Source organism: Rhodococcus sp. NyZ502, assembly GCF_041464245.1.
GTDB lineage: Bacteria > Actinomycetota > Actinomycetes > Mycobacteriales > Mycobacteriaceae > Rhodococcus_F > Rhodococcus_F qingshengii.
On sequence record NZ_CP167155.1, the window covers coordinates 1,226,391 to 1,282,068 of the forward strand.

The following is a 55,678-nucleotide window of genomic DNA, read 5'->3' on the forward strand; positions in this document are numbered from 1 at the left end:
GGCCGGTTCGCTTGTCTTCCATCCCCAGTAGACGTCTGCTCGCAAAATCTCCGACAGCCTCAGTATGTTCTTGCAACCATGGCTCTGTAGCCCAAGGCATTTCAATTCCTCGACGTCTCGCAATTGCCCGTCGCGCGTCCACCTGGATTCGTAGACCAGAGCATCGAGAACGACGCGGTGCGAACCCGCTTGAGTAACGCCGGCAAGTAGAACCTCCCAGTCCAATCCTGGTGCGTGTTGGAGGTATTCGTCGGCGTCGATGAATGCTGCCCATGCGACGGTGTCGCGGTACCGGCTCACGTAATCGACGTACGCCTCTACCTGTCCGTGCACGATCCGACCGTCCGCGTCGCGCGGTTGCCAGTCGACGATCGTCACCGGAAGGTCGTGCAGTTCTTTGCGGAATGCGACCTGAACTTCACTGTCCGACATCGATCGGGTGAAGGCGCCGTAAGAGTTGCCTCTCTTGTCCTCGCTGCGGCCGTGCCAACGGTTGAGGCTGAATGCGCTTGTCTTGCGGGTGGACCCGACGGAACCGGTGTTGTCGTAGAGAACAACCTCCCAGCCTTGCTCGATGTGGTGCAGGCACCAGTCTCTGATGAAGGGGAGATGTTCGCGGGGGAGCAGGACCGCAACCACGGCGCGGCGCCCGGCGTCAGCGCTGTTCGGATGATTCTTCGGATCCGTGATCACCCGACACACGATAGTGCTCTGCGTGGATGCGAGTTACTCAATGCTGCTCGTGGGAACGGTTGATCGTAGAACGTTGACACATTCGGCTATTTGTCTCATAGTCGAGTCATGACAACTTCTGTGTCACATTCGCCACGGTTTGTACCTTCCACCGGGGAGTCCTGGCGTTCGCCCTGGGCCATGTACGACGCATTGCGCGAGAACGACCCGGTGCACAACGTTGTGCCGGAAGCTGCGCCGCAGGACGACTACTGGGTGCTCACCCGTCACGAAGACGTCTACAACGCCGCTCGCGACTACGAGACGTATTCGTCGGCAAAGGGATTGACCACTGTCTACGGTGAACTCGAACAGATCGGGATGCAGGACAATCCGCCGTTCGTGATGCAGGATCCGCCAGTGCAGTCGGAGTTCCGGCGCATGGTGTCGAAGGGTTTCACTCCGCGTCAGGTATCGGCGGTCGAGCCGATGGTTCGCGAATTTGTCGTCGAACGTATCGAGGCGCTGAAAGCGCGTGGCAGCGGCGATATCGTCGTCGAGCTCTTCAAACCGTTGCCGTCTATGGTTGTCGCACACTATCTGGGTGTGCCGGAATCGGACCGTGACCAGTTCGACGGCTGGACCGAAGCCATTGTCGCTGCCAATTCGGCAGGTGGTGTGGCCGCGGCAGCGACGACGGCGCAGGCCGCCACCGGTGAGCTGATGATGTACTTCGCTTCGCTGATCGAACGCCGCAAGGTCGAACCGGGTGACGACACGATTTCGCACCTACTCGCCGCTGGACTCGGTGAAGACGGCGACATGTCCGGCCTGCTGTCGATTCTGGGCTTCGCCTTCACCATGGTGGCCGGTGGAAACGACACCACGACAGGAATGCTGGGTGGTTCGGTGGCGATGCTGACCGAACGCCTCGACCAGCGTCAGATCCTGCTGGACGATCCCGCATTGATCACCGACGCGGTCGACGAGTTGCTTCGACTCACCTCGCCGGTCCAAGGACTGGCACGCACCACGACGCGAGATGTGGCCTTGGGTGGCAAAGTGATTCCGGCAGGACGTAAGGTTCTGCTGATGTACGGTGCGGCCAATCGTGATCCCGAGAAGTACGGACCCGACGCGGCGGAGTTGGACGTCTTGCGTCGACCGCAGAAGATTCTCACCTTCAGTCATGGCGCCCACCACTGTCTGGGGGCGTCGGCAGCTCGGATGCAGGCTCGAGTTGCGTTGGAAGAGTTACTCTCCCGGATTCCCGACTTCCATGTCGACATCGACGCGATGCAATACGCGCCGGGCAACTACGTGCGCCGTCCGCTCTCGGCTCCGATGTCGGTGACTCGGCCATGAGCAACGACTGGCTCGGAGAGGGGCGCGCCTTGGCGGCAGCCGAGAAGATCCTCGACAGCGCGGCACAATTGTTCGTCGCGAAAGGCGTCAATGCGGTCGGTATGGCGGAGATAGCCTCTGCTGCAGGATGTTCCCGGGCCACCTTGTATCGGTACTTCGAGAATCGGCAGGCTCTTCACATTGCGTTCGTTCACCGCGAAGCTCGCAGGCTGGGAACTGCGATCGCGGAATCGGTAGCGACCATCGACGATCCGAGTGAGCGTCTGGAGACGGCCATACTCACTGCAGTGTCCGCGGTGCGTAGCACTCCGACGTTGGCTGCATGGTTCACCCCGGGCGATGCGAGTCTTGCCGGTGAACTTGCCAATTCATCCGACGTCATCAACGGACTTGGTGTCGCCATGCTCGGTGAACTCGGAGCAGGCACAGCGTCGCGGGCGCGCTGGATCGTGCGAGTGATTCTCTCGCTGCTCATGGTGCCGGGGGCGGACGAGAACGACGAGCGGACGTTGGTGCGTGAGTTCGTCGTTGCGCTGTTGATTGCTGAACGGGCCACCTGATCATCCCTTCCGGGTGATGTGCGAGGGCTGCGTGGGGATCGAGGATGAACCGATATCCCGACACAGGTCACCGCGAGTTCCCGAGGAGCGTAAGAGAAGATGACTACACCGTCCGAACTCGACCCCAAGCCCGCCACCGAAGCGACTCGCCTGGCAAATGCCCAGGTTCTCCGTGACCTTCCTTTCGACGACACCTTCGACTTCGAACTGATTTCTCGAGGTCTCGTGGCACCGCTCATCGATGGCGGACTGGTCAAAGGTGACAAAGGGCAGTTCATCTTCTCGTACGACGCCTACGGGTTCGCCGACGGCGATGCACCGGATACCGTCAACCCGAGTCTGTGGCGCCAAGCCACTTTAATGGGAAAGGGCGGTGGACTGTTCAAGCTGGCTGATCGTCTGTACCAGGTGATCGGCCAGGACTTGTCGAACACGACGATCATCGAGGGCGACACCGGGTTGATCATCGGTGACACTCTGATGTCCGCGGAAACAGCCGCTCTCGCGCTGGAGTTGTACTACCAGCACCGCCCGAAGGTTCCGGTCAAGGCAATCATCTTCACGCACTCCCACGGCGATCACTTCGGCGGTGTCAAAGGATTTGTCACCGACGAAGAGATCGAGTCCGGTGCCGTAAAGGTCTACGCACCAGACAGTTTCACGGAGGAAGCGATTTCCGAGAACGTACTTGCCGGCACGGCGATGACACGTCGCGGAATGTACATGTACGGATCGTTCCTGCGTCCGGGGCCACAAGGGCAGGTATCCGGTGGTCTCGGCCTGTCCACTTCGCACGGCACTTCGACGTTCGCCGTGCCTACCGACGTCATCACCGAACCGGTGCACGAAGAGGTCATCGACGGTGTGCGCGTGACGTTCATGCTCGCGCCGGGAACCGAAGCGCCATCCGAAATGCTCTTCTATTTACCAGATTTCAAGGCGCTCGGGTCAGCTGAGGACGTCACGCACACGATGCACAATCTATACACGTTGCGCGGCGCCAAGACTCGCGACGCCAAAGCGTGGTCGCACTACGTGCGTCTGGCAATGGAACTGTTCCCCGACGTCGAAATCATCTTTGCGCAGCATCATTGGCCCACGTGGGGCAACGACAAGATCTTGAAGCTGATGTCGGATCAGGCAGATCTGTACAAGTATCTGCACGATCAGACGTTGCGCCTTGCCAACAAGGGACTGACACCGGTAGAGATTGCCGACCAGATCGAGGTACCCGACGCGATCGGAAAGCAGTGGTACAACCGTGGGTACTACGGCTCGCTCAGTCACAACGTCAAAGCGATCTACACCTTCTATCTCGGTTGGTTCGACGGCGTTCCCGCTCACCTCAATCCCCATCCGCCGGTGGAGAACGGCAAGCGCTACGTCGAAGCCGTCGGCGGACCGGACGCACTTTTGACCAAGGGCAAGCAGGCGTTCGACGACGGCGACTACCGCTGGGCGGCCGAGCTGGTGAACCATCTGGTGTTCGCCGATCCGAGCAATCAGAAAGCGCGAGAGTTGTTGGCGGACACGTACGAACAACTCGGCTACCAAGCCGAGAACGGTACGTGGCGCAACTTCTACCTGGTCGGAGCGATGGAATTGCGGCATCCGCTGGCACCGATGCCGTCCAACAACCCCACCGGCCCGGCCGTGGTCGCAGTGATGCCGCTCGAACAGATGCTGGATTTCTGGGCAGTTCGCCTCGACGGTCCCAAAGCAGCCGATGTAGACCTGTCGTTGCGATTCGTATTGTCCGACACCGCGGACAACGTCCTGGTCACAGTGCGCAACGGCGTGCTGAACTACGACATGGACAAGGCAGATGCTTCGGCCGCCCTGACTCTGACCTTGACCCGTGCCGTGTTCAACGAGGTGTATCTGGGAACGACCTCGCTCACCGAATCCATCAAGGCCGGAACGGCAAAAGCTGTGGGAGATCGGTCCGAACTGGAGACGTTCATCTCGCTGCTGGAGGACTTCGATCTGTGGTTCGATATCGTCACGCCGTGACTGGTCGACTCCATGATGTGGCCCGGGTGGGGGATCATTCGAAACGAGAAGGATCTCCTGCGCCGACCCGCACGATTTCGGGAACACCGGACGAATAGTCGACGACTGTGGTGGGTTCGGTTCCGCAGTCACCCGAGTCGATGACGGCGTCGAGTTGGTGGTCGAGTTCTTCCTTGATCTGCCAGCCGTCCGTCATCGGTTCCTCGGCGCCGGGCAGGAGAAGGGTGCTGGAGAGGATGGGTTCACCCAACTCTTGCAAGAGTGCCCGCACTACCGGGTGGCTGGGGATACGCACTCCGACGGTCTTCTTCTTGGCGTGTGCCAGCCGACGCGGAACTTCCTTCGTGGCGGGAAGGATGAACGTGTACTGCCCAGGCGTAGCCGCTTTCACCGCGCGGAACGCCGAGTTGGTGACGTGGACGAAGTGCCCGAGCTGCGCGAAATCGGCACAGACCAGCGTGAAGTGATGGTCCGAACGCAGATGACGGATCTCGCGGATCCGATCGGTGCCCGAGTGATTGTCCATTCGGGCGCCCAGGGCGTAGCAGGAGTCGGTGGGGTAGGCGATGACCGCGTCGTTGCGCAGCATTTCGACGATCTGGCTGATCGCGCGCGGCTGCGGGTTTTCCGGGTGAACGTCGAAGTATCGGGCCATCAACTCAGCTTAGTTCAGCTTGCAGATCACGAATGCCGTTCACCGTTGAGACTGTGGTCGGCGAGCAAACCCGTCAGCTCTTCGGCGTAGGCGAGTTGCTTACGTAAGTGTGTGCAGCTTTCTTCCGCCCGGGTGTGGCAGTCGGTGACGAATTCGGTTGCAGCGGTGCGCGTTGACGCGTCCGAAGCTTCGTCGTCGAGCACTGCCAGAGAATCGAGAAGTTGTTTCATTTCTTCGAGACTGAATCCGAGCGGCTTCATTCGTCGGATTACCAGTAGCCGTTGGACATCGGCCTCGGTATAGAGGCGGAATCCTCCGGCGCTCCGCTCGGACGGAGTAACCAGACCGACCTCGTCGTAATGACGAATCGTCTTGATCGACAGTTCGGTGCGTTCGGCAACCTGTCCGATCTGCATGTTCGGCCCTTGGCCCGCATGTTCCGGCTCAGACATCACTCCCACTTTCCTCGCGCTGGGCCTCCATACTCTCAGTGACCGTCACCCAGGCGACCGGACAGGCGCAGGTGGCGCTCGGCCGATGCGTCGTCGAGCCCCACGATCTCGACATTCTTGCCTCTGGCCGCGTACTTGGTGGTGATGGCGTCTAGTGTCGCGACGGTCGACGCGTCCCAGACATGAGACTCGGACAGATCGATGACAATGTTCTTCGGGTCGCCGGCGTAGTCGAACTGGTAGATCAGATCGTTGCTGGATGCGAAGAACAGTTCGCCTCGAACCGCATAGACACGGGTGTCCTCGTCCGGATGCGCGACGTCGATCACTTCGGTGAGATGCGCGATGCGGCGAGCGAAGATGACCATCGCGGTGATCACTCCGACGATCACGCCGTAGGCAAGATTGTGGGTCGCGACGGTGACTACCACGGTGACCAACATGACCACTGTCTCGCCGATCGGCATGCGGCGCAGGGTCTTCGGATTGATGCTGTGCCAATCGAAAGTGCCGACAGAGACCATGATCATGACGGCCACCAATGCGGCCATGGGAATCAACGCCACCACATCGCCGAGGCCGACGACGAGTATCAGCAAGAACACGCCCGCCAGGAAAGTCGAGATTCGAGTGCGAGCGCCGGAGACCTTGACGTTGATCATGGTCTGGCCGATCATCGCGCACCCTCCCATGCCCCCGAAGAAGCCGGTGACGATGTTCGCGACGCCTTGGCCCCACCCTTCTCGGGTCTTGTTCGATTGAGTATCCGTGACGCCGTCGACGAGCTTGGCCGTCATCAACGATTCGAGGAGTCCGACGAGCGCCATGGCCAATGCGTACGGCGCAATGATCGACAGTGTGTGCATGTCCAGGGGGACATCGGGGAACAGTAGCGTCGGTAGGCTCGACGGAAGCTCGCCCTCGTCGCCGACGTTGGGGACATCGAACGCGAAAACGACTGTGGCGGTTGTCAGTAGCACGATTGCCACCAGTGGAGCCGGGACGGCGTTCGTCAGTTTCGGCAGGAATACGAGTAGCAGAAGTGCGACTGCAAGGAGTGGGTAGACGAGCCACGGAACATCGATCAGGTGGGGGAGTTGGGCGATGAAGATCAAGATGGCGAGTGCGTTGACGAATCCCACCATGACGCTGCGCGGAATGAAGCGCATCAACTTTGCGACGCCCAGGAGGCTCAGCACGATCTGGAGAAGGCCGGCCAGAAGGACTGTCGCAATCAGGTAGTCGATTCCGTACTCGCGCGTCAGTGGAGCGACGACCAGTGCGACGGCGCCGGTAGCTGCGGAGATCATTGCGGGTCGTCCGCCGACGACGGCGATGGTCACTGCCATCGTGAACGACGCGAACAGTCCTACCCGCGGATCGACGCCGGCGATGATCGAGAACGAGATCGCCTCGGGAATCAGTGCCAACGCCACGACCAGTCCGGCCAAAACCTCCGTTTTGAGACGGTGAGGTGACCGGAGCGCGGCCCGAACCGAATTGTCGTTGGTGGATGAAGCGATGGTTACTGCCATGAGATTCCGTCCTGACGAGGTTCTCATACTCTACCCTCCTGTAAGGGTAGAGTATGACCGGAGATCTCGCTACGGTGCGAACTTCTGTCGAATTGTGTTTCCCCGCAGTGAATCTCGAATCGCGAGATTGATCGAGAGGGGAAAGGCCTGCGGCGGCGGTCAGATGTGACGACCAGTAACCCTTACCAAGTATTTACCTACTGTGTGGTTTTTGTTTATTGAAAAAGGGTCAACTCGGGCGCTGGCTCCGTTACAGTTCGGCGGCAAACGTCAATCAGGTTGTTCCGAGAGGACATCATGTCAAAACGCCTACTGAATGCTGCGCTCCTTACCGGCCTCCTTGCCGGTGGAACCGCTGTGTCCGTGATTCCGGCAACCGCGGCGCCCGTTGCAGAAACCACGTCGACAACGTTCCAGGTCACGTGCCGCGCAGTTCCGAGTGCGTTCTCCGGTCCTTCGTCAGACGGAAAGCCTGCTACGGTGCGGGTTTCGGCTCCGACGGTAGTCGCGCCAGGTCAGGTCTTCGACATCGACGTGGATCCGGGTAGCGTCCAGATCCCGAACGATGTGAGCGGCGCAAGCGTCAAGAAGATCTCGCGTCTGAAGATTGATCTGCCGATTCCGACCAACGCGGAGTTCGTTTCGGCGACGGTCACCGATCCGGGCAATGTTATTGCCGGGAAACCTGCTTCGGTGATTCGTGTCAACGAAGACGGCACTCCCGCAGCGGACGGTCCGATACTCCGGTTGTCCGGCGCAAACGAAGCGATCGGCAACAGTCCGTCATCGTCGTCGGGTGCGCACGGCGGGCTTGCGATCAATGATCAGTCCGGAGTCGAGACCAACATCGTCTTTCCGAAGATCAGAATCACCGTAAAGGCCGGGCCGTCCGGCGCAGTCGAAACCAATGTCCGGACTTCGGGTGCTGCAGGTACTTTCGGCGGGCCCGAGTCATTTTTGACCTTCCTCCCTCAGGTCAGTCACTGGCTCGCGGGAACCATCTGGGCGCCCACATCCTGCTCGCCGCGCGACGCTGAGACCGGCCCCCTCAATGCCGGTGCCGGCGCCCTGGCATCCACGAAGATCGACGGGGACCTGGGGCCCGTTGATCCTGAGCCAGGCGCGGACATCGTGACTAAGCTCGAAGGACCGGCTACCGCCGCGACCGGTACCAAGGTGTCTTTTGCTTCTCACGTCGATCCGGAAAACACAACGGGAACAGTACAGTTCATGGTCGACGGCAAACCCGTCGGTGACCCGCGGCCGGTGGTTCGCGGTATTGCGCGCCTGGATCTCACCTTCGGTAAGGCGGGTACCAAGTCCGTGACTGCAGTATTCACCGCTACCGGAGACGAGGCGAAGTACACGTCGGCGGCACACGTACTCACGGTGACCGGTGACACCACAGGTCCGGTCGATCCCGACCCGACCGATCCGGGCACTCCGGGCGGTCTCGGCAGCCTCGAGTCCGTTCTGCCGCAGCTGCCAACGGGTTCGCTCGGTGGCAAGTGATCACGGTCCTACCTCACTGAACTTTCAATGGCCGAGTTCTTCTGAAAGGCAACACATGAACCCCCGCACTCTGGCAGTTTGCGCTGTCGTACCAGCACTCGCGGCCGGACTCCTCGCTGTGTCCGCGCCGGTGGCAGCGGCTTCCGATACCGTGACGCGGACAGTTTCCTTCGAACACAAGTGCCGGGTCGACGGCGCCACCGATTGGGATTCGTCGTTCTCCGACAACATGGAGGTAACGGCGCCCACGTCCGTGCGTCCCGGCGAACAGTTCACAGTGAAATTGCATCCAGGCACCATGCGTAGTTCGGATTCGGACACCGGTCGTATCAAGTACGACATCGCACTACCGCAAGGGGCAACCCTGGTTTCGTACTCCCTCGTCGGTGATTCGTCGTCCAACTTGACCGGCGAGACTGCGGTGCTGCTCCGGGTGGGCGCAGACGGAAACGCGAACCCGGCGGGTGAGTACCTGCGAATTACCGGTACCGGCAACAAGACAGTCAACGACGGTCCGAGCGCGAACGACAACAAGCCCAAGGAAGGGCTGCAAGTCAAGGCGAACACGGACTTTCGTTTGCCGGCAGTCGAATTGAAACTCGAAGCTCGGTCCGACGAGGGAAATGCGACGACGCACCTGCGCGCCGGGGCGACGAGCCCGAGCATCAAGATCAAAGACACGAGCATGAGTTTCGGTGAGTCCCGGTGGGTCAATGCCGCTGGGTATTGTGTTGCTGCGGGGGAAGGACGCAACGCCCTCTCGACTACCGAGGTCTTCACGACCAACCAGACCGAGACGATGGTCGCTGTCGCACTGGAGGCACTGACGGGCGAAGACGTCAAGATTGCGGCGAGTATCGACCCGAACCCGGGTGAGGGAACGGTCGAGTTCTTCGACGGCGATACGAAGATCGGCAGCGCCACAGTCGATTCCAATGGCCATGCAGAACTGGTCTGGCCGTTCCGCGACCAGGGCGAGCATCGCATCACCGCAAAGTTCTTGGGTACCAAGAAGTTCAGTTCTTCGGAATCTGCGGACAAGACCGTGACCGTCACCGTGCCTGGTGTCATCGTCGTCGAGCCGGTGGATCCGACGGAACCGGAAACTCCTGGTGGAACCGGAAGCCTCGGGGACATCTTCTCGAAGCTGCCGACGGGCTCACTCGGAGGCTGAGTCACCCAAACGGCAGGGGAGCGTCGACGTTTCGGCTCGAATGCGGGTGTGTGATCGAAGGCTGGAATGACAGGTTCGAATCATGCCGAGAGCCGCAACGCCGGCGTTCTCTGATCTTCTCAATGGGAGTCTCCGTCACGGAAATCGGGCCAGAACCACAAAAAGGTAGCTCACCAAAACTCGTGCCCTTTTACTACCGTTAGTTGAAGAACTGCGCGAACCGCGGGTTCTTACATCAACAAGCCTTCGAACTCGCCGCTGCGGTTCAGGTATGAACAAGGTAGGGAAAATGCGCAAGGTTAGTTTGCTCGCGTCCGCTGCAGCAGTAGCTGTCGGTGTGGCAATGATCGGGACGTCTGCGGCCTCAGCAGCGCCGGGAACGATTCCCGGTCACGGGCTGTTCGACGTGCCGTGGGAGGTGTTGCCGGGAACCTACACGACGTCTGGGCCCGTATCAGCTGACATGCCGTGCATATACGGCCGAGCAAAAGTCGACGGCGATGGTGAATTGAATGTACTCGAGTTCGAAAGCACCCTCGAACCGGCGACAGTCACGATTCTCTTGACGGATTCTCGCTTCACCACCGCATATTGCTCTGATTGGAAGCGAGTGTCGTCAGTCGGATCGTTGGATCTCGGATCACTTTTCGGGTTATAGACGTCGCCGCTCTGATTCCAGATGGGCCTCTGGCCGTGGCCACGGACCTCTGCTATCTCGGCTGACGCTCGCCTCGCGGATGTGCTCGTTCGTCTCGAGTTTCCGACCACTCGTCGCATGAGTCCATGACCAGGGACTTTAGCCCTCGGTAATTACCTACCAATCGGTATATTCTGCGAAGGTACGGACTTCGTGAACCGATGTGAGTTGGCTCCGGGGGACGTGCCGGCCTCGCAGGACCGCCCGCAAAGTCAGCCCGGTGAGGCCACCGGAGTTCGCGCATTTCGACAGATTGCCGCTGGGTCCGTCCGCTACGAGGGGAGCGGACGGACCTGACAGCACGAGAGAGTGCCATGCCTGAACGTGGTCAAAGCAGAGTGGACGCGGGGATCATTGCCGTCGTCGCAGTCATCACCGGTGTGTTCGTCGCACTGACCGGTCACGGTCTGGTTGCAGCGCTCGCCACCGTAGTGGGCCTCGCGCTCGGAATGGCGATTGTGCGGTATCTGATCAAGGGCCGCTGATCACCGCAAGAGTTCAGCAGGTCGCGAGAATGTCTGCGATGGTGTCGTGTTCGGCTTGGGTGACCCACAAACCGTATGCCGCTTTGACTTCCACTTGAGCAGTCACGTACTGGCAGCGGTAGGCCTTGTTGGGTGGCAGCCAGGTCGCCGCGTCGGAATCCGACTTCTTCTGGTTCGTGGGCCCGTCGACAGCGCGCAGGTTTCGAGGGTCGTTGGCCAGATTGGTTCGCGTCTGTGTATCGAGCTGTTGTGCGCCCTTCTGCCAGGCGTCCGAGAGTGCGACTACATGATCGATCTGGACTGCAGAAGACGTGTCCTGGCCGCGGGTGAACGCGATGGTCTTGTTCGTGTACGGGTCACGGAGCGTACCGGTTTGGACCGAGCAGCTTTTGGAGCCGTCCTTGAATGTCAGGTCGGTGAGGTCACGCCGCAGGATGTCGTTGCGAGTATCGCAGCCGTTGTGGCCGAATTCGACGGTGACGTCGTCGGTCCAGGCGGTACCGAACAGCGCGCGGTCGTATCCGGTCTTGGGTGCGCGTCCCTTGACGGGGATCTGTGCCAGCAGTTCAATTGCGGCGGACGAAGGAGCCGAGGCTTCGGTCACGACCGTCGTGGTGACCCCGGATCCGATTCCCGAACCGAGAGAAGATGTTTCGGGCGCGTCGGCGTTGGAATTGGCGCAACCTCCCAGCACGATCACGGCAGCAATGCCGATGGTGACGCCGGTGATGCCGCGCCTGTGATGTGCCGTGCGTGCCATGTGTGAGAGTCCATTTCTGCGAGAGATGAACTACAAGTATGTCATTCACGACAATTCGGGCCTAACCGGCACTGTCTGTCAGTCCGGTCGAAGGAACCATCGAGTCACCGGGACCGAGACGAGGACCCGCGGACCGTCACGAGTTTCGTCTGCGGCATCCCAGCCGTCGTACTTCTCGCCGAAAAGTCTCAGGAGGTCGACGAATTCGCCGACGTCGTGATGAATTGTCGCGAGGCCCTGTGCGACCCACGGGTCGCCAGCGGATCCGTCGACTGCCAACGAGACCCGAGGATCGTCCAGCAGGTTCCGAACCTTACGATTCTGCTCAGCGCTCGGTATCCAGAATGTGTTCTGATGCAGTAAGAACCAGACCGGAGTCGTGTGCGGCGAGCCGTCGCTTCGGAGGGTGGTCAACCACACGCAAGGAGCATCCGCGATAGTCACGGTCCCAGTATCGGCGCCGGCGCGAGGTTCACCAATCGAGTGTTCGGAACGAACAATGCCCGACCCTCGCCGTTGGCGAGGACCGGGCATTGTCGGGAAGGGAGTGGAAGCGTCAGATCTCGATCTTGGGGGTCTGTTCGCCCAGCTTGTGGCGGGCCAGCGCCAGGTTCGCACGCGCACGGTCCAAAACGAGGTACACGAACAGCGTCGACAGTCCGGGCGTCTCGAGGACGCGAATGAGGTGGTACTGGTTGCTCAGGGTGATCAGGATGTCTTCCAGGGTGTCGGTAATCCCCAAGTTACTCATCGTGCGGAGCTTTGCTCGCACAACCTCGGAGTTGCCGGCGCCGGCGTACTCGAGGCTGAATGACGGGTTGCCGCTCATGCCGAGAACCATTCCGCTGTCGGCGTCGACGACGGCTGCACCGCTGGCACCGTCGATGCGCATCAATTCGCCGAGGATCTTGTCGATGTTGCTCATTGCTTCTCCTTGGTAGGGCCGAGTCGCGCGGGGCGACTCCAGGTGATGCTTCGGTGGTGAAGTCATCGGTACATTTCGAGGTGGAATCGTTGGTTGCGGCGTCGGGAGTGGGTCGGGCGGCAACTTTTCAGTTTGTGAGATTTGTGGGCTCGTTCCGTTCGGTGCAGATGGGCGGCCATTCGACGACTCGAATTCGTCGATGCGGTCTGCGGGTAGCCAGCCGTCTCCGGCGGGTGCGTTGAGTGGCCGTCTAGTATCCGTCTCGTAGTCCGGGGCCGGCGGCTGGAGTTGCGGATACACCGGTGCGGTCAGCGGTCGCTTGTACGGAATCGGCTGACCACCCGCGTCGGCGACGTTCGCGAACCAGGCGGCGTACCCGGGGTCGCTGCGATCGAGGTTTTGCCCGCGATCGTCGTCTTCCTCGCGGGAACCTCGTCGACGAAAAAGTCCCACTCGTTCCAGCCCCTTATAGACGAACTATTTCCGATCGGAGCGTTCCGGATGAACGCGGCAGACCGGACAATCCCACCCGTAGTTATTTTGCAGTTAAGTCACCGTAGCATGGGTTCGCGAACGGGGCATACAGTCCAATCCCGCAGTCGGGAGGGCGAGGCGCTCGGATTCGGCAGGATGCTCGGGCAATTGGCGCTGACGGGCGATGCCGGTCCGTTCGAACGCCAGTGGCCCTCTGGCATCCTTGAGGGATGAAGAAAACGATCACCGGGTTCATCGGTGCCTGCTCGCTGGTGGCGCTGGTTGCCTGCGGTTCTGACGGAGACAAACCGACCGAGGTCGGAACACTCACTTCCTCTGCTTCGGCGACCACCACGGCGACGTCGACGACGTCATCCGAGGCTCCGGCGACGTCGTCGGAAATACCTACCGAGACCCCTTCGGTCGACTCGAGTGCTCCGGCTGAGGTCCCGTCCGACCCGAATGTGAGTTCGGCACTGCCACGGACCTACGCGCAGGCGTGCTCCGACGTTCTCCGGTACCTCGACGCCTACCAGCCGGCCATCGACGAGTCCGGAGAGGAAATGGGCATGACGCGTGAATCATTGGCAAACGACATGCTGACCTCCATCCAGGCTTATCCCGAATGGTCGAGCCTGTCTGCCGACGAGCAGGCCGAGGTCACTCGCGGATTCGCCGCAGCGACTGCGGGAAGTTGCTGACCTACTTTCAGAACAACGATTCCTGAATCGCCACGCCAGGGGACTCGAACTCGCCGACGGTGATGGTTCGACCGACCAGTCCGGACACGTCCGCGACAAAGCGTGGCGATTCAGAGTCGGGGTCGATCCGCAGCGAGGCGATCGAACCGGCAAGGCCCTCCAAATACAAGGAATGTTCGCCGGACTCGAAAGTGTGCGGGTACGCGATCAACGGTGCCGCATCGAAGACCATGTCAGCGCACGCCGGCGCCGTCCATTCTTCGGGAGCCTCCAGGATCTCGATTCCGTCGATGTCCGATCCGATGTCATTCAGCTCGTCTTTGATCGACGATACGAAGTGGTGCAACGACTTTCGTAGTTTCTCTCGATCCAAGGGCCCTGTCAACGCTTCGATTTTCCGAGACGTACGTATTGCCTGGCTCAAGTGGAAGTGCTCCGAAACTCGGGCTTCGAGGGCGCGAATGCTGTAACCGTCCGTCGACCGCGCTACGAACAATGCGCAGACTGCCCCTTGTTCGGCGACTCGCGGATGCTTGCGGAACTCGGAAGCCGTCCCCACCTTCATCTGGCCGCCGGCGAATACGTCGACGTAGAGCCATTGTGGTTGTGCGAGGTAGGTACGCACATTCGGATGAATGTGCGCGCCGCTGACGTGTGCCTGATGAACCGTGGTGAACCCCTCACGATTTCGGCATCGGTCGCATTGGCGTCCTGCGGTGACCGTCGCCCCGCGGTCGCACGGCGAGTGTCCTGGACCTTCGGCGGTGAGATCTCGCCAGCCGAGGCAGCGGCGGCCCTTCGTCTCGTCGACGGAGAATCGCAGCACCGAGTCGTGAGTGAAGAAGGTCGTAGCGGAAGTGGTGTCGTCGACGCATCGGATCCGCGGTGCTGTCGGGTTCGACCAATCGATTCCGCGAACGAGCAGGGTCATGATGAAGTGTCGATTCCTTCTGTAGTTCGCAGGTCGACACCTATGGTAGTCACTGCACATGCGGGTCAGTGCAGTGGTTGTGCCCCACGTTGTTCGAGCATCAGCGTCATCAGCCCGGATTCCTGACTCTGGGTGTTGATCATGTCGCGGGCGGACTGTTTCACCGGCCCGCTCTCGAGTAGGGCGTCGGCGGCCTGCGCCATGGCGATCCCGCCACGGTGGTGGCGTTCCATCAGTTGAAGGAAAAGGACCTCGGCGTCGAGCCCGCGAGCGCTGCTCAGTTTCTCGAGTTCTTCGGTCGTAGCCATACCCGGCATGGAGTCGGTCTCGGTGTCCAGCGTTGCCGGGTGATGACGAGAGTCGCCGGCGCCGCTCGGCGACGCCTCCATCCACGCCATCGGCGTTCTACTGTTCGGCGGGACACCGTCCAACCTCAGCCAACCGAGCATGACACCGATTTCCGTTCGTTGAACATCGTCGATCTGCTGGGCCAGTCTCGTCACCGCCGGGTCCACATCGGGACTCAGACGCGCGAGAATGAAGAGGGCCTGTTGATGGTGGGCCGCCATGTCGTGCACGAATCCGATTTCGGTTTCGCTCAGAACAGCTCTCTGCGTGTGGTTCTCGGGTGCGAACAGGGGACGTAGTGCTGCGCCGAGTACGAGCAGCATCAGTGCTGCAGCCACGAGTGCGACGGCTTTGACCGCTCGCGGTGCCGTCATGATCCCACGGTCGTCTTCTGGTCAGCCGGTGGTGTGTAGACACCGTTTTCGAGTTGCATGGCAACAAAGCCGTTGTCGGCGCACGTCGCCCACAACGTGGTCCCGCGCCATTCGGGCGGGGAGAAGCACCAATCGGTCGAGATGTCGCCGAGAGCGACCATGCCCGACCGCGAACTCAGTGCTTGGCCGGGGTCGAACTGGCCCTGCGCGATCGACTGCGCGATTGCCGGGGTGCTGAGAACGGGTACCCCGATGAGCGACGCGAGAGCGTGTGGCGAGTTGGCGAGTTCGAGATTGCCGCCGGTCCGAGCAGGTGGGTTGAAGTACGCAATTTCGTGGACGTCGAAGGGATCTCGAACATCGAAGACCCGAATCCCGCTCGAGATCCATCCACATGCCAGCGCCGTCGGGTCGACCGGGCGATCTGCCGAACAGTAGTGAGATTCGTACGCGAACAGCGATCCGCCGGCAGCAGACGCCAGCGCAGCGTCTTGATTCTCCGGCAGATTGATTTCGAGCTTCACTGAATTGACGACCGACGGTTCGTCGTCATCGGAGACGTCGATCAATTTGACTCCGCCGGAACCACCTTCGTCGACGGTGAACAGGTACGGCGAACCGTCGTAGGTGACCGGAATGCTGTGTTGGGTGGCCCACCCGTCGGTCCACGAGAGCTGGGACAGTTGGCGCACCCGAGGATTCGGGACGCGGCGCTGAACCTCACTGATGTCGAGGACATGTATTCCGCCGAGATTGTTCGACAAGTACATGCGATTTCCGTCGGGACTGATTCCGAAGCCGTGCGTCGACAACCCGATGAGGTCCTGCCAGACGACGCGTGGGTTGGCGGGATCGGTGAGATCGACGGCGCTCACCACGCCGGGAGCGGTGCCGGAAGACCAGTAGGTGTTCCCGTCCGGTGAAAATCCTCCCTCGTGATTGGTGATGGGCAGCAGCATCCCCAGATCGGTTCCTGGTCCGGGGTTGAGTAGTTTCGGGTGCGCGCAATCGGAGATGTCGTAGACCGACATCAGGCCGACGCCGGTCAAGAGCGGAACGCCCGTGCCCACCAGCAGCTTTCGCGCGGTGTTGACCTTGAGGCTCTCCCACGTTCCGGCCAGCATCGCGGGTTCGGTCAGCGTGGCGGTGAGAGCGGGATTGGCAGGATCCGATACGTCGAGAACTTGGACGCCCTGTGCGGGGCCCAGGAGGTTCCCGGGGAAGAAACTGCCGACGTACGAGCAGTGTTCGAAGTTGGTGGACGTGATCCCGCCGCCGCGACCCGAGTAGCCGCCGATCTGAGACATGTTGCAGCTGTAGCCGTCTCGGCTGCGTCCGCTGTTTCGGTCCTCGGCCGGAACATCACCCTGCAACCCGGTCTCGGGCATCGATCCCGGGCCGCATTCGGCGCGGCTTGCGGCGGTGGAAGCGACACCCGGATTCTCGTGGATCGAGCCCGGGGCAGTGGCGGGCTCAGCCGACGCGACGCACACGGGATGGACGGTGATCAAGGCGACGAGTGCGATGGCAGATCTGGTTCTGATGGTCGTGAACGATTTCATCGAGTCCAACTCCCGGTGCGGGATTGCCTTTCGTATCTCACGGGCAGACGTATCTCACGGACAGGCAGCACGGAGGGCAGGCGCGTGTTCGAGCGCTCACGACGATCGGGTCGGGGTGTGAACCGGTGTCGGGCCGCAACCAACCGGACAATGCTGTCCGGTTGGTATCGTAGTGTGCGTGACATCGTCTGGCCGCGTCAATAGCGGATCTCTCAACAGAGGGCCGAGAGATGCGGCGCGCAATCGTGCGGCACTCGTCTCAGCAGCTCGTGAGGTGTTCGCCACTCAGGGTTTTGCTGCTCCGCTCAGCCTGATCGCCCGCACGGCCGGCGTCGGTCAGGGCAGCCTCTACCGGCACTTTCCCACTCGCGAAAGCCTCGCACTCGCGGTGTTCGACGAGAACATCGTCGAGCTGCAAGATATGGCTGCCGATCCGGATTCGACTCTCGACGATCTTTTTCGATTGTTGGTAGACCAGATCACCACCTCCATCGTGTTCGTGGAGGTCATCAAGCCCGTCTCCTTCGGCGACTCACGACTGAATTCGGCAGGCACCCGCCTGACCGATCTCCTCGAAGGACGCCTCGAGGAGGCGCGTCGAGCTGGGAAGATACGCGAGTCCGTGACTGCTGAGGACGTGATCCTGGCGATCGCCATGTTCGCCGCGATCATGGAACGGACTGCCGAGAGCTCGCGAAAAGAAGTCGCGCACTCGGCCTGGAACCTACTTGTGCAGGGACTGGCCGGGCCGGCAGCGGCGGGCTGAGTCGCGTTCGCCTCGCGTCTCGAGGTGATCGCCTAGGCTCGTGGCATGGCTATTGTCTGGACAGTTCCTCGCGCTATCGGCTCCACTTTGCTCGTTGCTCCGTTGATCAAGGAGTTCCTTGTCGAGGGTGACGGCACCCTCGATGCAAAACTGACTGCGGTCGGTACGGTCTCTGCATCTCTCGAGAAGCAAGTCGGCCGCACGTTCACCTCGATCAGCGCTGCTTCGGCGGCAATCTTTTCCGGTGCTGCCGGTTCCACCAGCGTGCCAGACGCACTACGTCTGGCCGTGATGCGCACTCTGTCCACCGAGGTCGTCGTCAGGAAGCCCGCTCCGCAGCCGTTCTCCGAGAAGGTCGGGAAGAGGCTGGGGCAGTATGTCTTTGCTTTGCGTGACCCGCGTAACGACCAGGTGTTCCATGTCGGGCACGGCACGGGAAATCAAGTATTCGCGCCGGTATTCGAAGCGCTCGGTGAACTCGCGAACCTCGAAGGAGCGGACGCTCCGGCCGAGTCGAATGCTGCTGTGACGGCAGCCAAGATCGCTCGGATCCGCGAGATCTACGACGCAGGTTCGGCGGTGGAGCACTTCGTACTCCTCCGCTCGGTCTCTGCCGCCACGGATTCGGCCGCCACTACCGACGAGGTCGTCCGAGGCATCGTGGAAGCCTTGCGGATCACCGACGCGGGAGAGGGTCTGACCAATCTCGCAGGCGATACCTCGGACAAGGACGCCCGTGCGACGCGCGTCGAGGAACTCGCATTGCGCTACTCGGCTGATCCCGCGCCGGAACTCCCGACGCCGAGCATCGTCCTCCACGTACCGGCCTCCGCCCGTCCGGGAGCAACGCCGGAAGAGATCTACGAACTCGCGCGCGCCGAGTGGTCTGCCGGTGCGGCCGTTCGTGCCGAGATCGGAATCCCCGTTCTGGTGTTTGCCGACAGCATCATTCGTGGTGCCTTCCGTGCTCAGTCATGGGAGGTGTCCACCCGCAATGCCGACGGAAGCCAACTGTGGCGGTTCAACGGAACCGTCGACGACGAGCTTGCTGCCAAGTACGTCGGAACCGAGGTCACCCCGCACAACGTCGGCCTGAAGAAGTGGCCCGTCAGCGGTTGGGTCACGAGGTTGACTACCGCCCGTCCAGGTGCGGTCATGCCGGGACCTCGTAAGTCCAAGTAACGCAACAACTTCAGGTAGAAGGAATTGTGGGGGCGGGATCCGTTCGGATCCAGCCCCCACAATATCGTTGCCCGGGGTTGTCAGCCGAGCAATCCGCTTCCCAGATAGTCGTTCTCGGTGCATCCCGGCGGAATGAGATACACCGCAGAACCGATCGGCGTCGTCCACTCGTTGAGTGCGTCGAAGTCACTCAATCGCTGTTGGACCGGTAGATATTGCTCGGCGATGTCCCGTTGGAATGCTGCGAAGATCAATCCCGAATTCGAGGTCTGCCCGCTCTCGGGTGCGTCGTCGTAGTTGTATGCCCGACGGAAGAACTGCTCCTTCTCATGCGTCTGGTGGGCTCGCGCGATGTGTGATCCTGGCGGGATCACCGGAATCCCGAACTTGTCCGTGAGTGTGAAATCCGCTTCGTCGAATTCGTTGGTTCCGTTGAGCGGAGCGCCATTGGACAACGTGCGCCCCATCGTGAGTTCGCGCCCCGAACGGTCGAGTTCGTCCCAGGTATCCATTTCCATGCGAATGCGTCGCAGTACCAACGAGGTTCCGCCCGCCAGCCACGGTTGACCGGCGCCGTCGTGCCAGATCAGTGAATCGAAATCCACTGTTCCCGGAGCAGGATTGACCGTCCCGTCCACTTGGCCCATGAGATTGCGCATCGTGGTTCCCTCGGGCGTGGTGCCGCGAGCGTTGCGGAATCCCTTTTGTGTCCACCGGATTGTCGTCAGTGATCGGACGTTCTTGGTCAGAACTCGCACAGCATGAGCAATGGTCACCGGATCGTCGCCACAAATCTGCAGCAACAGGTCCGACCCGCCCCATCGGTCGTCAAGTCGGTCGATCTCGTAGCTCGGCAACGGCTCGAACCAGTCCGGTTGACGTGCTTGCAATCCCAGCTTGGTGAACAGGCCAGGACCGTAGCCGACGGTCACCGTCAAGCGTGCCGGATCCACAGCCAGTTCCCGTTCGGTGTCCGCCAACGCCGGGTTGCCCGCGGTGAGCCGTGACGCATCCTCGGACCACATCTTCATGATTCCGACGACGACTGCTCGATCGGTTCCAGGCAAGAGGTCGAACCCGATGAAGGTGCCGTGCGCTTGCGGCGTGGTGTCGATGCCGGCTTGGTGGACTCCGTAGAACGGTTCCACCAGCTTGCCTGCTTGCTGCTCCTGTTGGCTGCGCTCGACCACTGTGGTTGCGCCCCAGGTTATTCCCGCCACGCCGAGCGCGGCGGCGCCTCCTCCGAGAAGGCGCCGCCGACTGACTGCTCGGCTGGGCGGGTTCGTGTTCTCAGCCACCGTGATTCGGGTCGTAGTTCTCCTGATTACCGGAGAAGTCGCGAATCTGGGCTGTGAACGTGGTGCTGGAACCGTCGTCGTAGATCAAGGTGAGGTCGGTTTCTGCGCCTGGGAGCAGCGGCGCGGACAGGTCCATGAACATGAGGTGGTCACCGCCCGGGGTGAGGGAGGCGGACCCGTTGGCAGGGACCAGGAAACCGCCGTCCTTGGGACGCATCGTCATCGTTCCGCCGTCGCCGGTCACGACTTCGTGCAGTTCGAGTCGAGACGACGCGGGGCTGGTGGCCGAGACCACGCGTACGTCCTTGTCACTGGAGTTGACGAGTTCGGCGAACGCCGCGCTCATTCCTTCCTGCGCGGCCTTGACCCATTGATCCTGAACTGTGATGGATTGTGCAGCTTCGGTTTCCTTGTCGGAGTTGGAAGAACAGCCGGTCAGGGCGAGAGCTGCGGACAGTGCAACAGCTGCGAATATCTTTGTGCGAACAGTCATGTGTGTCTCCGTAATTCGTGAAGTGTCAGGTGGTGGCACGGCGTTTGAACGCCGCAAGGCACAGGTCGATCAGCAGGAATGCGAGAAGGCTGATGCCGAGTAGCGGAACGAACCAACCGACCAACGCCGTGATCGCGACGAGCGCAACGAGGCCGACCGGGGAGAGGTTGCGGATTCCGCCGCGGGCAGGAACCCGGCCGACTGCCCAGTCGGAGCCACGAGTGGGGCGTCGGCGCCACCACATGATGTAGCCCCGAATGACCACGCTGACCAGTGCGAGTGCCAGTGCGGCGAGTGCGATCTGGTTGGCAAGACCGAACAGCAGGCCCATGTGGAGTTGGATTCCCCAGGCCGAAAGTTTGGCTGCGAGTGGCCAATCCGAGAACCACAACTCGTCGGTGACCTTTTGCGTCGCTCCGTCGATTGCGATGGTGTTGTTGCTGTACACCCAGGGCTGACGTGTCTGGGCGACGGTGAACGCCGTCTCGGCGTTCGCGGGTATCGATACTTCGACAGGACCGGTGATCCCGTTGTACCTGGCGATACCGAGGACGGTGTCGACGCGTCCGACGTTGGTGTCCGTCAGCGTGCCGGTGGCGGCAGGGGCCATGTCGTGACCCTCGTGCCCGCCTGTCGCCGGAGGGGGAGCGTCGCCGAGAGTTTTCACAACTGAGGGCGTCGTCCAACTCAACGCGGTTCTCAGATTGCTGACGTTCTCTCCGGCGTAGGTCGACCACGTGAGGCCGGTCGCCGAGAGGAAGACCAATGCAACTGCTATCCAGATGCCGACGACACCGTGCCAGTTCAGGGTCCGGCTTCGTCCGGTGGATGCTCGGTCGATCGTGAGCAGTCGAGCGTTCCGGGCGGTGCGGTAACGACGGAACCAGAGGTAGACACCGCCGAGTGCGACCACCCACATCCACGACGCGGCCAATTCGCTGTAGAGGCGGCCGGGTTCGCCCAGATGAAGGTGGCGATGCAGTTGGGAGATCCAGGTTCGCAGTGGCAGCGAACCACTGCTTCCGTAGACCGCCAACTCGCCGACCGGCTGTGCGAGCACCGGATCGACGAACACGGCGAGCCTCTCCGATTCGCCCAGTGACGGATCGGTGAACAGGACTCGGGTGGTTTCGCCGGCAGCAGGGGACGGACGTACTGCCGAGACCGTCAAGTCGGGGCGGTACTGCTGAGCGGAACGGATCTGGTCGTTCAGTGACGCGATCTGTCCGGTGGTGTCGGTCTGGAGGTAGTCGCTGTAAACGAACTTCTCGATGGTGGGTGCCATCGCGTAGAGGCCACCGCTCAAAGCGGCGATGAGGATGAACGGTCCGATCAGGACGCCGGCGTAGAAGTGCAGACGCAGGATCAGTGGTCTGGCGCCGCCGACCTGCTTCTTCGGGGGAGAACTGTCGTTGGACGCGCGCGTCTGTGCGCGCTCCAATTCGGGTGCGGACATGCGTGTACTCGATCCCGCTGTGCGCCTTTATTAACCGCGGGCGGTTAATAAAGGCGCACAGCAAAGTGGCGCACGTAATCACGTGCGTGAAAGGAAAGGGGAGGTGAGTTACACGAATGCCGGTGGGCCGCGAGTGCCCAGGCCTGAGGTGAGAAGTTGACGTAGAACAACTTTGGCGCGGTATCGAGTACGTGCAGCGAACGGTGACGGTTCAGCTGCCCACGGGCGCAATAGAACGGCGACGATTGCCGCTACCGTCGATGCGGCCACGACGTATCCGCGTTCTGCGCCGCGGATCAGCACTGCGCACACTCCGACGGCAGCGATGTGTGCTGCGAGCATCGGAAGGGACAGGAGCAGGCCGTGTTGATGATCCGAAGCGATGGTCAACGTCGCGTGACCGATGGCCTGACCCGCAGCGAGCATGAGGGCGAGCAAGAGCGCGGGGGAGCGACGGGTGTCGATGGACGTGACCACCGCGCCGACGCTCGCGCAGGCGAGGATCAGCAACACGACAGCGCTTTCGGACGGGGCCATGCCGCCACCACCGAGCGCGTGGGCTGCGACGGAAACCGCGCCGGAGGTGCCGCCCACGAAAGCACCGCGCAGCTGCGCGACATCTTTCGGACCCGGCGTCATACGCGAAAGGATACAGGCGCCTACTACCGGGCTTAGTAGGTGATCGGTCGGGATCGTTTCGGTGGCCGACCGACGAACGCGCTAGGTGGGAGATTTGTCCGATTCGCCAAACTTTGCCGAGGACCGGGTGAAACAAACGTGACGGTCATTTTCCGGTGCCAGACTTGGCTCTGGTCGCCGGCAACGGGTCGACGGCAGGGCAAACACATAGGAGAGTTTCATGAGGCGTCGATTCTTTGCGATATTCGCCCTGATGGGTGCGTTCGGTCTCTTCCTGTCTTCGGTGGCCTCGGCGGACCCGGTCACACGCTCCGTGTCGGGCACCCTTGTCAACTCGTGTAGCGATACTGGCGATCCGGTCGGGATATGGATGGTCGTATGGGATGGCTCGACGCAGATATCCTCGGCCACTGTCGGGGTGGGTGGCGCATACACGATCACGAACGTTCCTCCGGGCAATTACACGGTCAGTCCATACTCGCCGGCTGGATGCGGATCCGTACCCGACAGGACGGCGGTAGATCTGACGACGTCCGACGCGACCGGGATCGACTTCGAGTTGGTGAAGGTGTTCAGCATCGTCGGAACTGTCACTGGGTGTCCGGGTGCTGACGGGGTCGGCGCGTCTGACGTGACGTTGAATCTCCTCGATGCCGGCACGCAAATCGCGACGACAACGACGGATGATTCCGGTGACTACTTCTTTCAGTACAAGCCGGCCAAGGACGGCTATTCCGTAGAAGTGGTTCCCGGCAGCGGATGCGGTGCCGATCCAGCAGCAATTCCGGTGAATCTGAGCACGAATGACGTCACCGGTGTCGACTTCGCGCTCACTGCCGACGGCTGCGATACGGGCAGTTCGTTCGGAAGTGTGGATCTGTCGACGATTTTCGGAAGTCTCGGTAGTTCGGAATTCTGCAGCAGCTGAACACTTGTCCATGAAGGGAGGGTGATCGCCGAGGCGATCGCCCTCCCTTTTCTCGTTTGTTACCAAGGGATTTGCCCTGACATTGCGGAAGGCTGTTTCTAGCGGCAGATGAAGATATCTGTGCCGCATATCGTTACGACGTTCGTATTTGCTGAGATCGGCACAAGCTTGGGGACCAAAGTCATCGAAGTGCGGGTGTAACGGTCTGTTGTGCCACGACGGTATTGAGCAGAGAACGGCAAGCCCGCCAGAGTGATAGCGTCCGAGAGGCTATGTCCGAAATGATTCCGAACTCGACCTAGGAAAACGGTGCGCAGCGATAACAACGGTTCGAATAACGGAGTCCTGGGGAACAACTCCGGAACGACTCAGGGCGACGGCCATTTCGACGCGTCCGACGACGGCTATGCAACGTCGATTCGAACCGTCACCTTCACACCACAATTCGACGAGCCTGCAGCAAAACCGTTGCCCAGTCAGCGGATGCGCCAGCAACGTCGTGAAGAGCCGACCGATTTCCGGACCTCGACGCCCAGGCCTATGACCTCCGTCGACGACCTGGACATCATCAAGCGGGCGAAGCGTCCACCCGAACGCGGTTTGGGCAGTGTGTTGTTCAAACTCACCGGGGGCCGGATCAACACCGGGCAGTCGGCTGCCGAACTCGAACACCAGGCTCTCGTGCGCCGTGCCAACCGAACGGTGCGCGGCGTGTACAAGATTGCTTTCATCTCACTCAAGGGTGGAGTGGGGAAAACCACGGCGGCCAAAACTGTCGGTTCGACGTTCGCATCGATCCGTGGGGATCGAATCGTAGCCATCGACGCCAATCCCGACCTGGGGACCCTGGCTGATCGCGAACGACGTGAACATCACCTGACCGTTCGTGATCTGTTGGCCGACGGTGACATTCGTACGTACAGCGATGTTCGCTACTACACCTCGCAAGGCGACAGCCGACTCGAAATCCTTGCGAGTGAGGCAGATCCGGAAACTTCGGAGTCGTTCAACGAGCAGGACTACCTCGATACTCTCCGAATTCTCGAGGTGCACTACAACATCGTCATCACCGACTGTGGCACCGGAATCATGCACTCGGCCATGTACGGAATTCTCGACGAAGCAGATGCTTTGGTTGTCGTCAGCCCGACGGCTCAGGATGGTGCCCGTAGTGCTGCAGCAACGCTCAGTTGGCTGACCAAGCACGGATACGCAGATCTGGTGAGCAGGTCGGTCGTGGCGATCAATTCGACGCGGCCGGGTTCGTCTTCGCTCGACCTCGATCAACTCGAGGACGTTTTCGCTCAGCGTGGAGTGCGAGCGGTCAAGACGTTGCCCTACGACGATCACCTGGGCGAAGGCGGTCCGATCGACTTGAAGTTGTTGAACAAGCGCACGGCACGGGCATATCTGGAACTCGTCGCAGCAATTGCCGATGGGTTCCCGGACTCGGTGGGCAAGCACGCTTCTCGATAGAACGTGCTCGCCACCGAATCTGATCAGCAGGCTCCGGCGTTCAAGGGTGTCGAAGTATCGCGCCGTATCCGTCGGCGAGAACGAGGCGTTCGTCGATCTGTACCAACTCGGTGCCGGTCCCGATTGCGATGTAGGGGAGTACGCGATCGGCGGGCCCGATCAACTCTCCACTGGTGACTTCCTTGTCGTCAGGATCGGTGAGCAGCAGCGTCTCGACCTTGCCCTGTTCGAGGGCGTCGAGGACGCGTGCGGTCCCGTCGATGGAGAGGCCGGAGTCCCGGCCCTGCTCGGCGACGTAGCGTTCGGTTTCCACATCCATTCTGCGCAGTCGCTGCGTGTCGATCAGTTCACGAATCGACTTGGACACCTCGGCGGGTGTCGAACCGACTGAACGCGAACCCTTTTCGACGTCCACCACCCGTAGCGTCGACGGCAAAAGCTGTGCAAAAGCTTTGCGGGATTGTACTTCTCCGATGACAACCACCAGCGCGACCTTGTGTTCACGGGCGAGCGCCGCCGCGCGCTCCACAGCCTGAGTCAGGTTCTTCCGGATATTCTCCTCCACGAGGCTTTGGCTGTCGGTGTATCGCTCCTGACCGCCCACGTGTGCCTTGTGGACCGGGAAGCCGTCTCCGTCTACCGTTTCGCCGTACACGTCACGCCCGCGAGCATCGCGCACGCACAGGTCCGCGCCGGTGTGGTCGACCTTGGCGATGAGGAACGGTTCGGTGTCGTATCCGTGTGCGATCAGTGGAATCAGGTAGGGCAGTTCGCCCAAGGTCGCGATAGTGGAGCCGGCAGGTTCGAGCAGAATATCGTCGATCAGTACTGCCTCGGAAGTGGCGACGATCGCGCGTCCGGCGCGACCTGAGATGCCGTGATGGTTGTCCTTCACCTCGTCCAGTCGTGCGATCAGCGATTCCGATGCTCCCTGTTTCGTGAGTTGATTGCGCATCGAGCGCCATTCGAGTTCGAAGCGCTCGCGCGCATCTTCCCGGTTACGGACGTCTTCGAAGTACACGGAGGCAAACGGGCCGTCACTCGAACCGACCTTCTTCAGTCGCCCAGCATGCATGTCGGCTCCCTTCTGTAGTGGTCCTATGCCGCGTACCCGACAACCGGTGATTCGACACGACCGCTTTCAGTTCGCACGTTTGTTCGACTGCTGGTACTGTCTGTGAACGTGAGGGTGGTGCAGAGGGAAGCCTGCATCATCTTCACGCCAAGAGCCCGGGACCTGCCGCCGACTGCCTTCGGCGGCAGGTCCCGATTCTGCTTACTCGGCGTCGTCAGTGCCCTTCGACCTGTCGGAACTCTTGCGCCAGTGGGTGAATCGTTCTTTGATGTCCGACGCTACATCGCCGACGCCATTCCCCACGGCGCCCACCGCACCGCCCAACCCGCTACCGATGTCGCGCACCATGCGGATCAAAGGGTCCTCCGACTCGTCGAAGTTCTGCTTGTAGGTCTTGGCTGCATTCTTGAACTCGTCGCTGATCTTCGCTCCGTCGTCATCGCCGCGACGGGGGTAGTTTCCGCGCAGAATCGCGGCGTAGTCTCCGCTGTCCACCCACTTCTTGAGCTCGGCGGCGCGAAGCACCGAGAACGGGTGAGAGAGCAGTTCGATGTTGAGGAGCTTGAGTACACCGTCGCGGAGGTCGCCGCTGGCGTCGTACTCGGCGGCCTGGGCAAGAAACGCGTCGATGTCGATTTCACTGACTCGGGATCCGCCCGCCAATTTCATCTGGACGCGAATCGCGGTGTGTACGTCCTGCCCGCACAACAGTCCGGCACGATCACCGGACAGTTCTGACTTGCGCTGCCATTCCATGAGGGCGGCGATGATCGCGCGCAATGCCCATCCGCCGACGGGCAGCCATCCGATGGTTCCGGCCAGTCGCATCAAATGCATCAGGATGGTCCGATACACAGCATGACCGGACAGCGCGTGGCCAAGTTCGTGGCCGATGATGAACCGCTGTTCCTCGTAGTTCATCACGTCCAATAGGCCGGTAGTGACCACCATGAACGGCTTGTCCATGCCGATGGTGAAGGCGTTGACCATCGGGGTCTGGAGTACGAACAGCTCGGGTGTCTCGTCGGCCTGCAGGATCTCGACGCAGTCACGGCGCAGGTCGTTCAGGTCGCTGAACTGGCGTTCGTCGACTCGCACCGACGTGGCGAGGTACATGAGGCGGTGCTGACGTTCTTGGAGCAGTCCGGACAGCGTCCGCAGAACAGTGTCGAACCCCCGAAGCGTCCGGAGCGTCACCAATGCAGCCCGATCGGCTGGGTGTTCCCACGCACGCGAGCTGATGTCCGGGAACTCGATTCGGGTGCGATCTGGTGCAGTGGTCATGGTGGCCCCTCACTTCGATGTGTGTCGACTCACCTCCAGGGTAACGACTAGTCGGTTTAGCGTGGATTTCCGGCAGCTCACTCGGTGGGCTGGGGGAGCGTGCAATCGGTGACTTTGGGGTTGACGCCGAAGTAGTTCAGCGGACCCGCGATGACCGTGAGCGCGATGGTCCCGACGCCGGCGCAGTTGGTCGGCGAACTGCTGTAGTAGCCGCGTTGGCCGGCCGCGACGGCCCCGACTATCAGCCAGATCAGAACGATCAGAGTCACAATTCTCATCATGGCGGGCTCGATTCTTCAAATATTATGGTGCCCAGCGAAATACCCGGTCAGAGTGGGTATGAAACGCTGTGCCGACGGGTATCCACGGTGTATGCGGCTCGAGGCGGGCGTATCCGCCCGAGTGAACGCACTGAAGGAGCTTGTGATGATCATCCTCGGCGTGATCCTGCTGATAATCGGTTTCGTGGTGAACATTCCGATCCTGTGGACGATTGGTGTCGTCTTGCTGGTGATCGGAATCATCCTGTACGCGCTTGGCGCGGCCGGGCACGCCATCGGTGGTCGGCGGCATTACTACTGATCCGTTGTCGGCTCGTCGTGCGTATCCGTGCCAGTCGGCGCGGTCGGTACGGTGCGCTGAACGGCACGCGCAATCAGTTCCCGAAGGCAGACCTGGCGCAGCGTTCGCTGTTGCCAGTCGCTGCCGTTGCCTGTGACTGACTTGAGCTGCAGCGCCGACTCCACGCTCGCGTACTCGCCTCCCTCGTCTAGGGAGTCACGGACATGGATCAGGAGCCGGTGCAACAGTTCGGTGGCTGAAATTCTTTGTGAGGTAATCGGATCGATCGACGCTCCCAGGACGCCTTCCTTCGCGGATACCCAGGTTGCGAGGCGGAGGCTCTCGAGGGAAATGTTCGGAGCCTCGATGCCCCGGTCTATCGCGCGTAACGCAGTTGCCACCAGAGCCCGTCCAAGGGTTGCAAGTAGCGCTGCATCCTCTGCTGTCGGCTGAACGTCGCAGACTCGGATCTCGACGGTCGGTAGGTGGCAGGAAGGTCGGATATCCCAGTAGGCCATCCGCTTGTCGAGCATCACGCCGCAATCCACCATCTTCGCAACCGCGGTGTCGAAGTCCCCGGTGGTCTCGAAGTACGGCGGCGGCCCGGCGACTGGCCACCTGGACCATTGGATCGCCCGCCAACTCGCGAAGTCGGTGTCGACTCCTTGGTGGACACGGGAATTGGCGCTCAGTGCCAACAAGGCGGGCAACCAGATGCGCACGTGATTGCAGACCTGCACGGCCTGTACTTGATCAGCGACGCCCACATGTATGTGGCAACCGCAGATGCTTTGTTCGGCAGCGAGGGCGCCGAAGCGTTCGCCCATCCGGCGGTAACGAGGCGAGTCGCTGATCTCGAAACGCGAAGGCCCCGAAAGCGGTGCGCCGACGGCCAACAGCCTGCAGCCGTTCAACTCGGCAGCTTTTGCCGCGAGCCGACGCATGTCGGTCAAGTGGGTTCGGAGTTCGTCGATGCCATGGCACACGGGAGAGTTGGTCTCGACTTGGCAGCGGGACAACTCGAGCTGAAGATCCAATCCCAGTGTCGACGCGGTTTCCGCAACCGCAGCATTGTCGGTGGACGGCAACCAGGAGGTCGGGTCGACGAGGATGAATTCTTCTTCGACGCCGACGGTCGGGGTCGTCGATTCGTGGCGGCCAGCGGTGGATTCGGTCGAGCAGGTGGCGCCCATGCTCGCGTCTACCCGGTCGGTCGAAGGCGGAAACCGACCCGAGGAAGCCCCGTTCTCGTCGGGAGAACGGGGCCTGTGGTCGGCCTTGCCAACATCTCGGAAGCGTCAACGAGTCCTTGCACACCGTATGAATCTGGGGACTGGCGTGCCTGGGAAAACGTACTGTGTCGGACTCGGTAAAACGAGACCCCAAGGCATGTCTCACCCCCTATTTCACCCTCGTGTGGACTTGTCCGCACACCCTTCGCCGAGTCGCGGATCATGACCTGGCGGCCTGCGGTGGTGCAGTCTCGGTTTTATCCGTGGGGCCGCCGTTATCGAGCAGATTCCGAGAATACGAACCCATCTAAACTAACGTCCAGCATTCGGATGTGACGTTCTGGCGGAGTGTGTGGGTTCGGTGAGTCAACAGATAATTGATCAGTTAATCGCGTGCACAGCATCCGGAGAAGTTGTGGAACTTTCGAACTGGTATTGCGTTTCACCAGCGCAAATCTTCAGTGGTCATGGGTAAAATTCAGAAGATGGGAGAAAGTGCCTGGGATTGTGTTGCTACCGGTTCGTTATCGCAGACGAGTGTCCACTATGTGCGTGGATGACGACTCTTGAAGGCGGGCAAAACTGCGTGTCAGCTGTGTCGGAGCTTCCTCTGTCTTTGTGTTCTTGGATTGAGAGTTTCACCAGGAATATCTTTCGTGATCGACGCGCCGGGAAATTTTTCTCAAGATTTACCCACTTGCGAATTGGGGAAATAAGCGGGTTGCGGAAGACCGAAATATTGCGGGTGGGAGCTGTTATTTCCGGTGATTTGCCCATATCTTGCTGAGTGACGTATTTGCAACCGAAGTGTCGCGCGGTCGAGAAATAATGCTTTTCATGCTTTACATTGGAAATTGCAAGATGCACGTTTCATCCTCAGTGTTAAACGAAAGGACGAACGCAATGGGTAGCTTGGAAGATTTCGACATCGCGGCACTTCTTCAGAAGGTCATCGCATTCTTCGACGGATTCTCGTCGGACGAGACCGAGACCCCCACGGGCTAAGACTTAGCGAAGCCGCTGTGCATCCGGATGACACTGGATGTGCAGCGGCTTCTCTGTATCCGGCGCCTTCATCGGCGAAGGCAATGAATCGGCGTGCGTGGTTTCGGCCCGCCACTGGGCACTAACTGGTTGCATCCGTCTGGATCAAGAGCATCGCGTCGTCGACCGGATCGAAGTACAGAGCCGGGTCGGCAACCAGTGCAGCGTCGTCACCATGAGTTTGCATGGTGACAACCCAGGCACGATCGTCGTGTTCCACGTAATAGGCACCCGCGAGGACCCCGATGGAACTGCCGCCCTTGAATCCGCCGTAAGTGAACCATTTCGCGGACTCGTCGCTGAGCGCCGGATCCTCGGCGAGAATGTCTCGAACCGGTGCGCCGCTCTCGGTCTTCGCCTTCTCTTGCAACGTGACCAACGCGGCACGCAGGTCGGCGGGCGAGGCGAACCAATCGATGTCGAAAGGCCAAGCGGGGGTGGTGAATGCTGACGCCGGGATGTCCACCAGGCCGCCAGGTAGTGCCGCGAGTATCGCTCGACGCTCGTCCGGAGTTCCGTCGCGCCAAGCGATACGTTGTGCGCCTTGGTCACCCCAGCCGAGTTGGAACAGTGCGCGGGTCGGCTTGAGCGGGATGTTGAGCGAAGGATTTGCCATGCCCATCGGGGCGAATTCGGCTTCTACCTGCTCGCGCCCGACAGCAGCGATCAGCATGTCGGTGGCGGTGTTGTCGCTGATCGAGATCATCTTGCCGGCGGTATCTCGGACCGTGACTCCAGTTCCCGATGGCAGGTCCTGCATGGTCCCGCCGGGCATCGATTTGAGGTCGTCGGTGATGGTGAGCTTCTGATCCCAGGAGAGTGTCCCGTTCTGGACGGCCGTCGCGACCGCGCCGAGAACGTACAGCTTGATCGTTGACCCTGTGGGCTGTGGTGAGGTGTCGCCGACACTGAAGACTTCGGCGTTCTTTCCTTCGGTGACCTCGGTGACGGTCAGATTGGTCGGCGCGGGAAGCGCTTTGACAGCTGCCTCGAGTTCTTGCCAAGATGCGGCCGGCACATGAACGTCCTTGGTCGGTGTGATCGCCATTCCGAGGATCAGCCCGTTGCCGTCGACGACGACGTTGACGTCGAACGCACCGCCGGTGGTGCTGGTGATGGAAACTGTGCCGTCGGAGTCGCCTCCCTTGTACTTCACTGTTGTCCAAGGCTGTCCGGCTCGGATGGAGTCGAAGTCCGGAGGTGTCAGGACGACGGGTGCAGTGGGCCCGAAGTGTTCGGCGATTTCTTCCTGGGTCAACGGCGTGCTCGTGTTGAACGCACTGAGAAGCCAGGTGATCTGCTTGCCGACGGAGCTGTCAGGGATCGTGACCGTAGCGGGTGCCGCGGTGGGGGAGGTCTTTGTGCTGTTTTCAGAGGTTTGTGCGGAATCAGTCCCGGAAGTACATGCGGCGAGGGCGAATACCGCTGCGGAGGCAAGTGCTACCAGCGCGAGCGGGCGGCCTTTCCTGCGTGTGTGTTCGAGATTCATGGACTTATTTCATCAGCATCTTCTTCGGCGCGCGTCCGTCTGAGGTGTAGACATACTCAGCCTGAGGTACTGAATCGCTTCATCCTGGAGTACCGTCAACCACTTGTAGTGGTGACACGCGCCTTGCCGCTGGACAAATGGGAGAAAGGCTGCACTCGAAGAACTTTCGTGATGACTGCGAGAGCTAGTTCTTGGTCGCGGCCAAAAAGGACGGTTGCGTTGACAGCGCTGCGATTTCTTCGGGGAGTTCGGGGATCCGACGATCGTACAGTTCTGCCAACTCGACCGAGCTGAAGCGTCGGACAGTCCAATTGTGTTCAGCCAACCACTGGCCCGGATCGGATCGCTTGTCGCTGTAGAACAGTTGCGAAATGTCCAGGTCTCCGAACGGGTCCTTGGCGAAGTACTTGGATCTGATGGCCGCAAGCTTGCTCGGGTCGGTTCCGGCCGGAAAGTCGTTCACCGCCAAGCGACTACCGGTGGCCGAGAGTTCGTCGATCCGCTCGAACAGGGCGTCGTGGGCCGGGCCGGGGAGATAGGCGAGCAGGCCTTCCGCCGACCAGGCTGTGGGTTCGTTCGGGTCGAAACCAGCCTCCTCGAGTGCGGCCGGCCAGTCGTTTCGCAGATCAGTAGGCACAGTGCGTCTATCGGTCTTCGGCTGGGCGTCGTGCGCAGCGAGCACTTCGGCTTTGAACTCCAGCACCTTTGGCTGATCCACTTCGAATACCGTCGATCCTGAGCTCCAATCCAGCCGGTACGCACGCGAATCCAACCCTGCTGCAACGATTACCGCCTGCCTTACTCCGGATTCGGTTGACGACGAGAAGAATTCGTCGAAGAACCTGGTTCGCAACCCCATGAAACCGCCGAAGGGGGTGTCCTCGAGGAGCGTGGGATCTTTCAGAAGAGCTGTGAAATGCGGCTCGGCTGCAGCTTCTACGAACCACGATGCGAACTTGTCTTCGATGATCGCGTCCGGACGGGTGCTCTCCAGTGCTCGGAACGTTGCCACTGCCAGCGCGGTAAGTCCGACGCTACTGACGATGTCCCACGTATCTCCATCGCTCCGCATTGTCTGGGTGTCCTTCCGCTCTTGACGACTGAGCCGAACTCTCTCGACCCTACGCCCGTGTGACCCCTCGTCGCCTGGAACGGAACGGTCGGACTTGGAGCAGCAAATACACGCTGACCGGATCGAAAAATTCTGCAGTGCAAGGCGTTCGGTTTGAATCAGCATCCTGCCAGGAATTTGCCAGGTCAGTGCCAGTGAGCGGCAAGGATGCAGGACTTCACTGGGGTGTGCCTCAGGGCTGAGAGAGAGCCTCGAGAATCCTTCGGGCAGGGGATTGATCGTGGCATGACCATCCGCCGGAACCACTTCGTGGGACCGTTCGGTTCCAGCTGATCTCTCGGACCGCACAACGAATGTCCCGTCGAGAAAGAGAGATGTGAGCCCATGTTGCAGGAAGGCTCGCTGGATGTATTGGCCGCCGCGGCGCGGAGCGGTAGCCGTGAGTTTATGGCCAGTTTGTATGCGGCGTTTCGTCCGATGGTTGTGCTGCGGTGCCGCGCCGAGCTTGATCGGGCCGTTTCCGATTCCGCCGCGGATGCCGCGTGCGTCGCCGTTCTCACGGCAGTGTGCGACGGATCGGAGACGTATCAGCCTTTTCTACGCGTGCTGTACGCGAGTACAAGCATCGCGATTGCTCGGGCGGCATCCGACGGGTTCAGCGGTGGATCGCTCCCGCCTCCGACAACGCTCCCGATTGTCGAACGCGATGTCCTGGTGTTGCGGCTGATCGTCGGGCTCGATACAAAGGCGACCGCAACGTCGCTTGCCCGTACGACAGACGAGGTGTCACTCGACCTGCATCGGGCGCTGCGGCGACTGCGAAAGTTGTCTTCTCCGAATGCAATCAGAGAGAGTTTGGTATTCACCTGAGGGCGTTCGGAATGCGCAGATTCGGGCGGGAACGGATCCCTGCCTTACTGGCCGGCGATGTATTCGATCGACGGGCCGGCAGTCCAACCGCCGTCGACGGCGATCTCGGAACCCGTTGTGTACGAGGCATCGTCGGAAAGCAGGTAGGTGACCGCGCCGACCAACTCCTCCGGGCGACCGACACGGCGATACGGATTGTTGGGGAATGCGCCCTCTTCGAGGCTGATACCCGTCGGTGCAGTCATGGGCGTCAGGACCATGCCGGGGTGAACCGAGTTGACCCGGATCTTGTCGCGGCCGAGTTCGACGGCGGCGATCTTGCTCAGCCCACGCACGCCCCACTTGGCTGCGCCGTAACCGCTGGTCAGGGCCATGCCCATCAGGCCGGCGGCCGAGGAGATGTTCACGATGGATCCGCCGCCGGCTGCCTTCATGACGGGCACCACCGTGTGGATACCGGTGTGCACGGACACCAGGTTGATCTGGATGATGCGCTGGAACGTCTCGAGTGGTTCCTCGGCGACTGTCTGGCCGGACGCCGAGATTCCGGCGTTGTTGACCAAACCGTTGATCGCGCCGAACTCGGATACCGCGTACTCGGCGGCGGACTTCCAAGACGCTGGATCGGTGACGTCGAGGTGAACGTAACGCGCTGCGTCGCCGAGAGATTCGGCCACTGCTCGACCGTCGTCGTCGAGTAGGTCGCCGATGACGACGCGGCCGTTGCCCGCGACGATGCCGCGGGCAAACGCCTCGCCCAGGCCGCGTGCGCCGCCGGTGACGAGAACGATTTTTCCGGAGAGATCCTGAGTCATGATTGTTCCTTACCTGTTGGTGTTGCGAGATATGGCTTCGAGAACGCCCGGAGCGCGCGGGTGATGGCCTCGGGTGCGGGCGTCCGGAGGTCTGCCATCTCACGCAGTGCGGCCACTACCGCAAGTGTTGCCTGGCCCGAAGCCGCTGTGGTGTCGAGCGAGGTTTCCGGACGATCGATCAGGCGTGCGACTTCTGGGCGAATCAGTTCCATCGTCTCGAAAGTTGCTGATTCCCAAACTCTCCGGAGTGCCGCATCACCGAAGATGATGGGCATCAGTGACCGGGTCATCGGCTCGAAGGACTCGCCGACCGATGCGATAAAGGCATTCTTCACAGCCGCTGCGAGCCCGAATTCGCGGGCTTGCGCGCTGAGTGCCGTGGCCAGACTGCGGTTTCCCTCGTCGAGCATCGGCCAGATGCTCTCCTCTTTGGTGGCGAAGCAACGGTAGAACGTTCGCTCGGAGATTTCTGCCCGATCGGCGAGCTCCGCGATGGTCGTCGAAGTGTCGCCGCGTTCGACGAAAGCGGCAGCACAACTCTGCGAGACGCGGAGAAGTAGTGCAGTGCGGCGGGCTGTTGCCATATCCGCACTGTACCAAAAGTGGCAGAAACTGCCACAAATGGTGTCGGCCGGTCAGCCGACGTTGCCTTCGATTCCGGAAACCTCCTGCTCAACTGCGTTCTTGAGGTTCAGGAGCGTCTTGCGGATGTTGCCGCGCTGAAAGTCGGCGAAGGTTTTTCCTCCGGTGGCAATTTTGTCGAACATGTCGGCGGCGAAGTCCGGCCAGCCGCGCCTGTCGTCGGTCCACGTTTCGGTAACTCGGGTTCCGTCGGGCACCGGCGAGAATCGGTACTGCCAGGTTGCGATAGAGGCGGGGATCCGGGGAGTACTGAGGCCGATCTTGTGAACACGGAATTCGAAGAGCTTCCCGGCCTCGGCAGCGGTGACTGTGCATCGCGTGGTCCACTGCGCGCGCCCACGCTTGTTGTGCCCGTCGAACTCCATGCCCAGGAAAGCGCTTTCGCGGGCTCCCCGCAAGGTTGCGCCTATGTTTTCGGGACTCCAGGCACCCATACGAGTGGGATCGCTGATGACCTCGTAGAGGGAAAGCGCGTCGGAGCTGACGACGATGCTGTCGGAGACGGTAAGTTCGCGAGCCATTTCGGTTTCAGGTTCTTTCTGTCGAGCGTGTGTGAGGTGTGAGTATGACGATCGGTGGTTTCGCGAACAAGATGCGGACGTGGCGGATGAACCGTCGACCTGATCGGCGTTGAACTACAGGTGCGGTTTCAGTTGGATCTTGACCGCGCCTTCCTGCTTCTTCTGGAAGATCTCGTAGGCGTGTGGCGCCTGATCGAGCGGCAGCTGATGGGTGGAAAAGGTGTCGACGCCGAGTGGGTCGTCGTCAGTGAGCAGGGGCATGATGTCCTCTACCCACTTCTTGACGTTCGCCTGGCCCATCCTGAGCTGAATCTGCTTGTCGAACATGGTCATCAGCGGCAGCGGATCAACCATTCCGCCGTAGACACCGATCAAAGAAATGGTTCCGCCGCGCCGAACGATGTCGATGGCCGAATAGACAGCGCCAAGGCGATCGATTCCTGCGTTACGCATCGCAGGCGCGGCAAGAGCATCGGGAAGGAGTCCGACGAACTGCTGCGCGAGCTTTCCGATCGGAGACCCGTGCGCTTCCATACCGACAGCGTCGATCACCGAATCGGTTCCGCGGCCGTTTGTCGCGTCTCTGATGGCATCGCCGATCTTGCTGCCGTAGTCGTCCAGGTTGAGGGTCTCGATACCGCGTTCGGCAAGGCGCGCAAGGCGTTCGGGTACACGGTCCACACCGATTACTCGAAACCCCTTGTGGTGGGCGATACGAGCCGCCATGTCACCGATCGGTCCGAGGCCGAGGATTGTCACGGACCCACCCGGCGGAATGTCGGCGTATTCGACCGACTGCCAAGCGGTGGGGAGCACGTCGGAGAGGTAGACGAATCGCGAATCCGCGGGACCTTCGGGAACTTTGATGTGTGTGAAATGTGCTTGCGGTACTCGGAGGTACTCAGCCTGCCCGCCGGGCACCGAGCCGTAGAGCTCGGAGAAGCCGAACAATGCTGCGCCCGTTCCCTGATCGCGGACCTGCGTCGTCTCGCACTGTGTGTAGAGGCTCGAATCGCACATGAAACAGTTGCCACACGAGATCTGGAACGGAATGACGACGCGGTCACCTATCTCGAGATTCGTGACTTCCGAACCGACTTCTTCGACGATGCCCATCGGTTCATGGCCGAGAATGTCACCGGCATTCATGAACGCACCCAGAGTCTCGTACAGGTGCAGATCGGATCCGCAGATATTCGTCGTGGTGACCTTGATGATTGCGTCGGTGGGTTCGACGATCTTCGGGTCCGGAACCGTATCGACGCTTACTTTCCGTTTGCCTTGCCAAGTCACTGCGCGCACTGGGATCGACCTCTCATCGTGGAAATGCTGTTCGCAGTCACCTGCCCGAAAGCACTGAAATGCAAACAAAATCGGTGAGGGTTGCGAGAAGTCCTGAGCGCGTTAGATTGAGATGGAGCTGGGTCCCGGTCTCTTTGCGCCGGCTCCAGGACCGAGACGACGAGATGATGAGGACGATCGCATGACCGACAAAGACGACAACGACCAGTCGCCCAAGGGCGGGCACCCAGGACCCGTGGACAAGGGCGGCGACGGGGGAATGGCAACGCGAGAACAGGCGCCTGAACTGGTCGAGGAGACCTCCGACGAGAAGTCTGACGACGAGTAGTTTCCTTTTACTCCGCGTTGGGTAACAACGGGGATAGGCCGCATCGGACCGTCCCGGAATCAATGCGGGCGAGGTTCCTCGAGGTTGAGCAGCCAGCCACGGGAACCGCCTTAAGTAGATCCCTCAACCCTGTTGTCATTCAACCCTGTAACAGCACGTGATCGAATCGGGTCCGCAGTAGTGTCGGGACCCGGAAGTCGTCAAGCGTTCGAACTATCAACTGTTCGGCAACATCCCGGAGTTTCACGTTGGTCTCTTGAGAACGCCACACGAGGATGTCGAAGGCGCGATCGGCCGAAATGCCGTAGATCACCATGAGCATGCCTTTGGCTTGCTCGATTACTCCGCGAGAAGCGGTGATTTCGTTGACCAGCACGTCGACAGACGCTTTCACCGTACTGTCGAGGGTTTCGGTGACGTCGATGTAGAAGCCTGAGCTGCCGACCACGGCACCCGACTCGTCCACGACGCTGTCGCCGACGACGATTACCGAGTGAGTGTCCCCTGCAGTGTCGATGATGCGGTGGCGGCTGCTGAACGGTCCGCCTGAAGTGCGGATGGCGTGCAGTGTCTGAGCAACGTGTCTTCGGTCGTCGGGATGCTTGTGCGAGAGCATCAATTCTGTCGTCGGAGCTACTTGGTCGGGTTCGTATCCGTGAATCCGTGCAACTTCGTCCGACCACTCCCACCGGTCGCCGTTGCGGTGATAGAGAAAGCCGCCCACCCGGTGTGGAGCCCCCGATCCTGACGTTCGCCCCAACCCGTCCTCGTTCACCACACACGCCCCCTCGTTCTCGACCTCGTCCCAACCGGCGTACTCGCCAGTTAGTTATATCGGACAAATCCGGCGGAGGTGGTGTCGGTCCCATATTTCGGAGCATCGTCTGGATCGCTACCGCATGGGTCGGGGAAACCGGCGCTCAGAGTACTTGGCGACGGTCCCACGTCACTCGCGGTTGAAACAGTGTTGCCGCTCTGTCCATTCGGTGATCGCCGCCGCGATGGCCGCAGGCTGATCCTCGGGGGCGAGATGTCCTGCGGGACCGCACTGTTCCACCTCGAGATTTGCGATATTCGATCGGCTCCACGTGACTTCGTCAGGTCCGATCATGAGAAGTTCTGCGGGGCCGCTGAAGGTGAGAAGAAGTTTGGGTACGTCAGTGCTTTCTGCGAGCCAATCGCTGTACGCCGCCACACGTGCATTCACGTCACCGGGAGTTCCTTCGATGGGGAAGGATCGTGGCCACTCGAGAAGGGGTCGGCGACTCTCTCGTGACGGATAAGGGGAGCGATAGGCCTCGGCATCGGTTTCGGTCATTTCACCGAGAACCGTTCTGTGAAGCGCTATTTCGAGAAAGAAGTTCTCGTCGAGTACCTTCGTCTCTCCTGTGTCGGAGTCCCTCAGAGCTTCCACCCGTGCCCGTGCCTCTCCCGGGAAGTGTTCGTCCCAGGTCATCGGACGAAGGATCGTTTCGAAGAAGGCCACACCTCGGACGCGATCGGGGTGGCGGGCAGCCCAGTCCAGTGCAAGTGCCCCGCCCCAGTCGTGTCCGACGAGTACGACGTCGTCGAGTTCCATCTGGTCGAACCAGGCGTCGAGGTAGCGGGCGGTGTCGAGGAAGCCGTAGTTGATTGGCGGTTTGCCTGACCGCCCCATTCCGATGAGGTCAGGGGCAAGTGCGCGGCCCAGATTTCCTATCTGCGGCAGGATGTTTCGCCACAAGTGCGAGGATGTGGGGTTTCCGTGGATGAGTACGAAGGGTGGTCCTTCGCCGCGCGAGCGGTAGGCCATGGTCGAGTCGAGCACGGGAATTGTGGGCATTGCGACTCCTCAAATAGTTTCCATATACTCTAATTGAGATAGTAGCCATGTATTCTATTTGTATGCAAGATCGAGAAACATGGACGACAGGGTCGCTGGTGTGGCACCTTGGCTTGCGCTGGCGGGCGGGGGTTGACCGAGCGATCGCGCACCTGGGGTTGACTCACGCCCAGTATTCAGTGCTCGCGTCTCTGCATGGTCTGGTGAGTGCGGGGGAGAGGCCGAGTCAGCGAGAACTCTCAGCGCACACAGGATTGCAGCGAATCTACATATCCAAGCTCGTGCGAGCGTTGGAGAAGAGCGGGTTTGTTGTCAGTGAACGCGATAGACGCGATGCGCGAGCCGTTCGCCTCGATCTCAGTGACGAGGGCAAACGAGTCATAGAGCTCGCTAAAGACATTGTCCGCCAATTGGATGCAAAGAATACGGAAGTGCTGACGAAAACCGGAGGGCGGGAACTCGCCGAGCTCCACCGCGCCCTTGACGCGTTACTCGACGCCACCGAAGCAGCAGATGGATAATGCGCCGGTCCGCTTCGTGGCGAAACCGAAGGCGATCGTGTGCGGACCCGGTCCACAGGACGTTCGTTGGGGGAGCGACGGAAGCGTCGATCCCCCAACGAGCCCTATTGTCTAGCTGTCGATCGTCACGGTGTCACGTTGATCGGTGTGGCCGATGCGAACTGCAGTGTGCCCGACATTGTTGCCGTCCCAGTGGCTGCGGCGGGGCAGACGGGTCCGGTGCCGGTGCGTGTGTAGTTCACGGTGCCGGTGTTGCTTGCCACGACGCGCTGGTTGGGAATATCGAATGGCAGCGGTCCGACAGTGCTGGCCCCGACGGTGACTGTGCATGTTGATCCGGGCATCGTGACGACTGCGCCTCCTGCAGGAATGACCAGGGATCCCTGAGCCGATCCGGTGTCTGCCGATACGTTCAATAGCCAGGAGCCGGAGGTCGTGACCACAGCGGGTAGGCCGTTAGCCTTGCACCCGGTCAGGCTGGGGGTGCCGATATTGACGTTGACTCCGCCGGTGCCGGTGTTGGAATTACCCGGCGCGGATGGGATGGTCCCGGAGCCCGTCGTACTGGAGCAGGTAAGTGTGATCGTTCCTGTCTTGATACTGAGATTGCTGCTCGAAGCAGTCACGGCTTGACCCGCTGGAGTGACGACGGTCGAAGCCAGAGCGGTGCCGGCTGCGACCGCAATCGCGGCTGCGGCGGCAGCTGTGACGATGGTGGTGCGGCGAACTGCATGGGACATCGATATCTCCTTGTTGTCGGTGATACTTCGTGAGTCGCCGGTGCTTGCTCTACTGCGTCCGCAGGCTGTCGGCGCCGATGTTGAACACATCGCTTGTGGTGGTCAACGAATTGTGACCACTCGAAGACGGAACGTTGGCGCGAAGATTGACTGCCCAATTCAATGCGCCGAACAGTCCACATCCAGATGCGCCCGGTACCGCGAACGTCTGGTCGGCGTGCGTCACGTTTCTGACGGCGGCGGTATCCGGAAATCCTGAAACTTCCTCCAGGACACCATTTTCGGACACTCCGAGTTTGAACATGATCGGGTTGCTCGCAGAACCCAGATAGCAGTTGCCGCCCAGCAAGGGGTTGGAGATCTTCAATCTTGCCGGAAGTGTGACACCGAGTTGGAATGCGTCGACTGTTGGCAACGCGACCGGTTCGACTGTTGCCTTGATGGTCGTCAAGCCGCCGGGGAACGGTATACCGAGCCCGAAGATTCCTCCTGGTACCTCGATGGGGCTGGAATAGACGCCTTTGGTGCCGTCAGTGGGAGGAATGAAGATCTGGTCGAACCCGAATTCTGCGTCGGGGTTCTCGCGATAGGCGACACCGCCGGCGATATTCAACGAGCCGGAAGGAATCGGTACTTTGAGCCCGTTGATGTTCATTTCGCCGCCTTTGACGACGACGTCGACACAGGTGCTTGTCTCCGGATTGGCTATCGGGCATTTTCCCCAGCCCCCGAACGGCGCATTGGGCAGCGGGGCCGCCGTCGCGGTTGACACCGCCCCGAGAGTGAGGACTCCCGCTGCGACGACAGCGAGCGCGGCTCTGAATCGTATTGTGCGCATGGACAAGTGAACTCCGTTTCGAGGTGGCAATCTGTCGTCGATGAAGGTTCTGTGGCAGTGGGTTGGATTGCTAGTTGGCACTACGTTCGGCAACGACGGCAGCGGGTTCGGGTGAGCCGGCCGGCTGGGGCCTGAGGCTGTCGGCACCGATGTTGTAGACGTCACTCGTCGTGGCGAGGGAGTTGGACGTGGTGGACGAGGGAAGCCCGGCGCGCCAGTTGACGATTGGATTCAGAACGCCGAACGGGCCACACCCGGAAGCTGTCGGGACCGCGAAGGGCTGTCCGGTGTGCCCGGTGTTTCGAACGACGGCAGTGTCCGGGAAACCTGGAACCTCCTCGAGGACACCGTATTCGGTCACATCCAAGTTGAGTTGGACGGGGTTGTTGTCCGAGCCCAGGTAGCATTTGCCGCCGAGGAGAGGGTTCGCGATCTTCAGTTTGACGGGTAGCTTCACACCAAGCTGAAATGCGTCCACGGTGGGGAGTGCAGACGTCGACTCTACGGTGGCCGAAGCCTTGTTCAGTCCGAAGAGATTGTTGAATGGCAGGTCGATTCCGAGTGCGCCCCCGGGGATGTCGATGGGTTTGGCGTAGATCCCCCGACTGTTGTCGTTGGGTGGGATGAATACTTGGTCGAATCCGAATTCAGCCTCTGGATTCTCCCGGTATGCAACTCCGCCTGCGATGCGCATCGCCCCGGCGGGAATGTTGACGGAAAGCTTGCCGATCTTCATGTTTCCGCCGGTGACCGTGACGTCCATACAGGTGCTGGTCTCGGGATTGTCGATCGGACATGAATCCCAACCGCCGAAGGGGATCTCCGCTGCCGGGGCGGCTCCTGCAAGGCTTGCTGACAAGCTTCCCACCGCAGCGGCGGTGGTGAACACAGTTGCGGTGGCGAGTGCGCCGAAAAGCCCACGCGACGTCGAACGTCGGGACATGTATTTCTCCTTTGGGTACAACCGACCAGTCGGGATTGTGATGATGAGTGACGGTAGTCACGTGTGACTTGGATGTACAGACAATTTGAAACAATTCCGACAAAAGTATTACTGCGATCGCCTCCGCTACTACTTGCGGCTGTGAGGATTGAAATTTGTTGCAGTGCTCTGTGTCTCGTCATTCACCCGCGAATCGCTGTGAGGTGCTTCGACCCGAAAAGGCGTTCGTCGACGGGAATATCGGACTCCTGTCGAAATCGAGGGGGCAATGTTTTGTCGGAGTCGCCAATGAGGGAAGTCAGGGCGAGTAACTTTGTCGAACAGCGGCTGATCGGTACTCCGGGCAGCTGCCCGAGAGAACGGATCGCCATGACGCTGATGCTGCCGCTCGACTCGATGTTCCTACTGATGGAGTCACGGGAGCATCCCATGCACGTCGGTGGCCTGTCGCTTTTCGTTCCGCCGGAAGGGGACGACGGCGAATTTGCCAGGTCGCTCTACCGTTCGCTCACCGACGTCGACTCGATTCGGCCACTCTTTCGCCGCAAGCCGGTGCAGTTCTTGTCGAACTTCGCGCCGGTGCGTTGGACGGAGGACGCAGACGTCGATCTCGAGTATCACGTCCGGTTGCTCGCGCTGCCCAAGCCGGGTCGAGTCCGCGAGTTGCTCGAGCTGACCTCCATGCTCCACGGCACGCTGCTCGATCGGCATCGGCCGCTGTGGGAGGCGTACGTGATCGAAGGTCTCGCCGACGGCCGAGTTGCCGTGTACATGAAGACGCACCACGCGCTCATGGATGGTGTGTCTGCTGTTCAGGCGTGGTACCGCAGCCTCTCGTCGGATCCGCACGATCGACATTCGATGCCTCCATGGGCGCAACGACCTTCTTCGGGGCGGGTTCGTGCCGGTCGCGGGCTGGACCTGCAGAGGCGGGTGGGCTCCGTGATCGAGACCGTGCAAGATGTGGTCGGGGTCGGCCCTGCGATAGTGAACGCCGCTGCCTCGGCAGTGAAGGACCACGTCGCACCGTTGCCGTTTGCTGCCCCGAAATCGATCTTCAACGTCCCGATCACCGGAGCGAGGCGTGTCGCCGCGCAGTCGTGGCCGATCGAGCGCCTGCGCAAGGTCAGCTGCGTTGCAGACGTGACGCTCAACGATGCGGTGTTGGCAATGTGCGCGGGTGCGCTACGGCGATACCTGATCGAACTGGACGAGTTGCCGGACAAACCGTTGATCGCGATGGTGCCGGTATCCCTTCGCAAAGGCGAAGAGGGTGAGGCTTCCGGCAATGCCGTGGGTGCGGTGTTGTGTGATCTGGCAACCGAATTGGTAGATCCGGCGGCCCGACTTCAGAGAGTTCACGACTCGATGAGTAGCGCCAAGTCCCTGATGTCGGGCCTGACGCCCCTGCAGATCACGGCGCTCAGTGCATTGAACGTCGCGGGTCTCGGGCTGCCGCTGATCCCTGGTTCATCCCGACTGATCACTGGGCGTCCAGTCTTCAATCTGGTGATTTCCAACGTCCCCGGCCCGACAACGACGCGCTATTGGAATGGCGCGAAACTCGCGAGCTGTTACCCGGCATCGATTCCGTTGGACGGGCAGGCGATGAACATCACCGTCATCGGCTACGCGGACACCATGCAGTTCGGGCTCGTCGGCTGCCGCCGCAATGTTCCGCACTTGCAGCGGCTCCTCGGCCATCTCGAGGAATCCTTGAGTGAGCTCGAAGCCGCCGCAGGTTGAATGTGTGAGGAAACCTCAGCTGACGGGGACCGCTCCGCGAGCGTTCGATACCAAGTGAGTGCCGATCTGAAGGAACGCGGGTACGAAGTTCGGGGTGTCGATTGCAGGCGAAAGGATGTGGGCTCCGAAATGCGCGACCACAAACTCCAGGTCGCGTGAGATCAAGAGCCTCTGGCCATGGATTCCGCTTGCCATGAACGATCCGAACGGATCATTGAGGATCCACCAGTAGTCGTGGTAGCTCATCGTCGCGGGGGAATCGACAGGGGCACGCGGGCTTCTGACCTCCGAAGGATAGCCTGCGGGCACTCCCGCGGTCATCGATCGCGCGATGTGCGGTGGGATCACCTGACGATCCTCGACGGCACCGTCACAACGAATCATCTCACCCACTCTGGCCACGTCTCGAAGGGTCGCACTGAATCCGCCCGCCGCCATTTCCGTTCCAGCGGAGTCGACTATGTAGAACGCATCTTCTTCGGCTCCGATTCTTGACCAGACCAGCTCACTGAGTAGTTCGGCGAGTGAAGTTCCGGTCACGCGGCGCAGTATTTCTCCGACAGTCTCGACATTGCCGTTCTCGTAGCGGAATTCGACGCCGGTCGGGCCCGCAGTACGTGCCGTGGCGAGGTGCTCGAGAATGGTCTCCGGGCCGCGGTAATTCATGGGGCGCAGCTTCGGGGCGACTACGGCCCAGAAACGGCTGGCTTCGATGGTGCGATGGAACGGCCGACCGCCGTACGTTACATCAGTGCCCATGTGAAGAAGGTCCTGAATCCGATTGTCTCCGAACGCAGTTCCTGCCAACTCGGGAATGAATTTCGACGCCCGATCGTCGCGGTCGAACAATCCTTGTGCTTCGACCAGTGCAGCCATCAAACCGACGTAGGATTTCGCCATCGATGCATTGAGGTGCGGTTCGTGCGGTTTGCAACCGTGCAAGTAACTCTCGTACACGATGCGCCCCCGATGTAGCACTGCGATACCGTCACTGTGCGCACCCGCGAGGAACTCGGACACCGTCTGCTTCGGTTGATCCGGAAGGTTCAACGTGACACCGGACAGATCCGTGTAGTCGGTCGGGAGGGTCCATTTGGGTCCGTCGCCGCGCCACACACGGCGAGTCGCTACCATCTCTCGTATGGTTGTGGCTTGTTGGCGCACGTCGGCCGGGTCGGTGAATCCGCGCGCCCAGGGGATGTCACCCGTTGCGATGTTTTGTGCCATCTGAGGTCTACTTCCGTCTTGATTGCCGAGTTGGAGTGTTGATTGCCGCGTTCGTAGTTGATGAACTGAATTGCCTAGTGCCGAAGCGCATTCTGTTCATGTAGGGGGTTGGCGGATGGCCCGGAGAGTAGGGCCGCACTGTCGCGGGCGTAGGGGCGATACAGTGCGCCTGAAGCGACCCCGTTGACGGTGGTCAGCACTACGGTGACGATGAAGAGCGCGCCTTGCAATCCGATTCTGTCGCCGAGAGTTCCGACCAAGACAGCGTATCCGGCGTAGGCCAGCGCTTCGACTGTCGAGACGGAGACGGCAAAGGCCAGGGCTCGCAGTTCCGGACGAACTACGGCCATGATAATAGGCCGATTGACCACTGGGACCTGACCTTGAAGGACGCCGACGATCCCGAACAAGACCGCGTAGGCGCCGATGCTGTTCCAGGAAATCTGCGTAGCGATCAGTGCTGCGGCCGCGAATCCGAGTTGGCTGGCCTGAAGCATGATGATGCGGCCGTTTCGGGGTCGTTTGACGTGTACGGCGTCGTTGACTCGTCCGCCGACGAACGTGCCGAGCAGGTACCCGATTGCGAAGGGCGGTGCGATGATCGAAGCAGTTGCGGTCGTGAATCCGTGCTCCTCGACGAGAAATACGATGCTGAAGCTCATGATGACGTTCTGGCCCGAGAATGCGCGTTGTACGAGTAGGTATCGGAATGTCTTGATAGCGAGTAGCTCTCGTATCCCTTCGCGCCAGAATCTTGCTTTGGAGCCGAGATCGTCGGTGGTCGTCTGTGCGGGCGCATCGCCGGATTCAGGATCGTCGAGGAAAAGCATGATAAGCACACCGATGGCGATGCAGATTGCACCGGTGATGATGTATCCGTAGCGCCATCCATCTTCGAAGCGAGACAAAAGCCCGAATATCGGGGCGGTCGCGCCGGTGATGACGGCGACGCCGCCGTATACCAATCCCGTTGCGCGGCCCCTCCGGGCGTCCTCGTACAGATCTCCGAGGATGGACAATGCAATCGAGCCGGCGCCGGCGAAACCTGCGGCGCCGATCGCATAGAGGACGAGAAACTGAGTGAAACTGCCGGAAAATCCGGCCAGGATTACCCAGACACCCCAGAACCCTGAACAGATGGCAAGTACCGACTTACGAGAATATCGTCGGGCAAGGAACGCCCAGGGGATTGCCGTGAAGACCCCGACGGCCTTGGCCACTGCAACGATCGTGCCGAGCGCCGCCGATGACAATCCCATGGCCTCGCGCATGAGAGGGAAGAGCACGGACGTCACGCTGCTTTCGGCGTTGTCCATTGCCGTGGAGCCGGTCAGGAGTGCGAGGTTCTTACCTCGCCGACTGCGTGGAAACTGAGTAGGTGCCGCAAGTTCTGTGGTCATTGTTCCCTCTCGAAAAATGCCGATGATTGCTTGGGCGCGGTGGGCAGCGCTCGGCGGTCGACTGTGCACTGAGTCACAGTGAGCATTAATGGAGACAATATACATAAATAGACATACTGTCTATCTCTTTGTTCAAAGTTGGATGACAGTGCAGGTGCCGAGTCCCGCAACCGTGACGCCTACGGCCAAAGTCGCCATGACAATGAACGGTATTTCTCGAGAATCCTTGTCGTCCAGACTGAGTCGACGATGACGGATTGTCGTGCCCACGATGACTCCGGCAGTCGTAATGATGAGCGTGGCGAACACTGCGATTCGTAGAACGGACGGATGCAAAGCGATTTCGCGACCGATGATCACTGACACAGTCACAGAGGAGAGGGCAGTTCGTCGCCAGGCGAGCACGGTTCGCTCGGGTTGCAGTCCGGGCGGCTCGTTTTTCGTCACAACACGGTCATCCCTACGCCGAGACCCGCAACGACACACACCCCGCCGACGAGAAGCGCGATCATCGGTGACGTGGGTAAGGGAAGATCACGCCTCATCGCGGTTTGGACGGCCTTCCAGTGTCTGAGCGCGCCGAGCGCTACAGCCGACGCCACGACGGTGCACACGACTCCGAGCATTTTGTACATATTGTTGTCGTTTTCGGATACGTAGAACTGACCGACTGCGACGCCGCCTGCCAACAGCCCCAACGCAGTTCGTATCCAAGCCAGAAATGTTCGTTCGTTCGCAAGACTGAATCTGTAGTCCGGTTCGTGATCGATCACGGTGATTGCCTCCGAAATGTCGAGTGCCCGCCAGGCCGTCACGTCGAGCGTATGACGACCTGGCGGGCGCGAAATTGGATACGACTGTCCTTGAATGATCTTCAGGTGGTGAGTAATTGACGCGCGATTCCGTTCTTCTGAATCTCGGAGGAGCCGGTGAGGATTCGGAACATCCTCAACCGCTGGAACAGTGATTCGACCTCCGAACCACGGATGACCCCGGCTTTTCCGTGAATCTGAACTGCGTGGTCGGCGATGGTGAAGGCCTTCTCGGCAACGAACAGCTTGCACATGAATGCTTCGGTACGCGGACTCCCACCGGCATCGAGTGTGGCGAGTGCGTCGTAGGTCATCGAGCGCGCAGCGTAGTAGTCGGTCGCCATGTCGGCGAGTTTGTGTTGGATGGACTGCAACATCGCAAGAGGAGCGCCCTGCACCTGGCGAGTCTTGCTGTACTCCAACGACAATTCCAGTGCTCGGCGGGCTCCGCCGAGGACGGTGGGGCAGTGCAACAACCGGTTGACTGTGACTCGACCGAGTCCGATTCTCAAGCCTTCGCCCACATTTCCGAGAAGCTGTTCCGGCCCCACGTAGCAGCCGTCGAGGATGATGTCCGCTTCGATGTGCTGACCGGACATCGGGACGTCACCGTCCGCCACTGTGCAGCCAGGAGAATCCAAGTCGACCAGGAAGGCCGAGTACGAATCCGGTCCGTCGCCGTCGGATGCCATCTTTGCGATCAGTACCGAAAAGTCGGCGAAGGGGCCCGCGGACGAGAACACCTTGTGGCCGTTCAGGCGCCATCCGGCACCGTCCGGGGTAGCTGTGGTGAGCATGCCGCGAACATCGGAACCTGCGTCGTTCTCGGTGAGAGAAAAGCAGCACGCCTTCTCTCCTCGCAGCACCGGAATCAAGTACTTTTCCAACTGGTGCTCGGTGGCGTATTGAAAGATCGATCCCGCGCGGAGTGGGCCACCCATGTCTCCGAGCACGGACGTCGCGAGGACCCGCGGCGATGCACCGACCTCTTCTTTGAGTGCGGCGAGTTCGGTATAGGTGAGGTTCTGGCCGCCGAGTTCAGTGGGGAGGTGTATTCCGTAGAAGCCGAGTTCGCGGCTGCGTCTCCACACTGGCTCGAGCGTCTCACGGATGTAGTGGGATTCTTGAGTGAGACCCAATTCGGCTTCGTACTCGGCTAGTTCGCCGTCGAGATAGTCGCGTAGACGCTCGACGAGCGATTGAAGTCTTGGATTGTCTTCGTAGGTAGGGGTGAGAGCGAATGACATGTCTATTTCCTGTCAGTTGACGTGACGGTCAGCGGTGGTCCAGTAGGTCGCGCGAATCGCGCGGCGATCGATCTTGCCGTTTCGGTTGACAGGCAACGAATCTGCGAAGTCGACCGAACGTGGCTTCTTCATGCTTGCCAGACGCGTCGAGCAGTGCGCGATCAATTCCATTGCGGTGGTGTCAGTTCCATCTCTGGTCACGACAACAGCCTTGACTGCTTCGCCCCACTTCGGATCGGGAACTCCCACTACGCAGACTTCGGAAACGGCAGGATGTTCGTACAAAGCGGCCTCCACCTCGCTGCAGTAGATGTTGAATCCGCCCGAGATGATCATGTCCTTCTTGCGGTCGACGATGAACAGGTAGCCGTCTTCGCGGAAATAGCCGACATCGCCCGTGTGGACCCAGCCGTTCCTGAACGTCTCAGCCGACAGCTCGGGTTCGTGGAAGTATTCGCGGACACAGTCCGGACCACTGGCTACGATCTCGCCGATCGTGCCGGCCGGGACCTGTACGCCGTTGTCGTCGACCACGCGAACATCGGTGTCGTATGCCGGCCGGCCGCACGAGAGAAGAAGCTCAGGGTCGGATTCGATACCGCGCACCACGTCTTCAGCGGTCAAGACAGTGACGACGCTGGTCGTTTCGCCGAGCCCGTATCCCTGAATGACGATGGGACCGAACACCTTTACCGCGTCGCGCAACCGTTGTGGAGAAACCGGCGCTGCGCCTACGCCGATGCAGCGCAGAGAGCTCAGGTCGACGTCGGTAACCGACGGATGGTCCATCAGCAAGTTGAGCATCGTCGGGACCACCATGGTGGTGGTGATCCGCTCACGTTCGATGGTCTGCAGGAACGTCCTCGTGTCCCATGCCGGCAGGATCACCACTGCGGCGCCCCTGGCGAACATTCCGAGCATCACCATGCCGGAAGCGTGTGTGATCGGGCCGGGGGCGAGGTAGCGATCACCAACAGTCGGCGCGCCTTCGGGGCTCATCAGTCGCTTGCGCATGTTCGCCAAGCGGTTGCCGTGACTCTGGACCGCAGCCTTGAGCTTGCCGGTGGACCCGGATGTGTAGTTGAGGACAGCCGGGGCGTCAATGTCGACGTCCACCTCGACGTTGTCTTCGCTGCCCCTTGTCGTCAGTTCGTGATAACTGTCCGCGCCGGGAGTCGAAGTGCTGTAGTCGATCACCCTGCAGTTCAGCCCTGCGTCGGCGACGACCTTCAGTGCCATCTCGGCATGGGCGGGGTCGACGAAGAGGACACGCACATCGGCGTCGGCGAGGATATGCCCGAGTTCGTCGGCGCCCAGTCGTGCGTTGATCGGCACCCTGACGAATCCTCCCTTGTACAAGGCCATTTCGGTCACTACGAGTTCCCCGCAGTTTCCGGCAAAGGTTCCGATCATGTGTCCGGGCCGTGTCCCGGTCACTGCGAGAGCGGACGCGAGACGGTTTGCGGCCGTATCGAGCTCGCTGTAGGTCCACCGGCCTTCGCCGCAGACAAGGGCTTCGAGATCGGGGTAGTAGCTGGCGCTTCGGGCGAGATAAGTACCGAGGTTCATGGACATCTCCAGAGAAAATCGACATCACGAATGTTAATGGACAGTCTGTCTATATTCGATCGTCCTGTCAATGTTGAACTATGCTTCGTACAACAGTGCGAAGGAAGGGAACCCAATGCCTCCAGAAGACAGACGTGTCCGGCGTACCCGACGATTGCTGCGGGATGCCTTGGTCTCGCTCGTTCTGGAACGGGGATATGCCGGGATCACCGTCGAAGACATCACGGACCGTGCAGATTTGGGTCGGGCGACGTTCTACAGTCACTACACCGACAAAGACGATTTGCTCGGTCAAGTCGTGTCCGATCTGGCCGATGACCTGCAAGAGCGGCTCGGTCCACTCATTCCCGCCTCTTCGATCGGATTCACCGGCAAGCCTGTGCTCGAGATGTTCAGGCATGCCGCTGAGGAACGTGACGTCTACCGTGTGATCCTGCGTGGTGAGGGGGATGGCAAGGCGCTGCGAAAGTTCGTCGAAGACCGCAGCGTCGCCGCTGTGCGGATATTTTCCGCACGGGCAGAAGCGCTCGGGGTTACTCCGCGAATCGACATCGAAGTACTCTCGCGGGCATGGGTGGGTGAACAGATCGCGGTCATGCAGTGGTGGCTCGAGTCCGACCCGCCACCGCTGACGCCGGAAGAAGTCACCGAGATGCTGCTCGAACTTTCGTTGCGGGGACGCTACTGGTCTTCGGGTTTCGACGGCGAATTGAAATCCGAATAGCCGCTGTCACGTCTCGCCGTTGCCGCGGCGGCTTCGTCGAGAACCGACTCGGTGTGCTCGCCCACGTATGGAGTCGGAAGTCGAAAACTGTTCAGTCCCAAGCTGAATTGCGCCGGGAATCTCATCTGGGGCCAGCTTTCTCCGTTTTCGGTCGCGACCTCGCTGAACAGGTTTCGAGCGACGACATGGGGATCGCTCATCAGCTGTCCGGCGTCGGTGAACACCGGCGCCCATGGGGCATTGATCGCAGTCAACGATCTTTCCCACCACTCGTATGTGTGCGTACCGAAGGTGGTGACCAGGAGTTCCCGCAACTCAGCCTTGTGCTGTGTTCGGGTCCATCGATCGTCGTAGCGCAGTGTGTTCAGTGCTGGAAACTCAGCGCTGAATGCTGTGCGGAACTCGATCCAGAACCTGTCTTCGAAAGTGGCAAGTGAAAGCAAGCAACCGTCGGAAGTCTCGAAAATGTCGTTGTCTCCCTGGACGGTCGGTGAATCGGTAGGGTTCTCGATATCGCGGATCATGAGCGCGAAAGGCGCGCACCACGCGGTTGCAGCCTCGGCGAGGGAAATGTCTATGTGTTGTCCGCGTCCGTGCTTGTCCACGCTGGCGAGAGCAACCGAGATGGACAGTGCTGCGTACATCGAACCCACCAGATCACCGGCCCGGATACCAGGGCGAGTGACGACTCCGTCGGTGCACCCGGGAACTGCGAAAAAGCCGGAAAGGCCGAGGAAGTTCAATTCGTGCCCCGGCTTGTCGGCATAGGGTCCGGACTGCCCGTAACCGGTGATCGAACATAATACGATGCGTGGGTTGGCTTTTCGAAGTACGTCGTAGCCGAGTCCCATGCCTGCCAGTACCTGTGGCCGGAACCCCTCGACCACTGCATCTGCAGTCTCGACCAGTCGAAGGAACGTCTCGCGATCGGATTCGAGACGGAGATCGAGCGCGATCGATCGCTTGTTCCTGTTCAACGAGGCCATCCGTTCACCAGCTGCCCGCGTGGGATCAGGTCGCTTCGGGTTCTCGACCTTGACCACGTCGGCGCCCAGATCTGCGAGCAGTGTCGTCGCAAACGGGCCGGGCAGAAGGCGAGAGAGGTCGAGAACGCGCTTGCCGTGTAAGAAACTCCATTCCGACGTGTTGTCACTGTCCATGTTCACACTCCGAAGGCTGTCGAGGCAGTGGCCGATAGCGCCAAACCCTCATCGGCATGGCGTTGTCCGTAGCTGCTGGATCCCAGGATGATCAACCTGATCGATAATTGGCAGACTATCGATTAATGAACAGGATGTCTACGAATTGATTGCGGCGAGGTTTTGTTCTGCTTTGTCGACGCGACGCTCAGCAACACGGAGTTCCTTCTCGGATTCTCGAACCGCAGCGTCACTGGTCTTCTCGGCGTTCCGTGCGAACTGCCGTTGCTGCTCAGCGTGCTCGAGTTCGGTGCGCAGTTCTTCAACGCGCCGTTCGACGTCGGAAAGCGTCGTTCTGGCTTCCTGGAGTTCGGCGGTCTCGGACTTCACCCGGCGGCGGATCTCGTCGGCCTGCGCCGTGGCTTCCTTCAATTCTGCTTTTGCTCTGGCTTGTTCGGCCTTCGGTTCCGGAGTTTTCGACTTCGGAGTCGTCGGCTCTTCAATCGCGGCGTGCTGCGGTGATTTCTCATTCACCACGGCGAGCCCGGCGGGTCCGAAACCGCTGTAACTCGCCGCGGTCACGACCCGTCCGAGTCGAACCTGCGCGGCAGTCTCCTCATCGGCCAGAGCGGCATTGAGGGTCTGCGCGACATCACGTAAAGCATCCTCGCCGACGCTTTTTCCCCGTGAAGCCGCGATATCACCGGATTTGTGGGCGAGACTCCGCACCACCTGCTGCCTCTGTGTCGTCAGCCGTCGCAAGTCCGGGCCCGAGAGATGGCGTTGAGCGTCGCGTAGCGATTCGCCAAGCGCGAGAAGTGCATCCAGATCCTCTGGTGCATCGCGCGAGATGAGATTGACCAACCACCCCACGGTGGTCGGCTTCCGAAGTTTGCCGATTTCCGCGGCCAATGTGCGGTCGTTGTCCTCCCGGGCGGCCTGCACATGATGTGTACGTGCCTCGACGAACTCGCCGGGGTCGAGCCCGTACAGTTCGTTGGCGACATCATCGAGGGTCACGTATCCATATTGGCACTCGGAACGGTTACATGTGGCAAGGCGGAAGGTATCGCACGGTAGGTACTCCGCCGGGACCGTCCAGGCGAACCTCGGCGTCGACCTGGTAGACCTCGGCTATCAGGTCAGCGGTGAGGACCTCGGTCGGGCTTCCGTGGGCAACGATGGATCCCCGGTTCAGCATCACTATCGAATCGCAGAACATGGCGGCCAGATTCAGATCGTGCAATGCCATGATCGTGGTGGTGGGGAGGCGTCGCACGAGCGCGAGCAATTCGAGTTGATGGTTGATGTCCAGGTGATTGGTCGGCTCGTCGAGTAGCAACTCATGAGGTTCCTGAGCGAGGGCGCGCGCGATCTGGACGCGTTGGCGCTCCCCGCCGGACAGGGTGTGCCACGACCGGTCCAGCATGCCGGCGAGGTCGGTGTGTTCGATCGCTGCCCGAACGGCGTCGCGATCGGAATCCGACTGCCCACCCCACAGTCCGCGGTGAGGTGTGCGTCCGAGTTCGACTACCTCCGCGACCGTCAGATCGATCTCGGTGTTGCTGTGCTGATCAACGGTCGCGATCCGACGCGCGACGTCGCGGCGTTTCCAGTCGGACAACGGGGTTCGGTCCAGGGTCACGACACCGGATGTCGGACGATTGTGCCCGGCAAGCAGTTTCAGCAGCGTCGATTTCCCCGAACCGTTGGGGCCGAGAAGCCCCACCGTACTTCCGGTTGTAGGCGAGACGTCGAGGTCGTCGACTATGAGCGCCCCGCCGACCCGCCAACTGACGCCGGTAGCTTCGAGTGTCATGGCCTGGCCTTCCGTCTCCAGAGGATGACGGCAAACGCAGGCACACCGACCAGCGCGGTCACCACACCGGCCGGGAGTTCCTGCGGCGCAATGGCTGTGCGTGCCACAGCGTCGACCCAGACAAGGAAGATGGAGCCGATCAGTGCGGACGCGGGCAGGAGTCGGCGGTGGTTCGAACCGACGAGAGCCCGCGCCGCGTGCGGGAGGACCAGGCCCACGAAGCCGATGGCGCCTGCGACGCTCACGATCACCGCGGTCATCAAGGCTGTTGCCAACAACAGGGTCACACGCACCCGCCACACGTTCACCCCCAGCGACGACGCCGCGTCCTCGCCGAAGGCAAAGGCGTCGAGTGCGCGGGAGTGAGTCAGACAGACCGCGAGGCCGACTGCGACCACCGCAGCGCAGAGTGCGACGTCGAGCCAGTCGGCGCCGCCGAGTGAGCCCAGGAGCCAGAACATCACGCCGCGGGTCTGCTCGGGATCGGCCGAGGTGATGACGATGAACGAGGTGAGCGCGGAGAACAGTTGGGTCGCGGCGACACCGGCCAGGATCACCCGATCCGGCGTGCCGCCGGCCGCATGGGCGAGCAGCAACACAAGGGCGAAGGAGATCACCGCGCCGATGAAGGCGCCGCTCGACAGGCCGATCACTCCCGACCCGACTCCGAGGATCACGATCAGTACGGCACCGGTCGAGGCGCCGGACGAGATACCGAGGACAAACGGATCGGCCAGCGGATTGCGAAGCAGCGACTGCATGATCGCACCGCACAACCCGAGACCGGCACCGCAGAGCGCGGCGAGCAGGGTACGCGGCAGACGGAGGTCCCAGACGATGCCGTCACGGATAGGGGTGACGTCCGCCGCGGTACCGCCGAGATGGCCGACGACGATCGAAGCCACCTCACCGACCGACAGACCGGCCGGCCCCAACGTGATCGCCACGGCAGCCGATCCGGCCAGCGTGACAACACCGATCATCCACAGCAGGGTGACGGTCGTCGGGTTGTCACGCAGCCGAACTCTTGTCGTCATCTCACGCCGTAGACCACGTAGTCGTCGAACAGCTGCCAGACCGTCCCCGACTCCCGAAAACCTGCTTGCGCGAGCGCCGCCAACTGGAAGTCGACGGCCGTGGGCGCGGTAGCGTCACGTCCGGCGAATCTGCGCTCACGCTCGTCGGTCAGTGCCCCGATGCCGTGAGTGGCCCGCAACTCGTCCCACCAGCTCTCCCACTCGGGAGCGCCCGCAGCAAAAGCGGAGCGTTGCGTCTGCTCGTCGTGAGCCTTCGCCCATCGCCCTATGGCGGGGGATCGGCCGTCGAAACGAAAGTGATCACCATTGAGCAGAACGCCGGCAGGGCTCAGCAGTTCGCGGCACTGCCGATACACCTCGACGAGCTGCTGCGGTTGCAACCAGTGCAGCGCGGTTGTCGACACTATCGCCTGAACCGGCGCAGCC

General features: G+C 60.9%; 57 protein-coding genes and 1 pseudogene (2 of these 58 only partly in view). 18 read left to right on the plus strand and 40 right to left on the minus strand.

Annotated elements, in window-relative coordinates:
- Positions 1-693, minus strand: the 5' portion of a protein-coding gene (locus ACBG85_RS05650) for a hypothetical protein (protein ID WP_218694775.1). Its footprint begins 153 nt before the window's first position; the window shows 693 of its 846 coding nt (coding positions 1-693); the start codon lies at positions 691-693; its stop codon lies off the left edge, out of view.
- 108 nt (positions 694-801) lie between these two features.
- Between ACBG85_RS05650 and ACBG85_RS05655 the strand changes: the two genes are divergently transcribed.
- The 3 genes from ACBG85_RS05655 (at position 802) to ACBG85_RS05665 (ending at position 4,610) form a co-directional block, all read left to right on the plus strand.
- Positions 802-2,037: a cytochrome P450 gene (locus ACBG85_RS05655; RefSeq protein ID WP_042920218.1), complete on the plus strand. Its 1,236-nt coding sequence runs from the start codon at positions 802-804 to the stop codon at positions 2,035-2,037.
- Positions 2,034-2,597 (plus strand): helix-turn-helix domain-containing protein, encoded by a 564-nt coding sequence (locus ACBG85_RS05660; protein WP_341514067.1) that lies wholly within the window; start codon positions 2,034-2,036, stop codon positions 2,595-2,597. Before ACBG85_RS05655 ends, ACBG85_RS05660 begins: the two co-directional genes overlap by 4 nt.
- A gap of 99 nt (positions 2,598-2,696) precedes the next feature.
- A complete protein-coding gene (locus ACBG85_RS05665; protein WP_218694773.1) occupies positions 2,697-4,610 on the plus strand; it encodes an alkyl/aryl-sulfatase in 1,914 nt (637 codons plus the stop codon).
- A gap of 34 nt (positions 4,611-4,644) precedes the next feature.
- Here ACBG85_RS05665 and ACBG85_RS05670 read toward each other — a convergent pair whose 3' ends face one another.
- From ACBG85_RS05670 to ACBG85_RS05680, 3 genes are read right to left on the minus strand one after another with little or no spacing between them, the layout of a single operon-like run.
- Positions 4,645-5,265, minus strand: coding sequence for an L-threonylcarbamoyladenylate synthase (locus ACBG85_RS05670; RefSeq protein ID WP_003945756.1), 621 nt, complete (start codon positions 5,263-5,265; stop codon positions 4,645-4,647).
- Between the two features lie 26 nt (positions 5,266-5,291).
- Positions 5,292-5,717 carry a MerR family transcriptional regulator gene (locus ACBG85_RS05675; RefSeq protein WP_063314938.1) on the minus strand — a complete coding sequence of 142 codons (426 nt, stop codon included), beginning with the start codon at positions 5,715-5,717 and terminating at the stop codon, positions 5,292-5,294.
- Between the two features lie 35 nt (positions 5,718-5,752).
- Complete coding sequence (locus ACBG85_RS05680) at positions 5,753-7,252, minus strand: SulP family inorganic anion transporter (protein WP_256933131.1); 1,500 nt, start codon at positions 7,250-7,252, stop codon at positions 5,753-5,755.
- A 297-nt stretch (positions 7,253-7,549) separates the two neighbouring features.
- Here ACBG85_RS05680 and ACBG85_RS05685 point away from each other — a divergent pair, with 297 nt between their 5' ends.
- The 4 genes from ACBG85_RS05685 to ACBG85_RS05700 all read left to right on the plus strand — a co-directional run bounded on the left by ACBG85_RS05685 (position 7,550) and on the right by ACBG85_RS05700 (position 11,120).
- Entirely contained in the window at positions 7,550-8,764 is a 1,215-nt protein-coding gene (locus ACBG85_RS05685) for an Ig-like domain-containing protein (RefSeq protein WP_338927684.1), read from the plus strand.
- A 55-nt stretch (positions 8,765-8,819) separates the two neighbouring features.
- Complete coding sequence (locus tag ACBG85_RS05690; protein ID WP_042452525.1) at positions 8,820-9,938, plus strand: Ig-like domain-containing protein; 1,119 nt, start codon at positions 8,820-8,822, stop codon at positions 9,936-9,938.
- Positions 9,939-10,227: 289 nt separating this feature from the next.
- Positions 10,228-10,596, plus strand: a complete 369-nt coding sequence (locus ACBG85_RS05695; RefSeq protein ID WP_256933130.1) for a hypothetical protein — start codon at positions 10,228-10,230, stop codon at positions 10,594-10,596.
- A 353-nt stretch (positions 10,597-10,949) separates the two neighbouring features.
- On the plus strand, positions 10,950-11,120 hold the full coding sequence (locus tag ACBG85_RS05700) for a hypothetical protein (protein ID WP_007734610.1): 171 nt from the start codon (positions 10,950-10,952) through the stop codon (positions 11,118-11,120).
- A 16-nt stretch (positions 11,121-11,136) separates the two neighbouring features.
- Here ACBG85_RS05700 and ACBG85_RS05705 read toward each other — a convergent pair.
- The 3 genes and pseudogenes from ACBG85_RS05705 to ACBG85_RS05715 all read right to left on the minus strand — a co-directional run.
- A pseudogene (locus ACBG85_RS05705) lies at positions 11,137-11,880 on the minus strand (HNH endonuclease family protein); the annotation flags it as partial.
- Positions 11,881-11,958: 78 nt separating this feature from the next.
- Positions 11,959-12,324, minus strand: a complete 366-nt coding sequence (locus ACBG85_RS05710) for a pyridoxamine 5'-phosphate oxidase family protein (protein WP_047269305.1) — start codon at positions 12,322-12,324, stop codon at positions 11,959-11,961.
- A gap of 112 nt (positions 12,325-12,436) precedes the next feature.
- Positions 12,437-12,805 (minus strand): hypothetical protein, encoded by a 369-nt coding sequence (locus ACBG85_RS05715; protein WP_020906454.1) that lies wholly within the window; start codon positions 12,803-12,805, stop codon positions 12,437-12,439.
- A 704-nt stretch (positions 12,806-13,509) separates the two neighbouring features.
- Between ACBG85_RS05715 and ACBG85_RS05720 the strand changes: the two genes are divergently transcribed.
- Positions 13,510-13,980: a hypothetical protein gene (locus tag ACBG85_RS05720; RefSeq protein WP_003945723.1), complete on the plus strand. Its 471-nt coding sequence runs from the start codon at positions 13,510-13,512 to the stop codon at positions 13,978-13,980.
- Positions 13,981-13,987: 7 nt separating this feature from the next.
- Here the strand turns inward: ACBG85_RS05720 and ACBG85_RS05725 are convergent, their stop codons facing one another.
- The 3 genes from ACBG85_RS05725 to ACBG85_RS05735 all read right to left on the minus strand — a co-directional run bounded on the left by ACBG85_RS05725 (position 13,988) and on the right by ACBG85_RS05735 (position 17,195).
- A complete protein-coding gene (locus ACBG85_RS05725) occupies positions 13,988-14,911 on the minus strand; it encodes a DUF2797 domain-containing protein (RefSeq protein WP_054187969.1) in 924 nt (307 codons plus the stop codon).
- 65 nt (positions 14,912-14,976) lie between these two features.
- Positions 14,977-15,633, minus strand: coding sequence for a DUF305 domain-containing protein (locus tag ACBG85_RS05730; protein WP_372026516.1), 657 nt, complete (start codon positions 15,631-15,633; stop codon positions 14,977-14,979).
- Entirely contained in the window at positions 15,630-17,195 is a 1,566-nt protein-coding gene (locus ACBG85_RS05735) for an LVIVD repeat-containing protein (RefSeq protein ID WP_218694934.1), read from the minus strand. The genes ACBG85_RS05730 and ACBG85_RS05735 overlap by 4 nt, the downstream gene beginning before the upstream one ends.
- Positions 17,196-17,373: 178 nt before the next feature.
- Here ACBG85_RS05735 and ACBG85_RS05740 point away from each other — a divergent pair, with 178 nt between their 5' ends.
- Positions 17,374-17,961, plus strand: a complete 588-nt coding sequence (locus ACBG85_RS05740; RefSeq protein WP_223304676.1) for a TetR/AcrR family transcriptional regulator — start codon at positions 17,374-17,376, stop codon at positions 17,959-17,961.
- Positions 17,962-18,006: 45 nt separating this feature from the next.
- Complete coding sequence (locus tag ACBG85_RS05745) at positions 18,007-19,143, plus strand: GIY-YIG nuclease family protein (RefSeq protein WP_047269279.1); 1,137 nt, start codon at positions 18,007-18,009, stop codon at positions 19,141-19,143.
- A gap of 80 nt (positions 19,144-19,223) precedes the next feature.
- Here the strand turns inward: ACBG85_RS05745 and ACBG85_RS05750 are convergent, their stop codons facing one another.
- The 4 genes from ACBG85_RS05750 to ACBG85_RS05765 all read right to left on the minus strand — a co-directional run bounded on the left by ACBG85_RS05750 (position 19,224) and on the right by ACBG85_RS05765 (position 23,029).
- Positions 19,224-20,441: a Dyp-type peroxidase gene (locus ACBG85_RS05750; protein ID WP_063314931.1), complete on the minus strand. Its 1,218-nt coding sequence runs from the start codon at positions 20,439-20,441 to the stop codon at positions 19,224-19,226.
- On the minus strand, positions 20,434-20,934 hold the full coding sequence (locus ACBG85_RS05755; RefSeq protein ID WP_063314930.1) for a copper chaperone PCu(A)C: 501 nt from the start codon (positions 20,932-20,934) through the stop codon (positions 20,434-20,436). Before ACBG85_RS05755 ends, ACBG85_RS05750 begins: the two co-directional genes overlap by 8 nt.
- A 25-nt stretch (positions 20,935-20,959) precedes the next feature.
- The gene (locus ACBG85_RS05760) at positions 20,960-22,390 is read right to left on the minus strand and encodes a PepSY domain-containing protein (protein ID WP_063314929.1); all 1,431 of its coding nucleotides are present in this window, start codon (positions 22,388-22,390) and stop codon (positions 20,960-20,962) included.
- A gap of 108 nt (positions 22,391-22,498) precedes the next feature.
- Positions 22,499-23,029 (minus strand): hypothetical protein, encoded by a 531-nt coding sequence (locus tag ACBG85_RS05765; RefSeq protein WP_007734626.1) that lies wholly within the window; start codon positions 23,027-23,029, stop codon positions 22,499-22,501.
- A gap of 220 nt (positions 23,030-23,249) precedes the next feature.
- Between ACBG85_RS05765 and ACBG85_RS05770 the strand changes: the two genes are divergently transcribed.
- Together ACBG85_RS05770 and ACBG85_RS05775 are read left to right on the plus strand one after the other, a co-directional pair.
- Entirely contained in the window at positions 23,250-23,957 is a 708-nt protein-coding gene (locus tag ACBG85_RS05770) for a collagen-binding protein (RefSeq protein WP_058037547.1), read from the plus strand.
- A gap of 309 nt (positions 23,958-24,266) precedes the next feature.
- On the plus strand, positions 24,267-25,433 hold the full coding sequence (locus ACBG85_RS05775; RefSeq protein ID WP_003945525.1) for a MinD/ParA family protein: 1,167 nt from the start codon (positions 24,267-24,269) through the stop codon (positions 25,431-25,433).
- A 40-nt stretch (positions 25,434-25,473) separates the two neighbouring features.
- Here the strand turns inward: ACBG85_RS05775 and ACBG85_RS05780 are convergent, their stop codons facing one another.
- From ACBG85_RS05780 to ACBG85_RS05790, 3 genes are all read right to left on the minus strand, one after another.
- Positions 25,474-26,508 (minus strand): hypothetical protein, encoded by a 1,035-nt coding sequence (locus tag ACBG85_RS05780; RefSeq protein WP_007734628.1) that lies wholly within the window; start codon positions 26,506-26,508, stop codon positions 25,474-25,476.
- A 201-nt stretch (positions 26,509-26,709) separates the two neighbouring features.
- Entirely contained in the window at positions 26,710-27,792 is a 1,083-nt protein-coding gene (locus tag ACBG85_RS05785) for a M48 family metallopeptidase (RefSeq protein WP_003945574.1), read from the minus strand.
- 77 nt (positions 27,793-27,869) lie between these two features.
- Positions 27,870-28,073: a hypothetical protein gene (locus ACBG85_RS05790; protein WP_003945456.1), complete on the minus strand. Its 204-nt coding sequence runs from the start codon at positions 28,071-28,073 to the stop codon at positions 27,870-27,872.
- Positions 28,074-28,218: 145 nt separating this feature from the next.
- Between ACBG85_RS05790 and ACBG85_RS05795 the strand changes: the two genes are divergently transcribed.
- A complete protein-coding gene (locus tag ACBG85_RS05795; protein ID WP_003945912.1) occupies positions 28,219-28,374 on the plus strand; it encodes a DUF6131 family protein in 156 nt (51 codons plus the stop codon).
- On the opposite strand, the gene ACBG85_RS05800 is transcribed toward ACBG85_RS05795, so the two are convergent.
- The 3 genes from ACBG85_RS05800 to ACBG85_RS05810 form a co-directional block, all read right to left on the minus strand.
- Entirely contained in the window at positions 28,368-29,546 is a 1,179-nt protein-coding gene (locus ACBG85_RS05800; RefSeq protein WP_054187961.1) for a glutamate--cysteine ligase, read from the minus strand. The genes ACBG85_RS05795 and ACBG85_RS05800 overlap by 7 nt on opposite strands.
- A 1,165-nt stretch (positions 29,547-30,711) precedes the next feature.
- Positions 30,712-32,118 carry a serine hydrolase gene (locus tag ACBG85_RS05805; protein WP_063314927.1) on the minus strand — a complete coding sequence of 469 codons (1,407 nt, stop codon included), beginning with the start codon at positions 32,116-32,118 and terminating at the stop codon, positions 30,712-30,714.
- Between the two features lie 184 nt (positions 32,119-32,302).
- A complete protein-coding gene (locus tag ACBG85_RS05810) occupies positions 32,303-33,190 on the minus strand; it encodes a class I SAM-dependent methyltransferase (RefSeq protein ID WP_047269285.1) in 888 nt (295 codons plus the stop codon).
- Between the two features lie 384 nt (positions 33,191-33,574).
- Between ACBG85_RS05810 and ACBG85_RS05815 the strand changes: the two genes are divergently transcribed.
- Positions 33,575-34,060, plus strand: a complete 486-nt coding sequence (locus tag ACBG85_RS05815) for an RNA polymerase subunit sigma (RefSeq protein WP_372026525.1) — start codon at positions 33,575-33,577, stop codon at positions 34,058-34,060.
- Positions 34,061-34,104: 44 nt separating this feature from the next.
- Here the strand turns inward: ACBG85_RS05815 and ACBG85_RS05820 are convergent, their stop codons facing one another.
- The 4 genes from ACBG85_RS05820 to ACBG85_RS05835 all read right to left on the minus strand — a co-directional run bounded on the left by ACBG85_RS05820 (position 34,105) and on the right by ACBG85_RS05835 (position 37,340).
- The gene (locus ACBG85_RS05820) at positions 34,105-34,875 is read right to left on the minus strand and encodes an SDR family oxidoreductase (protein WP_312638582.1); all 771 of its coding nucleotides are present in this window, start codon (positions 34,873-34,875) and stop codon (positions 34,105-34,107) included.
- Positions 34,872-35,459: a helix-turn-helix domain-containing protein gene (locus ACBG85_RS05825; RefSeq protein WP_312638581.1), complete on the minus strand. Its 588-nt coding sequence runs from the start codon at positions 35,457-35,459 to the stop codon at positions 34,872-34,874. Before ACBG85_RS05825 ends, ACBG85_RS05820 begins: the two co-directional genes overlap by 4 nt.
- Positions 35,460-35,510: 51 nt before the next feature.
- Positions 35,511-36,038, minus strand: a complete 528-nt coding sequence (locus tag ACBG85_RS05830) for an SRPBCC family protein (RefSeq protein ID WP_054781433.1) — start codon at positions 36,036-36,038, stop codon at positions 35,511-35,513.
- Between the two features lie 114 nt (positions 36,039-36,152).
- Positions 36,153-37,340 carry a zinc-dependent alcohol dehydrogenase gene (locus ACBG85_RS05835; RefSeq protein ID WP_042452468.1) on the minus strand — a complete coding sequence of 396 codons (1,188 nt, stop codon included), beginning with the start codon at positions 37,338-37,340 and terminating at the stop codon, positions 36,153-36,155.
- 181 nt (positions 37,341-37,521) lie between these two features.
- Here ACBG85_RS05835 and ACBG85_RS05840 point away from each other — a divergent pair, with 181 nt between their 5' ends.
- Positions 37,522-37,668: a hypothetical protein gene (locus tag ACBG85_RS05840; protein ID WP_003945804.1), complete on the plus strand. Its 147-nt coding sequence runs from the start codon at positions 37,522-37,524 to the stop codon at positions 37,666-37,668.
- Positions 37,669-37,807: 139 nt separating this feature from the next.
- Here ACBG85_RS05840 and ACBG85_RS05845 read toward each other — a convergent pair whose 3' ends face one another.
- Positions 37,808-38,446, minus strand: a complete 639-nt coding sequence (locus ACBG85_RS05845; protein WP_037132380.1) for a PAS and ANTAR domain-containing protein — start codon at positions 38,444-38,446, stop codon at positions 37,808-37,810.
- 168 nt (positions 38,447-38,614) lie between these two features.
- Entirely contained in the window at positions 38,615-39,490 is an 876-nt protein-coding gene (locus ACBG85_RS05850; protein ID WP_204856212.1) for a haloalkane dehalogenase, read from the minus strand.
- 62 nt (positions 39,491-39,552) lie between these two features.
- Here ACBG85_RS05850 and ACBG85_RS05855 point away from each other — a divergent pair, with 62 nt between their 5' ends.
- Complete coding sequence (locus tag ACBG85_RS05855) at positions 39,553-40,011, plus strand: MarR family winged helix-turn-helix transcriptional regulator (protein WP_176741993.1); 459 nt, start codon at positions 39,553-39,555, stop codon at positions 40,009-40,011.
- Positions 40,012-40,136: 125 nt separating this feature from the next.
- Here the strand turns inward: ACBG85_RS05855 and ACBG85_RS05860 are convergent, their stop codons facing one another.
- The 3 genes from ACBG85_RS05860 to ACBG85_RS05870 form a co-directional block, all read right to left on the minus strand.
- A complete protein-coding gene (locus ACBG85_RS05860) occupies positions 40,137-40,751 on the minus strand; it encodes a hypothetical protein (RefSeq protein ID WP_003945583.1) in 615 nt (204 codons plus the stop codon).
- 49 nt (positions 40,752-40,800) lie between these two features.
- Complete coding sequence (locus ACBG85_RS05865; RefSeq protein WP_372026532.1) at positions 40,801-41,589, minus strand: hypothetical protein; 789 nt, start codon at positions 41,587-41,589, stop codon at positions 40,801-40,803.
- A 70-nt stretch (positions 41,590-41,659) separates the two neighbouring features.
- Positions 41,660-42,532 (minus strand): hypothetical protein, encoded by an 873-nt coding sequence (locus ACBG85_RS05870; protein WP_058038890.1) that lies wholly within the window; start codon positions 42,530-42,532, stop codon positions 41,660-41,662.
- Positions 42,533-42,901: 369 nt separating this feature from the next.
- On the opposite strand from ACBG85_RS05870, the gene ACBG85_RS05875 reads away from it, so the two are divergent.
- Complete coding sequence (locus ACBG85_RS05875) at positions 42,902-44,278, plus strand: wax ester/triacylglycerol synthase family O-acyltransferase (protein ID WP_372026534.1); 1,377 nt, start codon at positions 42,902-42,904, stop codon at positions 44,276-44,278.
- A gap of 15 nt (positions 44,279-44,293) precedes the next feature.
- Here the strand turns inward: ACBG85_RS05875 and ACBG85_RS05880 are convergent, their stop codons facing one another.
- The 6 genes from ACBG85_RS05880 to ACBG85_RS05905 form a co-directional block, all read right to left on the minus strand.
- The gene (locus tag ACBG85_RS05880; protein WP_217018454.1) at positions 44,294-45,505 is read right to left on the minus strand and encodes a serine hydrolase; all 1,212 of its coding nucleotides are present in this window, start codon (positions 45,503-45,505) and stop codon (positions 44,294-44,296) included.
- Between the two features lie 74 nt (positions 45,506-45,579).
- The gene (locus ACBG85_RS05885) at positions 45,580-46,905 is read right to left on the minus strand and encodes an MFS transporter (RefSeq protein WP_083058333.1); all 1,326 of its coding nucleotides are present in this window, start codon (positions 46,903-46,905) and stop codon (positions 45,580-45,582) included.
- A gap of 132 nt (positions 46,906-47,037) precedes the next feature.
- Positions 47,038-47,352: a DUF202 domain-containing protein gene (locus tag ACBG85_RS05890; protein ID WP_217018456.1), complete on the minus strand. Its 315-nt coding sequence runs from the start codon at positions 47,350-47,352 to the stop codon at positions 47,038-47,040.
- Entirely contained in the window at positions 47,349-47,678 is a 330-nt protein-coding gene (locus ACBG85_RS05895; protein WP_372026538.1) for a YidH family protein, read from the minus strand. Before ACBG85_RS05895 ends, ACBG85_RS05890 begins: the two co-directional genes overlap by 4 nt.
- A gap of 101 nt (positions 47,679-47,779) precedes the next feature.
- Positions 47,780-48,964, minus strand: coding sequence for an acyl-CoA dehydrogenase family protein (locus ACBG85_RS05900; protein ID WP_063314921.1), 1,185 nt, complete (start codon positions 48,962-48,964; stop codon positions 47,780-47,782).
- Positions 48,965-48,976: 12 nt separating this feature from the next.
- Positions 48,977-50,533, minus strand: a complete 1,557-nt coding sequence (locus tag ACBG85_RS05905; protein ID WP_064074159.1) for a long-chain fatty acid--CoA ligase — start codon at positions 50,531-50,533, stop codon at positions 48,977-48,979.
- 115 nt (positions 50,534-50,648) lie between these two features.
- On the opposite strand from ACBG85_RS05905, the gene ACBG85_RS05910 reads away from it, so the two are divergent.
- Positions 50,649-51,257: a TetR/AcrR family transcriptional regulator gene (locus ACBG85_RS05910; protein WP_007734687.1), complete on the plus strand. Its 609-nt coding sequence runs from the start codon at positions 50,649-50,651 to the stop codon at positions 51,255-51,257.
- Here the strand turns inward: ACBG85_RS05910 and ACBG85_RS05915 are convergent.
- From ACBG85_RS05915 to ACBG85_RS05935, 5 genes are all read right to left on the minus strand, one after another.
- A complete protein-coding gene (locus tag ACBG85_RS05915) occupies positions 51,215-52,417 on the minus strand; it encodes a CaiB/BaiF CoA-transferase family protein (protein WP_063314920.1) in 1,203 nt (400 codons plus the stop codon). The genes ACBG85_RS05910 and ACBG85_RS05915 overlap by 43 nt on opposite strands.
- Positions 52,418-52,555: 138 nt before the next feature.
- Entirely contained in the window at positions 52,556-53,416 is an 861-nt protein-coding gene (locus ACBG85_RS05920) for a hypothetical protein (RefSeq protein WP_311094464.1), read from the minus strand.
- Positions 53,417-53,441: 25 nt separating this feature from the next.
- Entirely contained in the window at positions 53,442-54,215 is a 774-nt protein-coding gene (locus ACBG85_RS05925; RefSeq protein WP_075832411.1) for an ABC transporter ATP-binding protein, read from the minus strand.
- On the minus strand, positions 54,212-55,252 hold the full coding sequence (locus ACBG85_RS05930) for an iron ABC transporter permease (protein ID WP_042920161.1): 1,041 nt from the start codon (positions 55,250-55,252) through the stop codon (positions 54,212-54,214). The genes ACBG85_RS05925 and ACBG85_RS05930 overlap by 4 nt, the downstream gene beginning before the upstream one ends.
- Positions 55,249-55,678: the 3' portion of a class I SAM-dependent methyltransferase gene (locus ACBG85_RS05935; RefSeq protein WP_333837851.1), read on the minus strand. It continues 323 nt past the right edge of the window; only the last 430 of its 753 coding nucleotides appear in the window; its start codon lies beyond the right edge, outside the window — the gene reads right to left on this strand; its stop codon occupies positions 55,249-55,251. The genes ACBG85_RS05930 and ACBG85_RS05935 overlap by 4 nt, the downstream gene beginning before the upstream one ends.

Bases quoted from the DNA above. Each gene is read 5' to 3' on its own strand.
- ACBG85_RS05655 (WP_042920218.1), top strand. From the start codon at position 802: ATGACAACTTCTGTGTCACATTCGCCACGGTTTGTACCTTCCACCGGG.
- ACBG85_RS05660 (WP_341514067.1), top strand. From the start codon at position 2,034: ATGAGCAACGACTGGCTCGGAGAGGGGCGCGCCTTGGCGGCAGCCGAG.
- ACBG85_RS05665 (WP_218694773.1), top strand. From the start codon at position 2,697: ATGACTACACCGTCCGAACTCGACCCCAAGCCCGCCACCGAAGCGACT.
- ACBG85_RS05670 (WP_003945756.1), bottom strand. From the start codon at position 5,265: ATGGCCCGATACTTCGACGTTCACCCGGAAAACCCGCAGCCGCGCGCG.
- ACBG85_RS05675 (WP_063314938.1), bottom strand. From the start codon at position 5,717: ATGTCTGAGCCGGAACATGCGGGCCAAGGGCCGAACATGCAGATCGGA.
- ACBG85_RS05680 (WP_256933131.1), bottom strand. From the start codon at position 7,252: ATGGCAGTAACCATCGCTTCATCCACCAACGACAATTCGGTTCGGGCC.
- ACBG85_RS05685 (WP_338927684.1), top strand. From the start codon at position 7,550: ATGTCAAAACGCCTACTGAATGCTGCGCTCCTTACCGGCCTCCTTGCC.
- ACBG85_RS05690 (WP_042452525.1), top strand. From the start codon at position 8,820: ATGAACCCCCGCACTCTGGCAGTTTGCGCTGTCGTACCAGCACTCGCG.
- ACBG85_RS05695 (WP_256933130.1), top strand. From the start codon at position 10,228: ATGCGCAAGGTTAGTTTGCTCGCGTCCGCTGCAGCAGTAGCTGTCGGT.
- ACBG85_RS05700 (WP_007734610.1), top strand. From the start codon at position 10,950: ATGCCTGAACGTGGTCAAAGCAGAGTGGACGCGGGGATCATTGCCGTC.
- ACBG85_RS05715 (WP_020906454.1), bottom strand. From the start codon at position 12,805: ATGAGCAACATCGACAAGATCCTCGGCGAATTGATGCGCATCGACGGT.
- ACBG85_RS05720 (WP_003945723.1), top strand. From the start codon at position 13,510: ATGAAGAAAACGATCACCGGGTTCATCGGTGCCTGCTCGCTGGTGGCG.
- ACBG85_RS05725 (WP_054187969.1), bottom strand. From the start codon at position 14,911: ATGACCCTGCTCGTTCGCGGAATCGATTGGTCGAACCCGACAGCACCG.
- ACBG85_RS05730 (WP_372026516.1), bottom strand. From the start codon at position 15,633: ATGACGGCACCGCGAGCGGTCAAAGCCGTCGCACTCGTGGCTGCAGCA.
- ACBG85_RS05735 (WP_218694934.1), bottom strand. From the start codon at position 17,195: ATGAAATCGTTCACGACCATCAGAACCAGATCTGCCATCGCACTCGTC.
- ACBG85_RS05745 (WP_047269279.1), top strand. From the start codon at position 18,007: ATGGCTATTGTCTGGACAGTTCCTCGCGCTATCGGCTCCACTTTGCTC.
- ACBG85_RS05755 (WP_063314930.1), bottom strand. From the start codon at position 20,934: ATGACTGTTCGCACAAAGATATTCGCAGCTGTTGCACTGTCCGCAGCT.
- ACBG85_RS05760 (WP_063314929.1), bottom strand. From the start codon at position 22,390: ATGTCCGCACCCGAATTGGAGCGCGCACAGACGCGCGCGTCCAACGAC.
- ACBG85_RS05765 (WP_007734626.1), bottom strand. From the start codon at position 23,029: ATGACGCCGGGTCCGAAAGATGTCGCGCAGCTGCGCGGTGCTTTCGTG.
- ACBG85_RS05770 (WP_058037547.1), top strand. From the start codon at position 23,250: ATGAGGCGTCGATTCTTTGCGATATTCGCCCTGATGGGTGCGTTCGGT.
- ACBG85_RS05780 (WP_007734628.1), bottom strand. From the start codon at position 26,508: ATGCATGCTGGGCGACTGAAGAAGGTCGGTTCGAGTGACGGCCCGTTT.
- ACBG85_RS05785 (WP_003945574.1), bottom strand. From the start codon at position 27,792: ATGACCACTGCACCAGATCGCACCCGAATCGAGTTCCCGGACATCAGC.
- ACBG85_RS05790 (WP_003945456.1), bottom strand. From the start codon at position 28,073: ATGATGAGAATTGTGACTCTGATCGTTCTGATCTGGCTGATAGTCGGG.
- ACBG85_RS05795 (WP_003945912.1), top strand. From the start codon at position 28,219: ATGATCATCCTCGGCGTGATCCTGCTGATAATCGGTTTCGTGGTGAAC.
- ACBG85_RS05800 (WP_054187961.1), bottom strand. From the start codon at position 29,546: ATGGGCGCCACCTGCTCGACCGAATCCACCGCTGGCCGCCACGAATCG.
- ACBG85_RS05805 (WP_063314927.1), bottom strand. From the start codon at position 32,118: ATGAATCTCGAACACACACGCAGGAAAGGCCGCCCGCTCGCGCTGGTA.
- ACBG85_RS05810 (WP_047269285.1), bottom strand. From the start codon at position 33,190: ATGCGGAGCGATGGAGATACGTGGGACATCGTCAGTAGCGTCGGACTT.
- ACBG85_RS05815 (WP_372026525.1), top strand. From the start codon at position 33,575: ATGTTGCAGGAAGGCTCGCTGGATGTATTGGCCGCCGCGGCGCGGAGC.
- ACBG85_RS05820 (WP_312638582.1), bottom strand. From the start codon at position 34,875: ATGACTCAGGATCTCTCCGGAAAAATCGTTCTCGTCACCGGCGGCGCA.
- ACBG85_RS05825 (WP_312638581.1), bottom strand. From the start codon at position 35,459: ATGGCAACAGCCCGCCGCACTGCACTACTTCTCCGCGTCTCGCAGAGT.
- ACBG85_RS05830 (WP_054781433.1), bottom strand. From the start codon at position 36,038: ATGGCTCGCGAACTTACCGTCTCCGACAGCATCGTCGTCAGCTCCGAC.
- ACBG85_RS05840 (WP_003945804.1), top strand. From the start codon at position 37,522: ATGACCGACAAAGACGACAACGACCAGTCGCCCAAGGGCGGGCACCCA.
- ACBG85_RS05850 (WP_204856212.1), bottom strand. From the start codon at position 39,490: ATGCCCACAATTCCCGTGCTCGACTCGACCATGGCCTACCGCTCGCGC.
- ACBG85_RS05855 (WP_176741993.1), top strand. From the start codon at position 39,553: ATGCAAGATCGAGAAACATGGACGACAGGGTCGCTGGTGTGGCACCTT.
- ACBG85_RS05860 (WP_003945583.1), bottom strand. From the start codon at position 40,751: ATGTCCCATGCAGTTCGCCGCACCACCATCGTCACAGCTGCCGCCGCA.
- ACBG85_RS05865 (WP_372026532.1), bottom strand. From the start codon at position 41,589: ATGCGCACAATACGATTCAGAGCCGCGCTCGCTGTCGTCGCAGCGGGA.
- ACBG85_RS05870 (WP_058038890.1), bottom strand. From the start codon at position 42,532: ATGTCCCGACGTTCGACGTCGCGTGGGCTTTTCGGCGCACTCGCCACC.
- ACBG85_RS05875 (WP_372026534.1), top strand. From the start codon at position 42,902: ATGACGCTGATGCTGCCGCTCGACTCGATGTTCCTACTGATGGAGTCA.
- ACBG85_RS05880 (WP_217018454.1), bottom strand. From the start codon at position 45,505: ATGGCACAAAACATCGCAACGGGTGACATCCCCTGGGCGCGCGGATTC.
- ACBG85_RS05885 (WP_083058333.1), bottom strand. From the start codon at position 46,905: ATGACCACAGAACTTGCGGCACCTACTCAGTTTCCACGCAGTCGGCGA.
- ACBG85_RS05900 (WP_063314921.1), bottom strand. From the start codon at position 48,964: ATGTCATTCGCTCTCACCCCTACCTACGAAGACAATCCAAGACTTCAA.
- ACBG85_RS05905 (WP_064074159.1), bottom strand. From the start codon at position 50,533: ATGAACCTCGGTACTTATCTCGCCCGAAGCGCCAGCTACTACCCCGAT.
- ACBG85_RS05910 (WP_007734687.1), top strand. From the start codon at position 50,649: ATGCCTCCAGAAGACAGACGTGTCCGGCGTACCCGACGATTGCTGCGG.
- ACBG85_RS05915 (WP_063314920.1), bottom strand. From the start codon at position 52,417: ATGGACAGTGACAACACGTCGGAATGGAGTTTCTTACACGGCAAGCGC.
- ACBG85_RS05925 (WP_075832411.1), bottom strand. From the start codon at position 54,215: ATGACACTCGAAGCTACCGGCGTCAGTTGGCGGGTCGGCGGGGCGCTC.
- ACBG85_RS05930 (WP_042920161.1), bottom strand. From the start codon at position 55,252: ATGACGACAAGAGTTCGGCTGCGTGACAACCCGACGACCGTCACCCTG.